Origin of the sequence: Brevibacterium litoralis, from assembly GCF_040212315.1 — a bacterium.
GTDB classification, from domain to species: domain Bacteria; phylum Actinomycetota; class Actinomycetes; order Actinomycetales; family Brevibacteriaceae; genus Brevibacterium; species Brevibacterium litoralis.
In genome coordinates this window covers 114,719-169,884 of the sequence record NZ_JBDIUY010000014.1, presented here as the reverse complement: position 1 = coordinate 169,884, position 55,166 = coordinate 114,719, and the positions used below count along the sequence as shown (strand labels likewise).

The window sequence follows — 55,166 nt, the reverse complement described above, 5'->3', positions numbered from 1 at the left end:
CCCCCCCCCCCCCCCCCCCCCCCCCCCCCCCCCCCCGCTGCGACACGAATCACTTCTTGCCGAACAGGCCTCCGAAGCCCTTGGGCAGGTTGTCCATGTCCAGGCCGTCCTCGCCACCGAGGTCGACGCCGCCGAAGGCCGAGCCCGCGGGGTCCTTGGGCAGCTTGCCCTCCCGCTTGAGCTGAGCCTGGCGCTCCATCTCCGCCCGCTTGGCGGGGTTGCCGGACACTTTCTTGCCCTTACCCTTCTTGCCGGCCTTCTTGGCCGCGGCCTTCTTCTTCCCGGCGGCACCGGCGCCCGCACCCGGCATCCCGGGCATCTGCGGCATTCCGGGCACCCCGCCGCCACCGCCGCCGGGCATGCCCGGCATGCCGCCGCCCTTACCCATCTGCTTCATCATCTTCTGGGCCTGGGTGAACCGCTCCATGAGCGAGTTGACGGCCTGCACCGAGCTGCCGGAACCCTTGGCGATGCGCGCCCGGCGCGAGCCGTTGAGGACCCGCGGGTTCTTCCGCTCGAAGGGGGTCATGGACCGCACGATCGCTTCGATGCGGTCGAGCTCCTTCTCGTCGAAGTTCTCCAGCTGGTCCTTGTACTGACTCATGCCCGGCATCATCCCGAGCATCTTCTTGAACGACCCCATCTTCTTGATGGCGGCCATCTGCGTGAGGAAGTCGTCGAGGTCGAAGTCCTCCCCGGACTCGACCTTCTTGGCGAGCTTCTCCGTCTCCTTCGCGTCGAAGGTCTTCTCGGCCTGTTCGATGAGCGTCATGATGTCGCCCATGTCGAGGATCCGGTCAGCCATCCGGTCCGGGTGGAAGGGCTCGAAGTCCTTCATGCCCTCACCGGTCGAGGCGAACATGATCGGCTTGCCGGTCACCTCCGCCACGGAGAGCGCGGCACCACCACGGGAGTCACCGTCGAGCTTGGAGAGGACGACACCGGTGAAGTCCACACCCTCGTCGAAGGCCTGGGCCGTGGCCACGGCGTCCTGACCGATCATCGCGTCGATGACGAAGAGGACCTCGTCGGGCTGCACGGCGTCGCGGATGTCCGCGGCCTGCTGCATGAGCTCCTCGTCGATGCCCAGACGGCCGGCGGTGTCGACGATGACGACGTCGTACAGCTTGGACTTCGCCTCGGCGATCGAGTCGGTGGCCACCTGCACGGGGTCACCCACGCCATTGCCCGGCTCCGGGGCGAACACGTGCGCACCGGCCCGCTCGCCGACGACCTGCAGCTGATTGACGGCATTGGGCCGCTGGAGGTCGGCGGCCACGAGCATGGGCCGGTGCCCCTCCGACTTCAGCCAGTACGCGAGCTTGCCCGCGAGCGTCGTCTTACCCGCACCCTGCAGACCTGCGAGCATGATGACGGTCGGCGGGCGCTTGGCGAAGGTGATCCGGCGGGTCTGGCCGCCCAGGACGGCCTTGAGTTCGTCGTTGACGACCTTCACGACCTGCTGGCCCGGGTTGAGGGCACCGGAGACCTCCTCGGAGAGGGCGCGCTCGCGCACCTTCCCGGTGAAGGCCTTGACGACCGGGAGCGCGACGTCCGCGTCCAGGAGGGCGCGGCGGATCTCGCGGATCGTCTTGTCGACGTCGGCCTCCGAGAGGCGGCCCTTGCCGCGCAGATTCTTGAAGGTCGCCGTCAACCGGTCGGAGAGTGAGTTGAACACTGGTGTCGTCAGCTTTCGTTCACGGGTCGGAAGATCAACACCCCAGGGTACCAAGCGAGTGTTCCGGGAGGAGAATCATCGCACCCGAGGCGCACCACCCCGGGCACCGGCCGCACCGTCCCGGCCCCGCCCCTGAATACGAGCCGAATACGAGGCGCACGCCGGGACCACACACGCTGTGCGGTCCCGGCGGGCGCCTCGGCTGCGAGAGACCGGGTCAGAGAGCGGCCTCGCCCTCCGCGCGGTCGGACACGCGGAGCACCTGGTCGGCGGCCGTCACCCAGATCTTGCCGTCACCCGGATTGCCGGTCGAGGCCTTGTCGAGGAGCACCTCGAGGATGCGCGGGGCGTCGACCTCGGAGGCGAGGATCTCCAGACGCAGCTTCTGCACGAGGTCCTCGGTGTAGCTGGCACCCCGGTAGACCTGCTTGTGACCCTTCTGGCGGCCGTAACCGGAGGCCTGGGACACCGTGAGTCCCTGGACCCCGAACTCCTCGAGACCGGAGCGGATGTCGGACAGCCGCTCGGGGCGGACGATGGCGGTGATGAGCTTCATCAGACGGTCTCACTTTCGGTGACGGGGGCGTGTGCGGCCGGGGACGAGGGGTGCGGGCGGAAGCTGCCGCCGGTGCCCAGGCCACCGTACTCGTAGCCGGTCTCGGCGTGTTCGGTGAGGTCGATACCGGTGACCTCGTCCTCCTCGCGGACCCGCAGACCGATGGTCTTGTGGACGAGGATACCGACGACGAAGGCGATGACCGCGGCCCACACGATGGCGAACAGGGTGGCGACGATCTGCGTCCCGAGGAGGCCGAATCCACCGCCGTAGAACAGGCCCTCGGAGCCCTCGTGGATCGCGAGGAAGCCGATGAGGACGGTGCCGGCGATGCCGGAGACGAGGTGGACACCGACGACGTCGAGGGAATCGTCGTACCCGAGCTTGTACTTCAGGCCGACGGCGAGTGCCGAGAGGACACCGCAGACGATGCCGATGACGATCGCGCCGAGCGGGGAGACGTCGGCACAGGCCGGGGTGATGCCGACGAGGCCGGCGATGATGCCCGAGGCACCGCCGAGGCTCGTGGGCTTCCCGTCACGCAGCCACTCGACGATGATCCAGGCGATGAAGGCGGCGGCCGGGGCGACCATCGTGTTCACCCAGATGAGACCGGCCTCCGGCGCCTCCGCGGCGGCGCCGACGTTGAACCCGAACCAGCCGAACCACAGGAGGGCCGCACCGATGAAGACGAGCGGGAGGTTGTGGGGGCGCTGCGAGGGATCCTTGCCGAAGCCCTTGCGCTTGCCGATGATGAGGACGAGCACGAGGGCCGCGACACCGGCGTTGATGTGGACGACCGTGCCACCCGCGTAGTCGATCGCCTCGCCGACGGCCATGCCGATGGCGCCGTCGGCCGAGAGCAGACCGCCACCCCAGACCATGTAGGCGAGCGAGCCGTAGCCGAGGACGACCCAGATGGCCGAGAAGACGAGCCAGCCGGAGAACTTGGCACGGTCGGCGATGCCACCGGCGATGAGGGCGACGGTGATGAGGGCGAAGGTGGCGCCGAAGCCGGCACCGATGAGGCCACCGACGCCGTCCTCCGTCGACTCCCCGGCGAGCGTGCCCTGCATGAAGAGGTCACCGAAGGGATTGCCGATGACCTGCAGCGGGGTGGCCGTACCGGCCGCACCATTGCCGAAGATCACCCACATGACGCCGGCGACGGCCATCGCGCCGAACACCATCATCATCATGTTGAGGACGGACTTGGCGCGCGTCATGCCGCCGTAGAAGAAGGCGACGCCGGGTGTCATCAGCAGCACGAGTGCTGCGGCGGTGATCATCCAGACGTTGCCAGCTGTCAGAGTGAGATCCATTGCTTTCCAGCCGTTCGGTTCGAGGAGGACCGCAATCGCACACGGTCCTGCGGGGCACTGCCCCACCACTGACGCCCATCCTGTCGAGCCGGTGTTTCCCCGGGGGTGACCGAACGTTACCGCCGTGTTACGGACCACACTCCGACGTGAACGGTGTGTTACACATCACTGATGACGGAATTGGAATCACCACCGGATTCCCTGGATTCCTCACTCCTCCAGGAGCGCGTCCACGAACCCCTCGGCGGTGAACGGCGCCAGGTCGTCGGCACCCTCGCCGAGCCCGATGAGTTTGACCGGCACCCCGAGCTCCCGCTGCACCGCGACGACGATGCCACCCTTGGCCGTGCCGTCGAGCTTGGTGAGCACGATGCCGGAGATGTCGACGGCCTCGGCGAACACCTTCGCCTGCTGCATGCCGTTCTGCCCCGTCGTCGCATCGAGGACGAGCAGCACCTCGTCGATCCCGTGGCCCTCGGACAAGGGACGGGCGGCCACCCGCTTGACCTTGCCCAGCTCGTCCATGAGGCCCTTCTTGTTCTGCAGGCGCCCGGCGGTGTCGATCATGACGACCTCGGTGCCCGCCTCCTTGCCCTGCGCCACCGCGTCGTAGGCGACGGAGGCCGGGTCGGTGCCCTCGGGCCCGCGCACGGTCTCCACCCCCACCCGGGTCCCCCAGGTGGTGAGCTGCTCGGCGGCCGCCGCCCGGAAGGTGTCCGCCGCACCGAGCACGACGCTGCGTCCCTCGGCGACGAGCACGCGGGCGATCTTGCCGACCGTCGTCGTCTTGCCGGCGCCGTTGACACCGACGACGAGGACGACCGCGGGGTCCTCCCCCGGGGTCCCGGCGCCGTCCCGGTCGACGGCCAGCGCCCGGTCCATCGTCGGGTCCACGACCCGGACGAGCTCCTCACGCAGGAGCGTGCGCACCGTCTCCGGGTCCCGTGTCCCCAGCACGCGGACGCGCTCGCGCAGGGCGTCGACGAGTTCGGTCGTCGTGTCGACGCCGAGGTCCGCGAGGATGAGCGTGTCCTCGATCTCGTCCCAGGTGCCCGCGTCGAGCTCGTCGCTCGACAGCAGGGTGAGCAGGCCGCGTCCCAGCGCGTTGTTCGACTTCGCCAGGCGGTCGCGCAGACGCGCCAGCCGCGACTGCGGTTCCGTCGGGACGTCGAGATCCGGAGCCTCGGCGCCCCGTCCGTCCTCCCCGTCCGTGGACTCCGGTGCCTCCGGCGCGACGGTGCCGTCGGGTTCGACCGTGACGGTCGACGTGGGCGCCGGGTCGGCGAGGTCCTTCTTCCGCGGCTTGCGCGGGACGAAGAGGAACAGCCCGCCGACGACGAGCACCACGAGGACGATCGCGCCGATCAGGTAGGGGGTGAGTCCGGCGAGTTCCACGGATTCTCCTCAAGGGTCGGTACTGGGAAAGGTCGGTGCCCTTCAGCCCATGAGGAGTCTCAGGGCGGTCCGCACACCGGTGCCGGAAGCGGGCACCTTCCAGTGTCGCGTACGCGGACGCAGGGTGTGGAACCCGGGGGCGGCATGACGCCGGGGCTGGGGGCGCAGCACGTACCGGTGTTCCTGCATGGCGGTGACCGCGGCCTGCTCCCGGGTGGCCAGGTGCGAGGTGCCGTCGTCGTGGCCGAAGAAACCGTGGACCTCCTGGGCGATCCCACGGAGTTCGCGCGGCACGCGGAACCGCTGGGTGATCGCCGGGTCGAGACGACCTTCGGCGCGCAGACCCGGGAGCGCGACCGCGAGCACGATGGCGAGCGCGATGGCGAAGGTGACGGCGAGCCCGATCCCGATGACGAGCATGAGACCTACGTCCATGAGGTCCTCGTCGTGAAGGGGTGCACGGGCACGGTCGGTGTCTCCTCGAGGGTCGGTGGTGCGCCGGTCCGGGCAGGACCGCTCACCAGTCTATATACATCACGACCCCGGTTCGTCCACGGGAGCGTCCCCGTCCGCGAACCGTTCACGGGGAATCCGCTGGGAGATCACTGTGGAGATCCCGTCACCACGCATCGTCACGCCGTAGAGCGCGTCGGCGACCCCCATCGTCCGCTTCTGATGCGTGACGACCAGGAGCTGCGAGGTCCGACCGAGGTCCTCGAAGACCTGCAGCAGACGCCCGAGGTTCACGTCGTCGAGGGCGGCCTCGACCTCGTCGAGCACGTAGAAGGGGCTGGGCCGGGCCTGGAAGATCGCGACGAGCAGGGCGAGCGCCACGAGCGACCGTTCGCCACCGGAGAGCAGGCTGAGGCGCCCCACCCGCTTGCCGGCCGGCCGTGCGGTCACCTCGACGCCGGTGGTGAGCATGTCCGCGGGGTCGGTGAGGGTGAGTCTCCCCTCACCGCCGGGGAACAGGGTCGCGAAGACCCGGGTGAACTGGGCGGCGGTGTCCTCGAAGGCACTCGCGAAGGCCGTCCGCACGTGGGCGTCGACGTCCTCGACGAGGCTCAGCAGGTCCTGTCGACCGATCTCGACGTCGTCGATCTGCCCCTGCAGGTAGTCGTGGCGTTCCCGCAGCGCGGTGTACTCCTCAAGCGCCAGGGGGTTGACCTGGCCGATCTCCTCCAGCCGCTTCCGGGCCTTCTGTGCGATCTTCTCGACGTCCGCACGTACGTAGGGCACGGGTGCTCCCGCGGTCGCGTCCTCGGCGGGTGGTTCGACGTCCAACGGTGGGACGAGCAGGTGCGGCCCGTGCCGCTCGACCAGGTCCTCCTCCCCCAGCCCGGTCTCCTCCTGGGCACGCCGGGCCAGTTCCTCGTGCTTCATCCGGTGCCGCTCCGCCTCGAGCCGCGCGCGGTGCGCCGATTCCCGCAGCGCGTCGAGCTCCTCCCGGGTCGCCTCCCGGGCCGCGACGGCCTCCTCGCGGCGCGCCACGATCCCCTCCCGGGTCGTACCCCCGGTCTCCAGGACCGCGGTCACCCGGTCCGCCTCGGCGGCCAGCCGATGGGACTCCTCCAGTGCGGCCTCGGCGACCCGCCGTGCGCGCTCGGCCAGGACCGCCCGGGCCCGCGCCCGTGCGGCGGCCCGCTCCCGGGCCGCCTCGACCTCCGTGGCCCGGCGGCGCAGTCCCGCGACCCGGTCGTGCAGGAACGCCACCCGGTCGGTGCGGACGCGCAGGGCGACCCGCGCCTCGACGAGTCCCGCGGCGGCCGTGGCGTGCTCGGCACGCAACTCCTGGAGCACGGGCGTGTCCGGTTCGGTGTCGGGGGTCGCCTCGTGCCCAGCGAGCGCCTCGGCGGCACGGGTGGCGGCCGCCTCGGCGCGGGCCAGACGGTCCGTCATGTCCGCCAACGTGTCCCCGGCCCGTGCGACCTCGTCGTGGGGCCGCCCGAGGTCCTCCTCGGCGTGCGTCACCCGCGCCGTCGCGACCTGGGCGCGGGAGCGGGCGTCCTGGTGGGTACTGCGGGCCTCCTCGGCGGCGGTCTGCGCAGCCCGGACCGTGGCCTCGCGGACCGCGAGGTCCTCCCCGAGTTCCCCGATCCGGGCTTCGAGCTCCGCCCGGCGGTCCCCGAGTTCCTCGACGGTGCGCGCCGCACCCAGTCGCCGACCCTCCGCCCCGGACCCGCGCAGGACCCGGGTGGCGGTCGCGAGCGTGCCGTCGGCGAGCACGTATGCCTCCGCGTCCCCGGCCGCGAGTCCGGCCCGAGCTGCGGTGAGGTCGGACGCCGTCCGGATCCCGGCGAGCAGGCGGTCGAGCTCCGGGGCGAGCCCCGGCACCCGGGTGTCGACGAGCGTCCGCAGGTCGGTGTCCGGTCGGAAGTCCGCCTCCTCGGACGCGCCCGAAGCGCCCTGACCCGGGGCACCGTCCGTGCCGTCGGTCTCCGCGCCAGTCCCTTCCGTGGGGCCACACTCCGCACCGGAGCCGTCCCCTGAGGTGTCGGGGGCCGCACCGACGACGAGGAGGTCGACGGGCGCCTCGGCGTCGAGGTCGGTGAGGACCGCCGCGGCGGTCGTGTGGTCGTCCACGAGGACACCGGCGGGCAGGTCCCCGAGGAGTGCGGCGACGGCGCGTTCGTGTCCGGGGACCACCCGGAGCACCCCGGCCGCCGGGCCCAGGACACCGGCCCGACCACCGGCGAGGACCGCCTCGGTCGCGGCCGGGGGTGCGAGCAGGGAGCGCAGGGCCTCCAGTCGACCGGAGATCCGGGCGTTCTCGGATTCGAGGGCCTCGCGTTCGGTCCGGACATCCTGGCGGTCGGACCGGGCGGTCTCCAGGGCGGTCTCGGCGGTGTCCACCACCGCCGCCCGGTCGGTCACGCGGGTATTCGCCTCGGCGGCGACGGTCCGGGCCCCGTCCAGTGCCGCCTCGAGGTCGGTGAGGCGGGCGGTGGCCCGATCCTTCTCGGCCCGGGCCGTCCCGATCCGCTCACGCAGGTCGTCGACGGTGCGGGTGCTCGCCTCGCGGGCGCCGGTGAGGTCGGCACGCTCGCGCAGGCGCCGGGAGATGCGGGCCCGTTCCTCGTTCACCCGGGTCTCCTCGGCGGCCAGGCGCTCCGCGAGGTCGTCGCGCCGGTCCTCCGCCTCCTGCAGCGCCGTCCGGTCGGTCTCGACCTGCGCCTCCAGGTCGTGCGCCTCGCCCGCGGTGAGGTCGGCACGCCGGCGCAGGGACTCCGGTGTCGCCTGCTCGTCCGCGGTCCCCTCGTTCCCGGTGGTCGACAGCAGTCGGGCCCGGTCCCGGGCCCGGTCGACCAGACCGTTCGTGCGGGCACGCAGTTCGGCCACCCGCGCGGCCCGGGACCGGAGGTGTTCGAGGGCACGGTCGTGGTCGGTGAGTTCCCGTCCGAGTCGCGCGTGCGCGGCCTGCTGCCCCGTGAGCTGCTGCTCCAACGCGGCGACCCGGGCGGCCTGCGCCTCGGCCGAGGCCGGGGTCTCCAGCCGGGCACGGGCCCGCACGAGGTCGTCGGCGAGCAGCCGGGCGCGTGCCTCGCGGAGGACGGACTGGACGTGGGCGGCCTTCCTGGCCTCCCCGGCCTGCCTGCCCAGCGGGCCCAGCCGGTCGGCGAGTTCGGCGCGCAGGTCGGTGAGCCGGTCGAGGTTCGTCTGCAGGCCCGTGAGCTTGCGGATCGCGGCGTCCTTGCGGCGGCGGTGCTTGAGGACGCCGGCGGCCTCCTCGATGAACCCGCGGCGGTCCTGCGGGTCGGCGTGGAGGATGTCGTCCAGGCGCCCCTGCCCGACGATCACGTGCATCTCCTTGCCCAGGCCGGAGTCGTTGAGGAGCTCCTGGATGTCGGCCAGGCGGGCGCGTTCTCCGTTGATCTCGTACTCGCTGCCACCGGCCCGGAACAGACGTCGGGTGATCGTCACCTCGGTGTAGTCGATGGGGATCGCACCGTCGGTGTTGTCGATGGTGAGCGAGACCTCGGCACGGCCCAGCGGCTTGCGGGCACCGGCGCCCTCGGTCCCGGAGAAGATGACGTCCGGCATCGATCCGCCACGCAGGTTCCGGGCGCCCTGCTCCCCCATGACCCAGGCGAGCGCGTCGACGACATTGCTCTTGCCCGACCCGTTGGGGCCGACGACGCACGTGATGCCGGGCTCCAGGGACAGGGTCGTGGCGGACGCGAACGACTTGAAGCCCCGGAGGGTCAGGGTCTTCAGATACATGACGAACGATCCTAACCGTTCCCCACCGCCCACTCCCGCCGGTCGTGGCCTAATGTGTGTCGGGTATCACACCGACGTGAGACCCGGCTGACACCACCGGGACGGGCGCAGGTGCCCGTCCCCGATCCCCAGGAGTGCACCACCCATGCACGAGACCCGCACACCCGATCCCGACACCTTCGCCGCCCTGTGGGAGACCACGGTGGCCGCACACGGCGCGCGTGTCTTCCTCACCTTCCGGGACGCCACGCATCCCGACGCCACCTGGACCTACGCCGCCTTCGACCGTGCCGTCCGGACCTTCGCCGACCGCCTGCGCGCCCACGGCGTCGGCCGCGGGGACACCGTCCACCTGTGCCTGGCCAACTCCCCCGTCTTCGTCGCCGCCTGGCTGGCCACCAGCCGTCTGGGCGCCTGCATGGTGCCCGTCGACCCGAGTTCCGGCCGCACGGAACTGGGCACCCAGATCGCCAGGACGTCCGCGGCACTCACCGTCACGACGACCGACCGTGCCACCGAACTCGGAGCGGACCTCCCCGACCACCCGGTGCTCGTCGTCACCGGCGACGCGGCCGATCTCGGTCCCGGCGGGGTCGCGGACGCGTCCCCGGCCACCGCGGCCGAGGCGCCTGCCGAGATCGGCCCCGACGACCGGATCGCGATCATGTTCACCTCGGGGACGACCTCGCAGCCCAAGGGCGTGGTGCTCACGCAGGCGAACTATGCGTACACGGCCCGGACGATGGCCGAGCTGGCGGGCCTGCGACCGGAGCACCGCTGGTTGGTCGTCCTGCCGCTGTTCCACGGGAACGCGCAGTTCTACTGCTTCGCGTCGGCGATCGCGGTGGGTGCCTCGGTGGCGCTCACCCACGCCTTCAGCGCCTCGGGGTGGGCCGCGCAGGCCCGGGAGCTGGCGGCCACGCACGCCAGTCTCTTCGCCGCGCCCATCCGGATGATCCTCGCGCGGACGCCGGAGGGCACCGCGCCGCTGTCGCTGACCCACGTGTGGTTCGCGCAGAACCTCTCCCAGGGGCACCACGCCCGGTTCGGTGCGCTGTGCGGGGTGCACCCGCGGCAGCTCTACGGGATGACGGAGACGACGGCCGTCGCGACGGCGCAGTCGCCGGAACGGGCCGGGCCCGACACGATCGGACCCGCCGTGCCGGGAAGGCGGATCGACCTCGTCGACCCGGCCACCGGGGAACCGACCGCGGAAGGACCGGGTGTCATCGTCGTCCACGGCGTCCGCGGGCGGGACCTGTTCCTCGAGTACATGGACGCCCCGGAGATCAACGCCCGGGTGTTCGGGCGGGCGGAGGACGGTACCGGCGAGGAGGGTGCCGGGCACGACACCTTCTCGACCGGGGACCTGGCCCGCCGCGACGCCGCGGGTGTGTTCACCTTCGTCGGGCGCGTGGACGACGTCGTCAAGGTCTCCGGGGAGAACGTGAGCCTCACGGAGGTCGAGGCGGCACTCGCCGAGGCGCCCGGGGTCCTCGAGGTCGCCGTCGTCGCCGAGCCCGACCCCGTCCGGGACGTCGTCCCGCACGCCTTCGTCGTCCCGCAGGACCCGGCCGAGCCACCCTCGGTCGCCACCCTGGAGGCCTTCGCGGCCGCGCGCCTGCCGAAGGCCTCCCGGCCCCGCCACTGGACCACCGTCGGTTCGCTGCCGCGCACGAGCGTCGGCAAGATCCGCCGGTTCCAGTTGCAGAAGCCCACCACCTGACCCAGCACTGCACGACTCAAGGAGGAGTCATGAATCTGTTGGCGAGACCATTCGTCATCCTCGTGGAGAAGATGTTCCCCGAGTCCTTCGTCTTCGCCATCGGCCTGTCGATGGTCGTCTTCCTCGCCTGCATCGGCATGACCGATGCCGGGCCGATGGAGACCCTCGGCGCCTGGGGAGACGGACTGTCCGGGCTGCTCGCCTTCATGGCGCAGATCGCGCTCACCGTCCTCACCTCCCACGCGCTCGCCCACACCAGGCCCGTCCAGAAGGTGCTCAGCGGTGTCGGCGGCCTGCCCCGCAAGCAGTGGCAGGCCTATGCCCTCGTCGTGCTCGTCGCCGGCGTCGCCAGCCTCTTCGCCTGGGCCTTCGGCCTCGTCGTCGGTGCCCTCCTGGCCCGCCAGGTGGCGATCGAGATGAAGAAGCGCGGCGTCCCCGTCCACTATCCGCTCCTCGTCGCCAGTGCCTACGCGGGCTTCGTGATCTGGCACATGGGCTACTCGAGCTCCGCAGGGCTCGCGGTCGCCACCGAGGGGAATGCCCTCCAGGAGCAGATCGGTGGGGTCATCCCGGTCTCGGAGACGATCTTCGCGCCGTGGAACATGATCACCGCGGCGGTCACGCTCGCCGCGATCACCGTCCTCATGCCGCTCATGAGCCCGAAGAAGGGCAAGGAGGAGACCGTCGAGATCAGCCAGGAGGCGATCGACGACTTCCGGCGGTCCCAGAACGAACTGGAGGAGGCCCTGCGCGGCGCGGCCGGGAAGCCCACGGGGAAGGGCGGCGGACAGGGCGCCTCGGGAGCGGGTGGCGGCAAGCACGCGGCACCGGACCCCGGCGACCGCGAGGAGCCGGTCGGGCGGACGATCGCCCAGCGTCTGGACAGCACCCGGGTGCTCGTCCTCGTGCCGGGGATCGGTCTGCTCGTGTACCTCGTGCACTACTTCGCGGTGAACGGCCCGGCCCTCAACCTCGACATCGTCAACTGGTCGTTCCTGTGCCTGGGGCTGCTGTTCTCGCGGTCGATCCTGGAGTACGTGAAGCTCATCGCCAATGCCTCGGTGAGCGTGGGACAGTTGCTCGTCCAGTACCCGTTCTACGCGGGCATCATGGGCATGATGTCGGGCACCGGGTTCATCGTCATCGTGTCCGACTGGTTCACCGCGATCTCCACGCCCATGACGCTGAGTTTCTGGGCCTTCATCTCCGCCGGCGTCCTCAACCTGTTCGTGCCCTCCGGCGGTGGACAGTGGGCGATCCAGGGACCGATCTTCATCGAGGCCGCGAAGACGCTCGGCGTCGACCCCTCGCGGATCGTCATGGGTGTGGCCTACGGCGACCAGTGGACGAACATGGCCCAGCCGTTCTTCGCGATCCCGCTGTTGGCCGTCGCCGGGATCCACGTGCGGAAGATCATGGGTTACACGATCATGGTCCTCTTCCTCACCTTCTTCACCTTCGCCGGCGGCCTCATGCTCGCCGGTCCCGGGATGTGAGGGCGTCGGTTCCCTGACGCGGAGGCGGCTCGCGGGACCGGCCGGCCCAGCCCCGTCGTCGAGTGCGAGGTGGGTGGCGGATTCGACCTCGCGAAGTGCCACCCAGCTCGCACTCGAATCCGGGATCCGGCGCAGGCGGTGCGCCCACAGCCGGTCAGTCGGTCAGCCGGTCAGTCGGTGGGGCGCTCCACCGTCACCGTGGTCTCGACCGTGTCGGCGTCACCGTGCCAGACCACGCCGTCCTTCTCGATCGAAGTGATCGCGAACTCCGCGGAGTCGGTGTACATGGCGTAGCCGGTGAGGGTCACGTGACCCTTCTTGTCCGTCGTACCGGTGAGCTCGGTCTCCTTGCCGTCGAAGCGGAGTTCCGCGGTGACCGTGGCATCCTCGAGGGCCTTCGCCCAGCGACCGTTCCGGTCACCGGCCTCGACCGACTCGATGTCGAGCTCGGCGTCCACACGCCAGGGCATCTCGAAGCCGGCCTCGTCGACGTTCTCGGTGGCGATCTCGACCCCGGTCACGAGGGCGTTCGAAGGATCCTGCTGGCTGACCTGCACCAGGTCGAGTGCCCAGTAGTAGCTGTTGGACCCGGTGTAGCGGAAGCGCAGCTGCACGGTCTCCGCGCCCTCCGGCGGGTTGACGGTGAGCTCCTCGTGGATGTTCTCGTCGACCGTGTACTCCTTGAGCAGCTGCGGCTCGCCGCCGTCGAAGACCACGAAGGTCTCACCGGTCTGCGGGCCGTCGACCTGGTAGTTCGAGGCGTAGGAGATGTCGATGCGGCCGGAGCCGTCGAGCGGGTACTCCGGGCTCACGAGCGTGGAGTCGAAGGGATCCTCCGGGATCTCCGCGAAGGGGTACCCGTCGAGGTCCCACTCCGGGTCGATCTCCGTGCCCAGGTGGGCGAGTGCGGAGGGGGCGATGTCGACGAGCTCGACGTCGTGGCGGACGGCGCCCGCCTCGGCGCCGCCGCCGACGGTGAGGACGAAGGTCGCGCGCTCCTCCGGGGTGTTGCCGCCGTGGCCGCCGGTCGGGGTGTGGCCGTGGTCGGACATGAGGATGATCTGCCAGTCCTCCTCGGCGTAGGTCGCGCGGGACTCGACGGCGTCGAGGATCTGGCCGATCTGCTGGTCGACGTCGGCGAGTTCGGCCGGGTCGGCCGGGCAGTCGACGTAGCCGCAGGAGTGGCCGGCGCCGTCGACCTCGTCGAGGTGGACGAAGAGCGCGTCGAAGTTGCCGTTCGTCAGGTAGTCGACGGTCGAGGCGGTCGTGTTCGCGCCGCCGCCCGGGCCGCCGGCACCCGCGCGATCGGGGTCACGCACCACGTGGAACTCTCCGCCGACGAGGCCGACGAGATCTGGCCGACCCTCGAAGGCCGCACCCCCACCGACCTCGGGATCACCTGAGCGACGACCGCATCCGGCGGGCACACCGGTCAGAGGCGGATCGCCTCGAGGTAGATCCCCATGAGGGGGATCTGGACAAGGCCGACCACGACGAAGAGCGAGAACGCCACGATGCCCAGGACCATGGCAGTGGTACCCGCCTCCATCCGTCGCACCTTGGCCCGGATGCCGAGCACGAGGACGAGCACGCCCGCGGCGAGTCCGAGGAGTTGTCCGATGAGGCAGGTGTACAGGACCGCCCAGTTGAAGCCCGCACCCTCGAAGTCCCCGAAGAGGCTCTCCAAGTCGGGCGTCATGATCGCACCGAGGCCCAGGTAGAGCAGCGCGATCACACCGCCGAACAGCGCGATCCCCGCCCACACGATGACAGTGACCCCGAGTCCGATGACGACGGCGGGAACCGGTTTCACCTCACCGCTATCCCGCACCGCCCCGAGTCCGGGTGAGGAACCGACAGGACCCGGCGGACCGTGGCCGTGGTTGTGATGGCTCATCGTCTCGACCTCCTGGGTGCACCCGTTCGTCCGGATGCACCGATCGTAGACGTACGGACTCCGTAGCCGGTACGCCCATCCGTGCCGATCCCGCACCCTCGGAAACCACGCCGTCCTCAGCGTCTGCGGGGTGCCTTTTGGCAGACGGAACAGTAGTGAGAGGTCCGACCGGCGGCGACCAGCTTCTGCATGATCGCATCGCAGCGGAAGCACTCCGAGCCAGCTCTCGCGTCGGCCTGCAGGGACCGGGCGAAGTAGCCCCATTCGATTCGTTTATGACCCTCACGAATGGTCAGTCGAGTCATCAGTCCAGTTTTGACTCGATGGGGACTGGACTCGTATTCGAAGACATGGCGCGTCATGCGGGTCGACGACCGGCGTCTCGATTCCTGATCTGCACGTCTCTGACCGCGCCCGAGACCATCATCCGAATCTGTTAGGCCTCTCTAGGCCGAGATATGATCAGTCCTGGCGTTCTTCCGCTTCACTTCACGTTCCAGGAGATGCTCGAGCAGAATGCCACGGAGCGCGACCTTCTGCTCGACCGTTAACGGCGGTGCCGACGCACAAATGCTCCGGACATGATCCTCCTGAACCGTCGCCTCGAACGTGTCGACCAGGTCGACGAATCTGATCAGGATCTTGATGACCGGGTGTCCATCGCGGCCGTCAACCTTCTCAGTGCGAGCCGGCAGGCTCCCGCTTGTGATGCGTCGCCGGAGGGTCTTGGTGCTGCACTCGTGCCGCTCCGCCGCGGCAGCAACTTCGAGCCATTCATCCGTGACCCGACGCCGAGCAAGCACGTGCAGTGGTTGCAGCGGGTCCGCGATCAGCAGGCCAGCACCGACGAGCAGTTCGTCGAGCACTTCCGTACGAAGTACGACGATCGGATGCCCGTGTGGGCGCTCACGGAGATCTTGGAGCTCGGGCACCTCTCCGTCCTCTACCGTGGGATGAACCGGAAAGACGCCGAAGAGATTGCCCGCGCTTTCGGCGTCCCGGGCAAGAGGATGATGACCAGCTGGCTCGTGAGCCTCAACTACGTCCGGAACGTCTCGGCCCACCACGCACGACTGTTCAACCGAAAGCTCCAGAACGCGCGATCGCGTCCCAAGATCGGCCAGATCCCCTCGCTCGATCACCTTCAAGGATCCGAGAACGCCAAGCCGGTCTACGGCACCTACAACGCCCTCGCCGTCGTTGCTTACCTGCTGCCATCGATCGAGGACGGTTCAGCCTGGTCAGCACAGCACGCGACGCTGCTTCGCAGATTTCCGACCACCACGGCGCTCACGATCCAGTCCTTGGGCGCACCCAAGGACTGGGAATCGCTCGCGCTCTGGCAGTCCTGAGCCGTCATAGTCTCAGGAATTCCGTATCGGCTTGAACGCCCCGCGCAACCGGCTTACGAGACCGTGGTCCCCGCATGATCGAGGGGACCACGACGCGTCCTTAAAAGGTGATGACCAGAACGTGAGGTAAGCGATTGCCAGGCGCTAGTTCCCCACCATCAGTCCCATGACACTAACCCCGAGTCCGGACTCCTTTCCTAGGCCACACAACCGCAGCCACGATGACAAGCGCGGAACGCCAGTCCAACGACGGTACTTTCTGGGTTCGAGCTCAGCTCGTGTATGCAGGCATGGCGGCATCCTGAGCCGTGATCCGGCCATCGACGACAGTAACGAGGCCGTCGAGGGCGTCGCGATGCACGAGATCATGGGTTACAAGCAGCGTGGCGGTGTCGCGTTCGCGAGTGAGGCGGGCAATGAGCTGCATGATCTCGGCACCGCGGTCCTGATCCAAAGCGCTGGTCGGCTCATCCACCAAGAGGACTTCGGGTTCGTGGACGAGGCCGCGGGCAATGGCGACTCTCTGTCGCTGTCCACCGGAGAGTTGGTGAGGTCGCTTGTCGGCGTGCCCAGTGAGACCGACCGCGTCGAGCAGCTCCTCGGCCCGAGCATCGATCGACGCCCGCCTGCTCCTACTGGTGCCACCGGCAAGCCGGGCCATGACCTGCAACTGCTCGCGAGCGGTAAGCGCGGGAAGTAGGTTCGGCTGCTGGAAGACGATGCCGATACGTTCCCGTCGCAATTCGGTCGCGTCGTCCTTCGACAATTGGACGGCATCGATGGTGTCGGGGCCGTCACCGATGAGGACTCCGCCGGAGTCGGGGCGGATCAGGGTCGCGGCGACGGCGAGGAGGCTCGACTTGCCCGACCCGGAGGGGCCGGAGATTCCGGTGACGGTGCCATTTTCGCCACGGAGGGTGACGTGGTCAACGGCAGTGATGCGGTTGTCTCCGTCGGGGAAGGTGAGGGTGACGTTCTGTAGTTCGATCATCGGTTGCTCCCAAGTGCGGTCAGAGGGTCGGCTTTGGTGACGGAGCGCAGTGCGAACGCAGCTCCTACGAGCCCCAGTACCGCCATCACGGCGGCCGGGGCGAGGGTGGTCAGTGGGCTGACGATGAACGGAAGCACCTGACCTGCGAGCGTGCCGAGCCCGATCACGGTGGCGAGTCCGACGCCGATCCCGGCTACCAGGACGATGAGGGCTTGGCCGAGGGAGTCGCGCACGAGCGACCCGGTGGTCGCACCGAGGGCCTTGAGGACGGCGATATCGCCTGCGCGCTGCATCGTCCAGACGGTGAAGAACGCTCCGACCACGAGGGCAGAGATGCCGAAGAGCATCACGATCATCAGCCCCAGGGATCCGATTTCGGACTGGAACGCTTCCAATGCGGTCAGGCTCGCAAACTGCGTCTTCGCGACTGTGCCTGTGTCGGAGCCGATGGTCTCCCAGTCTGCGTCGCCGGTGATGGCGAGGACGGTGGCCTCGCCGGTGCCGCCGACGCGCTTGCTGGCCTCGCTCCAATCGTCCGCGGTCATGACGATGACCGGGGTGTGGCTGTACCAGAGGTCATCCCCGATCATTGCGACGGTGAAGTCGTTGCCGGTGATCGAGATCGCGTCACCGACGCCGACACCGAGATCGTCGGCTGCACCAGATGAGAGGCCTACCTCGCCATCGGAATCCGGGGTGAGTTCGTGAAGCGGGTTCGATCCGATGCCCGAAACATCCTGTGGCAACCCGTAGAGGGCAACCCCAGTTGGCTCGTCGGTGCTGCTGTCAGAAGCGCGCGACTGGGCGATCCCGACCGGTATCACCGACTCGATCCCGTCAGCCTGCTTCCACGCCTGGATGGCGTCGTCGTCGAGGGAGGAGGTCGCGAAGCCGGGGTTGCTGTTCTCGGGCTGCTGCAGCACGAGACGGTTGCCGGACAGTTGCAGCACGGAGGAAATGTTCTGGGAGGCGAGCCCGCCGGTGAGGCCGGAGAGGAAGCCGACGAGCAGGGTGATCAGGGCGACGACGGCCCCGATGAGGAGGAACCGGCCACGGGCGAACCGCAGCTCTCTCCACGCGACGAACATGGTGCATGCCTTTCCGCTCGCGCACTCTGCCCGAGCTACCCCTCAACTCTCCTGCCAGAGGCCAGGTCCCGGCATCGCCAGAACCATGGGATTCGCGATCGAACTTTCGGTTGACGACCGGAATGGACTGTTCGCATAAGCTGGGAGCACCATGCCGCACTCGACTCTCGACCCGGTGTTCACCGGGCTTCGTCTCGGCCTGCACGTCTTGGTCGTCGGACTTGCAGGCTTCGCCGTCGTGCGATCATTTGTCGTCTCCTCCCCGGTCGCTGCATGGACGTTGATCGTCGGGATCGCGTTCGTCGCGGTCTATCTTGCCGGCGCATGGGCCGCACGCGTCGGCCACGCGGAGAAGTCCTCCAGGCGCGGGCGGGCACTCGTCTGGGTCGCTGCGCTCACACTTCTGTGGGCAGTCCTGACGTGGTTGGGCCCCGAAGGGGCTTATCTCGTGTTCCCCTTGTTCTTCCTCTACCTCCACGTCCTGCCCGGCCCCGCGGGGGTCGCGACGGTCGTGGCCGCTACGGCGTTCGCGATATTCGCGCTCGGTCTCCATCTCGGCTTCTCAGTAGGCGGGGTGATCGGCCCGTTCATCGGTGCTGGCGTGGCCCTTCTGATTGGGCTTGCCTACCGCGCCCTCCGCCGCGAGGCAGAGGAGCGCGAGCGGCTGCTCGCTGAGCTGATCCGTACTCGGCGACAGCTTGCGCAGACCGAACGAGAACAGGGCGCGTTGGCGGAGCGAGCACGCCTGGCTCGCGAGATCCATGACACCGTCGCCCAGGGGCTTTCTTCGATTCAGATGCTGCTGCGTGCCGCCGAACGTGACACTCCCGAGCCCGGTGTTGGATACATGAGGCTTGCGCGCGAGACCGCGGCTGACAGTCTCGCCGAAACGAGGCAGATCATCCACGAGCTCACCCCGGCCCGTCTCGATGAAGGTGTTGCTCCCGCGCTGCGCAGGCTGGGGAAGGAACAGTCCGACCGTGCGTCGCTCCCGGTCGAGGTGACCGCCGAAGATCTCGTCCTGCCGATGAGCACTCAGACCGCACTGCTGCGGATCGCTCAGGGCGCGCTCTCCAACGCGATCTGCCACGCGAGTGCCACCCGGATCGCCATCGAGCTAGCGCGCGATGACAGCGCCGTATCGCTGGTGGTACGAGACGATGGGCGCGGCTTCGACGCATCCTCCGCGGTCGCCCACCTGCACGAGGCCGACTCGTTCGGGCTGCACGCGATGCGCGAGCGCGTCGAGCAGCTCGACGGTTCCCTCACCATCACCTCGGTCCCAGAACAGGGTAGCGCCATCACCGCACGGCTGCCGCTCCCGATGGGAAGCGAGGCGGGATCATGATTCGGATCGTGCTCGCCGACGACCACCCCGTGGTGCGCGCAGGCTTATGTGCCATGCTCGACGGCGATACCGGTCTGGAGGTGATCGGCGAAGCCGCCACGCCCGACGAAGCCGTCGTCCTCGCCACCGACGTCGCGCCCGACATCGTGCTGATGGATTTGCAGTTCGGCGTGCAGCAGACCGGGGCTGATGCGACCAGACGCATTCGCAGCCTCCCCGAACCACCTGCGGTGCTGGTGCTGACGAACTACGACTCTGACGGTGATATCCTCGGCGCGGTGGAGGCCGGAGCCTGCGGCTATCTCCTCAAAGACGCCCCGCCCGAGGAGCTCATCGCCGCGATCCGCGCCGCAGCAGCGGGTGAGACCGCCCTGGCACCAACGATCGCGGGCCGGCTGCTCGCTCGGATGCGCTCTCCGCAACCTAGCCTCAGCACTCGTGAGATCCAGGTGCTGCGCCTCGTAGCGGTCGGGGCCACGAACAACGACATCGCCAAGGGGCTGCACATCAGTGACGCAACCGTAAAATCGCATCTCGTGCATATCTACACGAAACTCGGCGTCTCCTCCCGTACGGCCGCCGTCGCTACTGCTCGCGACATCGGAGTGCTGAGATAGAACGGTTGTTACTTCCCTGCCTCCGCAGTGAGTTATCTTGGGAGGCCCAGCTGAAGTCTCTCAGTCTCCGAGAATGGGAGCCCGTAGCCGAGATTTGGGCGATACACGGCGATCAGCCATACGATCGACAACGAGGAAAGTCTTGCGACGGTGAACCTCAGCTCCGACAAGGCAGGCAGCTCTCTCGTAGAGTTGCGCGCATGTTGACCGACGACCTCAGGCGGCTCACCATTGCCGTCACTGATGGCCGACCCGGCACTGCACAGCGCGCGGACGCAGTGCGGCGTCTCCCGCACTACGGAGGGACTCCGGGCGACCGGTTTTCCCGAGTTCGTCACCACAGTCTCCGAGCTCGTCGAGGCGTACGTCGCAGGTCTGCCGCGGAATGCCGCTCAACCGAAACCGCCGGACCAAGATCGACATGGTGACGCCTGGGAGGACCTGGGCACACGGCTGGATCACGGACTTTCCATCCCAGAACGCGAGGTTACAGATCGTCGCCTCGCTGAGCCGACCTGAGGCCTCGTCTTCGAGTCCGAGAGCTATCGCGCTCCGGAGCAGAAGGGTCTTGGAGTCCTCGCCGATGTGCTTGCTCTGCGGCACACACCTCATGACAATCCTCAAGGCTCCGCACGACAGCGCGTGATCATCACTCGATCAGGCGCAGATCTTTCACCAGTGATCCCCAAGACCGCGGGTCTTCCAGCAGAAGGCGGGCAGTTTCACGGGTCCGCGGTCCCAACCACGACCGTCAGGCCCTGTGCCAACGGGCGAGCCGGGAAACGGTGAACCCGCTCCTGTTCCGCCTGTAGCACACCGTGGCACATGAGCGTATCGTGGTTCACATGACCACGGCGTTCGGACATGAAGAGCACATCAGTCAGCGCGACCTACGAAGCCGGTCCCGAGAGATCATGGACGGGGTCGAGGCGGGCGAGTCGTTCGCCGTCACTCGCGACGGCCGTGTGATCGGCCACCTCGTGCCGGAGCAGGGACCACGACGCTTCGTGAGTCGCGAGCGATTCGAGGAAATGTTCACGGGTCCCGGCCCCGACCTCGATCTGTTCCGTTCAGATCAGAAGAAGCACATGGCCGACGAGATCGAGGATCCGTATGACCGAGCGTGACCACGGCCATCGTGGCCTGGTGGATACCAACATCCTCATTCTTTCGGACCAGCTCGACAGGGCCCAGCTCCCCTCTCACACCGCGATCAGCGCTGTGACGCTGGCAGAGTTGGCCGCTGGCCCCGGATACGTGACCGGTACTGACCTGCAGAGTGTCCGTGAACGTTCACGTCGCATCGAAACGTGGCAGAGAGCGGAGAGGGCCTACGTCCCGATTCCATTCGACGACACTGCGGCACGAATGTACGGCCAGATGTGTTCTCTCGTGACAGCCGTAGGACGAAGCCCTCGTGCTCGCACGGCCGACCTCATGATCGCCGCAACCGCGGCCGTGGAACAGATCGCTCTGTACACGACGAATCCGAACGACTTCCGCGGCCTCGAGGAACTCGTACAGGTCGTCGCTGTCACCCGCCCACGAACCTGATCGAGCGGTCCTAGGTCAGGTGCTGGACATCTGGAGGTCCACGCGATCAGGTGCTGGCGAACCTGCGAAATCACCGCGTCGGAGCGTAGATCCTTCAGCACCTGATTCACGGAATCGCGCGGTATCCAGCACCTGGCTCCGTCGGTTTCATCCGTTCCCTCGGTGCCGTCCGAGCCCACTGCACCCTCGGAAACCACGCCGTCCTCAGCGTCTGCGGGGTGCCTTCTGACAGACGGGGCAGTAGTGGGAGGTCCGGCCGGCGGCGACCAGTTTCTGCATGATCCCCTCGCAGCGGAAGCATTCCGAGCCGGCTCTCCCGTAGGCCTGCAGGCTCCGGGCGAAGTAGCCGGACTCGCCGTTCACGTCGACGTAGAGGGCGTCGAAACTCGTGCCGCCCTGCGCCAGGGCCAGTGACATGACGTCATGGGCGGCCTCGAGCACCGCGCGAACCCGGGAGATCCGCGTCGTCGCGGTCGGGGCCAGCGGGTGGACACGGGCGGCGAAGAGCGCCTCATCCGCGTAGATGTTGCCGATCCCGCTGAGCAGGCCCTGGTCGAGCAGCGCCGCCTTCATCCCACTGCGCTTGCGGCCGATCGCCCGGGCCACCCCTTCGAGATCGAAGCGCGGATCGAGGGGATCGAGCGCGATGTGTGCGGCACCGGAGGGCACCGCGTACCCGTGGGAGTCGACGAGGCGGTCGATCCCCAGGTGCCCGAAGATACGCTGGTCGACGAACCGCAGTTCCCGGACACCGCGGGACGGTGCTCCGCCCACTGCCACGGGCGGGGCGTCGGGAGTCACGGGCGCCTCGGCGGCGGGACCACCCGACGGGGCACCGGAGGGGTCCGGGACGAGATCGAACACGGCACGGGTGTGCGGGTGGACGGGATCGGACGGATCGTGGACCCGGAACTGCCCGCTCATGCCCAGGTGCACGCTCAGCGCGGCACCGGTGACGGGCTCCTGCGCACCGTCCACCGTCATGGGCAGCCACATGAACTTCCCGCGGCGTTCGACGGAGTCGAGGCGGGCGCCGGTGATGCGGGAGACGAAGTGGTCGGCGGCCCCGGGCGGGACCACACGCTGCGAGGTGGTGCCGAGGATGCGCGGGTCGAGGACGCGGGCGCGGATCACACGGTGTCCGGCGGCCCAGTCCTGCAGACCCCGGCGGACGCTCTCGACCTCGGGGAGTTCGGGCACGGGTGACCTTTCGGGCCTAGCGCTGCCAGTCGGGGTGCTCGGCGCGGATGGCGCGCACGGCGGTCTCGGCGGCGATCGATTCGGCGACCTTCTTGGAGGTCCCCTCGCCGGTACCCCAGGCGTCGTCGCCGAGGTAGACGGTGGCCGTGTACACGCGGGCGTGGTCGGGCCCCTCACCCTCGATCGCGTACATGACGGAACCGAGCTCCAGGTCGGCCGCGGCCTCCTGGAGCGTGGTCTTGAAGTCCATCCCCGCGCCGAGTTCCACGGCGTCGGTGAGGAGCCCGTCGACGAACCGGTGGACGAGCGCGAAGGCGGCGTCCCGGCCCTGGTCGACGAAGCAGGCACCGATGACGGCCTCGACGGTGTCCGCGAGGATCGAGTCCTTGTCGCGACCACCGGTCCCGAGTTCGCCCTTGCCGAGCAGGACGTACTCACCCAGGCCCCACGTCCGGGCGACCCCGGCGAGTGCCCGGGTGTTGACGACCGCGGCACGCATCTTGGCCAGTCGGCCCTCGGGCAGCTCCGGGTTGTCGAAGTACAGCGATTCCGTGCTCACCAGCTGCAGCACCGCGTCACCGAGGAACTCCAGACGTTCGTTCGTCGGGATCCCGCCGGCCTCGAAGGCGTAGGAGCGATGCGTGAGGGCAAGACGAAGCGTCCCGGGGTCGATGTCGACCCCGAGACGCTCCTGCAGGCCCGTCAGGTCCTGCTCATCGTTCATGCGTGCAGCCTGGTTGATCAGGCGTCGGCGACCTTGCGTCCCTTGTACTCAAGGAACAGCGGGGTGCCGGTCGAGTCCTCCACGACCTTGGCCTGGTGGGGGCGCGAGTACACAACGCGACCGTTCTCCACAGTCTTGACCAGGGTGGGAACCGAGGCCTTCCACTGCGAACGGCGGTGGCGGGTGTTGCTGCGCGACAATTTACGCTTCGGAACAGCCACGTCCAGCTCTCTTTCTATTCGTCCAACAGATCTTTGAGTGCCGACCACCGGGGATCGGTTTCGGGTACGTCTTCGACGATCTCCTCGCCCAGCGTGTACCGGAAGTCCTCGGCGTCACCGTCCTTGAGCGGACGGAACGGCAAAGCCATCACCACAGCGTCTCGAATCGCCGGTTCCAGGTCAAGACGACCGTGGTCGATGCCATAGGACTCCTCGTCCTCCGGATCGACCTCGTAGAGGAAGAGTTCCTCCACCGTGGTGGAGACGGGAAGCTCGATGTCCTCGGACGTCCGTGCGTCCTGTCCCCGGGCGGTCGCATTCACGGTGCCGGAGACGAAGATGCCTTCGACGACGCTCTCCAACCGCAGGTCCAGGGCCAGTGGGGAACCGGCAGGTACCCCGATCACTTCGATACGCAGATCCGCGGGAGCCGGGACCGTCTGCGACAGCTGCGACCACTCCCCCGGACTGTCGAGCAGTCCGAGTGCACGGAGGTCGAGGACGAGCTCCGAGTCGCGGGAACGCTCACGGGCCATGCTCCACCTCCATCAGGTCGTCGAATCAGTGTCGCGGTCGCCTCCTCACGGATGACACGCGAGCCACCATCTTAGCGGTCCGCGCGACCCGCTGCCACCGCACGCCGCCGGAACACCGCCGTCGAGGCGCCCGCAGAGAGCAACATCACACCGATGAGGACGAAGACGGTCCCCAGCGGGGCGAAACCGGCCACGAGCGAGGCGGTCGCGGGCAGAGCCACCTGCGACAGACGGTTGCCGGCCAACCGGACGGAGAGCACCGCACCCCGGTTGTCCGGGTCCGAGAGGGTCGACACCCACGTCATCGTGAGCGGCTGGGTGAGGCCGAACCCGATCCCGCCGAGGGACAGGAGGACGAGGAGGACCCAGAACAGAGGCACCTCGGTGAGGAACGCGGTGGCGGCCGGGATGAGGAGGACGGAGAGTCCCGCGAGCGTGCTGGAGACGGAGAGCACCGGCAGGTTGCCGAACCGGCGGGCCACGGGGTTCATCCCCATCCGGGCGAGGATCGACACGACGGTCCGCACCGTGATGATGAGTGTGATGAACTGCACCGCGATACCGTGCCGTTCACCGACGAGCGGCAGGTAGGCCGTCATGATGTCGACGGCGGCGAGCGTCGACATCGAGGCGAAGATCGCTGTCTTCATACCCCGCACCCGGAGTATCTCCAGGGGCGACTGCCGGGTCTCCTTCACCTCCGCGCGGCTGCGGTGACCCCCGATCCGCGGCCGCAGACCGACGAGGACGAGCAGGGGCACGGCGAGCACTCCGACCGCCGCCATCGTCCACATGGCCGCCTGCGTCCGGGGATCCCCCTCGCCCGATCCGGCGATGAACCCGACGAGCGGGAGACCGACGAGTTGGCCGACGGACACCCCGATCGTGAGCGTGCCGAAGCGGCCGTTCAGATCCGCCGGGGCGAAGTGCAGTGGGATGAGCGACTGGGCGGTCACGGTCACGAGGATCTGCCCGAGTCCGAGGGCCGCATTGGCCACGAGCAGCCACCCGAGGCCCGGGGTCCAGGCGGCAAGCACGATCGGCAGCACCGTGAAAGCGGTCCCGGCCCACATGAGTGCGGTCGTGTACCCCCTGTCGACGATCCGGCCGATCGCGATGGCCAGCAGCAGCGGCATGAGCGAGTAGGAGGCGGCGACGAGTCCGAGGACGCCGGCGCCTCCCCCGAGTTCGATGACCCGGTAGGAGATGAGGACACGCACCGCGTTGTAGGTCGACTGGACGACCGCGGTGAAGAGGACGAGCGCGAGGAACCAGGGGACGGCACGTGCCGCCGGGCCGGGTCCCCCACTCATTCGCGGCGGGCGTTCATGGCGTCCTTGACGGCGTCGGGGACGAGGCCTGCAATGTCGCCGCCGAGCGCGTGTACCTCCCGGACGAGCGAGGACGAGATGTGCCCGAGCGCCGGGTCACCGGGGATGAAGACCGTCTCCAGCTCGGTGAGGTGCCGGTTCATGTGCGCCATCGGCAGTTCGTAGGCGTAGTCCGCCTCGCCGCGCAGACCCTTGACGACGCCGACCGCACCGATCCGGCGGCAGTAGTCGACGAGCAGGCCGCCGGGCACGTCGTCGATCGTGATCCGCTCGCTGCCCGCCGTCGCGGGATCCTCCGCGAGCCCGGCCTCGATGAGGCGGATGCGTTCGGTCAACGGGAAGTTGCCCGTCTTCTTCGGGTTGTGCACGACCGCCATCACCACCTCGTCGAACAGACGGGTCGCACGCGCGACGACATCGATGTGACCGCGGGTCACGGGATCATAGGAACCGGGAACGACGACCTTCATGCCCGCCAGCATAGGTGAGCCCGGCTCACTCCTCTCGGGTGCGTTCCAGCAGCCACAGACTCGTCTCACCCTTCGTCCGTTCCTCGTAGACGGACAGACCCGCGGGAAGCGTGGGCCGCGGCGAGCGTGCCGACCGTTCGAGCACGATGAGCGAGGCCGCATCCCGCAGGACGGGGACGAGCGCCTCGAGGAGTGCCGCGACGTCGGACTCCCCGAGCGGATAGGGCGGGTCCGCGAGCACGAGGTCCACGGTCCCCGGCGCCAGCCCCTGGACGGCGGCGAGCGCCGAGCGTGCCTGGACGGTAGTCCGTGCCGTCCCCGCTCCACCGGAACCACCGGACCCGTGCACTCCCAGGTCCTTGAGGTTGCCCTCGAGGACCCGGACGACGGAGGCCGCCTTCTCGACGAAGGTCACGTGCCGGGCACCCCGGGACAGGGCCTCCAGGCCGAGCGACCCGGACCCGGCGAACAGGTCGAGGACGACCGCGTCGTCGAGCATGCCGAGTGACTCCAGGGAGGAGAAGAGCGATTCCCGTACCCGGTCGGAGGTGGGACGGGTGCCGTTGCCGGGCGGCGTCCGCACGGTCCGGCCCTTGAACTCCCCTGCCACGATCCTCATGACCGCCCCCGTCCTCGTCGTTCCGTCGGCGTCCTCACGACGCCTCGATCCAGTCCTCCGACTCGTCGACGATGAGGGTCTGCACGTAGTCCCGGAGTGCCGGGTGCGTGGTGAGATCGGGATCGTGGTCGACCCACTCGGTCGCGAGATCGCGCGCCGTCCCGATGAGACCCTCGTCCTCGAGGACGGAGAGGTATCGCAGCGTACTCCGGCCCCCGGCCTGGTGGCGACCCAGGACGTCGCCCTCGCGGCGGGTGGTCGTGTCGTACTCGGCGAGCCGGAACCCGTCGAGCGTCCCCGCCACCACCTGCAGGCGTTCGAAGGACGGCGAGGGATCCGGCATGTTCGTCACGAAGAAGCAGGTGGCCTGGGAGCCGTCGCGGCCCACGCGGCCACGCAGCTGGTGGAGCTGGGCGACGCCGAACCGGTCGGCGTCGTAGACGACGATCGTCCGTGCGTTCGGCACGTCGATCCCGACCTCGATGACGGTCGTCGCGACGAGCACGTCGATCTGACCGGCGGCGAAGGCCGTCATGACCGTCTCCTTCTCCTCCGGTTTCATCCGCCCGTGCAACAGTCCGATCCGCACGTCCTGCAGTTGCTCGGTCGCCCGCAGGCGGACCAGCAGGTCCTCGACACCCAGGAGCTCGGGCACGGCGGGGGTCTCCTCCGTCGCGGGTTCGTAAGCCTGGGTCTCGATCCGGGACGCCACGAAGTACGCCTGCTCCCCCCGGGCCACCGACTCCGCCACGACCCCGAGCACCCGCTGCATCCAGGAGGGGTGCCGCTGCAGGGAGAACGCATGGCTCGTGATCCGCTTGGGCCCACCGGGTAGATCGGTGAGCGAGGAGACGTCGAGATCACCGAAGACCGTCATCGCCACGGTCCGCGGGATCGGCGTGGCGGTCATCACGAGGGTGTGCGGGACGAGATCCGTGCCCTTCTCCCGCAGGGCCTCGCGCTGGCGCACGCCGAACCGGTGCTGCTCGTCGACGACGACGAGTCCGAGCTTCCAGAAGCCCGTCCGCTCCGCCACGAGCGCATGCGTGCCGACGACGAGGTCCAGCCTCCCCGCCTGCACGTCGAGCAGCGTCTTCTTCCTCTCCTTGGCCGACTGCGTCCCGGTGAGCAATCCGATCCGCAGTTCCCCGGCGTCGCGTTCGTCCGCCGCACCGACCGCCATGTCCCCGAGGGTCGCCCGCAGGGACCGGTAGTGCTGGACGGCGAGCACCTCGGTGGGGGCGAGGAAGGCCGACTGGACGTCCGAGTCCGCGGCCTGGAGGACGGCGCGCAGCGCCACGAGCGTCTTGCCCGACCCGACGTCACCCTGGAGCAACCGGTTCATGGGTGCCGCGGTCGCCAGCTCCGCCGCGATCTCGTCACCCACCCGCCGCTGCGAGTCCGTGAGGGAGAAGGGAAGAGCGGCGTCGAAGGTGTCCCGCAGGCCTCCGTGGTACAGCCGCAGTTCGTGGGCCCGGCGGTCCTTCGACCGGGCCTTGCGCGACATGAGTTCGGCCTGGAGGGCGAAGGCCTCCTCGTACTTCCACCGTTCCGCAGGCAACTCCTCCTCACCCGTCCGGGCCGGCCGGTGCACCATGTCGAGCGCCGTCCGGTAGTCGGGGATCTCCAGTCGGCGCAGGATCTCAGGCGGCAGGGGGTCGTAGGCGGCGTCCTCGGTCGCGGTGTCGAGCAGGGTCGTGATGAGCCGCCAGATCCGGAAGGAGTTGATCCGCTTCGAGGCCTTGTACACCGGGATCGGCCGCTCGACCTCCGCGGACACGAAGGCGTCCTTCTGGTCACCGTTGAGCCATTTGGGCGAGGACACCTGCGGTCGCCCGTTGAACTCGGTGATCTGCCCGGTGAGCACCACGGGGTCACCGGGGATCAGCTTCTGTTCGAGCCAGGGCTGGTTGAAGAAGGTGGCGCTGATCTGCCCGGACCCGTCGGTGAGGAGCACCGAGGTGATGAATCCGCGTCGCTGCCGCATGGGCCGGGTCGTCACGGAGACGACGTTCGCCTGCACCACGGCGTTCGTGCCCGGCTCCAGATCGTCCAGCGGCGTGAGCCTGCCCGGATGGATGTAGGTCCGGGGGAAGTACCGGAACGCGTCGTCGACCGTCTCGATCCCGAGCTTCGCCAGGTCGTCGACGTCCCGCTTCCGGGTGATGAACTTCTTGACAGGGGTGCCGAGCATCCGTCCGGTGGGCTTCTGCACGGGTTTCCTCCCGGCCTTACCCGTGGACTTCTTCTCCGCCTTCTCCGCCGACTGGGCGAGCGCACGCCTCCGGGCGATCTCCTCCGCCGGGGTGTCGACCGGAGCCGTGTGGTCGTCCGGGACGGAGTCCTCCTGACGATCACCCATCACTCCACCCCCGCCCAGGCACAGGTGTGGGCGTGCCGGGTGTCGACGTGCTCGACCTCGACGTCGGGTCGGGACTCGGCCAGCCGCTTCCGCAGCACCTCGACGGCAGCGGCCGGCAACTGTCCGCCGGTCACGAGCGTGAGCAGGTCCCCGTCGTCGGCGAGCAGGCCGGAGACGAGGGTCAGCAGTGCGGTCCCCGCGTCCGGATGGGTGGCCCGCACCCGCCCGTCGAGGACGACCCGGTACTCGGTCGGCGCCTGCCGGGTGCCGAGCCCGCCCAGCAGTCCCCGGTCCGTGGGCTGCGGCGCGGCCCCCACGGCCACCTGTCCCACCCGGGTGTCCTCGATCGCCTCCACCATGTCCGCGACCACCTGTCCGGGTTCCCCCGCGGGGTCGTGCACGGCGAGCGCGGCGAGCAGTCCCGGCACGGATCCGGCGACCACCCGCATGGCCTCCGGCACCAGGTCCTCCGCCGCCGAGGCGCCCTGTCCTCCGGCACCGTCCGTGCCGTCCTCCGCCGCGTCCTCGTCGTCCGTGTCCGTGTTCGTCGACGTGGACTCCGTCGTGGTCCCGTCCTCGGACGTGGACTCCGCCACGGCTGCTTCGTCCCAGGCCGCCACGAGCGCCTCCACGTGTTCCCGGGTGCCGGTGAGGACGACCGTGTGTTCGGTGTCCTCGACGATCTCCCGCAGGCGGTCCGTCCACCCGGCGACATCGGTGTCGACCGCATGGGCGCCGGCCCGGGCGACCGCGAGGACCGCGCCGAGGCCCGCGACCGGCGCGAGCAGGGTGGTCCGGCGCGTCGGTGCGCCGGACACGGAGAGGTCCTCGATCCGCAGGTCTGCCGGGCCGAACCGGGCGACCCCGTCGATCACCTTCTGCGCGGCCGCACCGTGGGGCACGTGGACGTGGACCATCGGCCAGGCCACGACGATCGAGTCGCCCCCGACCTTCGTGAGCAGGCGGGAGACCGCCTTGGTCCGGGGCTTCGGGTCGGTGAGGTGGAAGACGAGTTCGAGCCCGGTCCCGCCGTGGGGGTGCGCGTGGTCGTGGTGTCCGTCCTGCGCAGGCCCGCCGTCCTCACCCCGTTCGACGAGACGGAGATCCGTGTCGGGTGCGCCTGCCTCGGGGGTGCCGGCGCCGGGTGTGTCCGGAGGTGCCGAATCCTGCGCACCGGTGCGATCGTCGGAAGCGGAGGGCGCCTCGGCAGCGGGTCCCGCTTCCGGGAGGGGCTCACCGGAGACGGTGAGGTAGAGGAGGTCGAAGAGCTCGACGATGCCGGTGGAGCCCGCGTCGACGACGGAGTTCTCGCGCAGGACGGCCAACTGGCCGGTGGTCTCGCGCAGTGCCGACCGGGACCGGGCACGGACGGCGCGGATCTGGGTGAGGACGTCGGCGCCGTCGGCCGCGGCCTCGCGGGCCTCCTCGGCCATCGCCTCGAGGACGGTGAGCATGGTGCCGTCGACGGGGTCGGCCACGGCCTCTCGGGCGCGGTGCGCGGCGAGTGCCAGGGCGGAGGCGAACACCTCCGGTTCGAGGACGGTGGTGCCGGACAGCCCGTCGGCCACGCCGCGCAGGGCGACGGCGAGGATCAGACCGGAGTTCCCGCGGGCCCCGCGCAGGGCGCCGTTGGCCATCGCCTCGACGACCTCCGTGAGGGAGGCCGGACCCTCCAGGCGTTCGACGGCCAGATGAGCGCTGCGGACCGTGTGGTACATGTTCGAGCCGGTGTCGCCGTCGGGGACGGGGAAGACGTTGAGGTCGTCGATGCGGGCCTTGTCGCGCCGCATCCGGTCGACGATCCCCTTGGCCCACCGGGCGGCCAGCCGGGCGTTGAGCCGGGCCGGGTCCATCGGTCGGTTCACCTCGCGTCCTCCTGCTCGTGCGCCTGCCCGGCACCTCTCCGTCCGTCGGCCCCGGGCGCCGCGGTCGGTGCGGTCGGTGCGGTCGAGAAGTGCCGGAAGGAGTCCCCGTCGACCGGGTGTCCACCGAGGGTGACCATCCCGGGTGCGGTCCCGTCCGCTCCTGCCGGGAACACCGTCCCGATCCGTTCCCAGGGTACCGGCGGGCGTGCGCCGTCGAGGGTGGAGGCGAGGGTGTCGAGGGCCGATTCCGGGACCGTCGCGAGGAACCCGTGGTCCTCTCCCCCGGTGAGCACCCAGTGCCGGGCCCTGTCGAGGTGGGCGGGTCCGGGGTGGGACCGGTCGGGGTCGGAGTGGTCGGGATGGGGACGACCAATGCCCTCCGGGGATGTCCCCGCCTCGTGGTCCAGCGCCCGGGCCGCGGGCAGCAGGGGTGCCGCGAGCCGGTCGATCGCCGCCGGATCGAGATCGGCGGAGACACCGGAGGCACGGCAGATCCGGCCGAGGTCGCCGAGCAGCCCGTCGGACACGTCGATGAGCGCATGCGCGATTCGTGCACGTCCCCCCGCCGGGCGGGGCTCCGGCGCGCGTTCGGCGAGCGCCGCCGCCCCGGCGTACCACGGCCGAGGCGCCCGTTGGGTCTCCACCGGACCCGCCGTCGCGGGGTCCGTGGAAAGTGCCGAACCGTCGACTGGGCACTCCCTCCCGTCGACCGGGCGCTCCCTCCCGTCCACCGGGCGGTGGCCCACGTCGAGGCCATCGAACAGGAGGTCGAGCCCCGCGGCCGCGTGCCCCACGGTCCCGACGAGGACGACGGCGTCCCCCTCCTGCGCGCCCGACCGGAGGACCGGATCCCCGTGGAGAGCACCCTGTGCGGTGACGGAGACGACCAGGCACGGTCCGCCTGACAGGTCACCGCCGGTGACGGTGGCGCCGGCGCGGGCCGCCTCGTCCCGCAGACCTCTCATGATCCCGACGAGGACGGAGGCCGGGGTCTCCGCGGGCGCCGCGAGTGAGACGACGAGCGAGTGCGGACGGGCACCCATGGCGCACACGTCCGCGAGGTTCTGGGCAGCCGCCTTGACCCCGAGCCGGTAGGGATCGAGCCAATCGGCCAGGAAGTCCTGGCCCTCGACGAGCATGTCCGTCGTCGTCACGAGGTCGCCGGGGACCCGGACGACCGCGGCATCGTCTCCGGGACCGACGAGGACGCGGGGGCCGTCGTGAGTCCCGTCACGTCCGGAGCGCTCCGGTGAGACAGCGGTGGACCCGGCCGGGGCCTCGGCGAGGACACGGAGGATCCGGTCGAGCACCCCGTCCTCGCCCGTCTGTGCGAGGGTCGGATCCTCCGCCGGAGGATCCGTGGGGTCGACGGTGGGCGCCTCGGCGGTCGGGGGTACGGCCGAGGACGCGGAGGGGGCAGGGGTGCGGGACCAGGAACTCATCAGGTGACCAGCCTATTCTGGTCGGCATGCGCTTGCCCGGTCCGGTCCTCCCCCGCCTGTCCCGTGTCTCCCGTCCTCCCCGCTCCTCCGGACTCACCGCGAGGACGGCGGTCCTCGTCGCCGGTGGGCTGCTCGCGCTGTCCGGATGCACCGGAGGGATGGTCCAGATCGAGGCCGCGCCGAACGCCCGGGCCCCGGAGTGCGCGCCCGTCATGCTCTCCCTGCCCGAAGAGATCGAGGGGCAGTCCGCACGGGACACCTCCGCACAGGCGACCGAGGCGTGGGGTGACCCGAGCATCGCCGTGCTCCGGTGCGGCATGGAACCGCCGGCACCGACGACCGACCCCTGCGTGACCGTCAACGGGGTCGACTGGATCTCGACGGCCGCCGAGGACGACCACTGGAAGTTCGTGACCTACGGCCGGGAGCCCGCCGTCGAGGTGATCGTCGACCCGACGGCCGTCGGGGGGCAGAACATCCTCGCGGAGATCTCGCCGGCCGTGGCCTCCCTGCCGCAGACGGGTGGGTGTGTGAGCGCGGAGGATGCAACACAAGTGGAAGAGGCCGTCCCCTCCTCCTGAGTCCCGGATGCTCCGAGGTCCGAGAAGGCCGTCAGGGCAAGGCCGAGGAGCGAAGACGTACGGGGGTTTGGTACTTCGAGCGACGAGAACGCGGCCCTGGCGGCCTTATCGGACCTCGGAGAAGGCTCAGTTCTCGTGCAGGGCGATGTCGAGGAGGGTGGTGACGAGTTCCGTGTAGTCGACACCGGTCTGCTGCCACATGACGGGGTACATCGAGCTCGGGGTGAAGCCGGGCAGGGTGTTGATCTCGTTGACGAGCACCTGCCCGTCGACGGTGACGAAGGTGTCGACGCGGGCCAGGCCGGTGCAGTCGAAGGCGCGGAAGGTCCGCAGGGCCACGTCCTGAACGCGCTCCTGGACGTCCGCCGGGAGGTCCGCCGGGCAGCGCAGGTCGACACCGTCGAGGTCGAGGTACTTGGCCTCGAAGTCGTAGAACTCCTTGTCGCCGGTCATGACGATCTCGCCGGCCACGGAGGTGCGCGCCTCACCGTGCAGCGACCCGAGGACGCCGCACTCGATCTCGCGTCCGGTGACCATCGGTTCGACGATGAATTTGTCGTCGTGCTCCAGGGCGTCCTGCACGGCCGGACCCAGGTCGGAGGCCGCGGAGACCTTCGAGACACCCATGCTGGAACCGGCCCGTGCGGGCTTGACGAAGACGGGGAACCCGAGTCCGCTCACCCTCTCGGTGACAGCGGCCGGGTCGTCGCTCCACTCGCGACCGGTGACGGTCTCCCAGGCACTCGTCGGGATCCCGGAGCCACGCAGCACCATCTTCATGAAGTGCTTGTCCATGCTCGCGGCCGAGGCGAAGACCCCCGAGCCCACATAGGGCGTCGAGGAGAGGTCGAAGAGCCCCTGGAGCGTTCCGTCCTCACCGAAGGGACCGTGGAGGAGCGGGAAGTAGACGTCGACGACACCGAGCTCACGCACCGTGACCTCGGCGGTGATCTCCCTCAGGGGCGCACGGTCGGCCGCGACCGGCGGCAGCACCTGGGTGCCGTTGTCGGCCACGACCGGCATGTCCTGCGGGTCGAAGCGGTAGTCCCTCCACTCGTCGACGACCCGCCACACACCGGCCGGGGTGATCCCGATCGGCAGGACCTCGAACTCCGTCCCCTCGAGAGCGGAGAGCACCCCGGAAGCGGTCACACAACTGACCGAGTGCTCCGAGGAACGTCCTCCGAAGAGGACCGCGACGAGGGGACGGGAAGAGGGAGAAGTCATGCGGTGAAACTTACTCGACCTCGAAGGTCGCCGTGATCCAGGCACGCCCGATGCTCTTGAAGAACATGTTGAATCCCACGAAGGCGGGCGAGCCACCGGGCTCCAGGCCGAGCGGTTCGGACAGGGCGTGGACGATGAAGAAGTAGCGGTGCAGGCCGTGACCTGCCGGGGGTGCGGCGCCGATGTAACCCTCCGCGCCCCCGTCGTTGCGGAAGGTCACGGCACCGGCGGGCAGCAGGTCCGAGCCGGGGGTACCGGCACCGACGGGCAGGGAGGTGACGTCGGCCGGGAGGTCCGCGACGACCCAGTGCCAGAAGCCGGAACCGGTGGGCGCCTCGGGGTCGAAGCAGGTGACGGCGAAGGCCTTCGTCTCCTCCGGGAAGCCGCTCCACGACAGCTGGGGCGAGAGGTCCTCGCCACCGGGCACGCCGAAGGCCTTGGACCGCTGCGGGGCCGGGACGGTGTCGCCCTCGGAGAAGGTCTCCGAGGTGACGGTGAAGGTGGGGACGTCCGCCAGATTGGCGAAGGGATCGTTGAGGAACTCGGCCATGAGTACTCCGTTCGAGGTGGGTGGTCGAGGACCCGACCGATCCGCGCTGTGCGATCAGTACTGTGCGATCAGTGCTGCGGGCCCTCGTGTTTCCGCTTCCGAGCCAACAACAGATCCGCCAGCCCGTCAACGCCGACGCGACCGGTGAGGACCCCGACGACGGCCTGGGTGATCGGTAGGTCGACACCGTGCCGGGCCCCGAGCTGCAGGACGGCGGCCGCACTCTTCACGCCCTCGACGGTCCGGTTGCTCCGTTCCTGCGCCTGTTCGACCGTGAGGCCCTGGCCGAGCAGCGCACCGAAGGACCGGTTGCGCGACAGCGGCGAGGCGCAAGTCGCCACGAGGTCACCGAGCCCGGCGAGGCCGGCGAGCGTGTGCGCCTCGGCGCCCAGCGCCAGCCCCAGACGGGTGGTCTCGGCGAGGCCCCGGGTGATGAGCGAGGCCTTCGAGTTGTCGCCCAGCCCGCGCCCGTCGGCGATCCCGACGGCGAGCGCGATGACGTTCTTGATCGCCCCGCCGAGTTCGGCACCGACGACGTCGGTGTTCGTATAGGGGCGGAAGTAGGGGGCGGCGCAGAGTCCGGCGACGGTCTCCGCGACGTGGACGTCGGCGGCGGCGACGACGGTGGCCGTCGGCTGCTCGTCGGCGATCTCCTTGGCGAGGTTGGGCCCCGACACGACGGCCACCCGCTCGAGGGGCACCTGCGCGGCCTCGGCGATGACCGTCGACATCCGGTCCCCGGTGGCGACCTCGATGCCCTTCATGAGGCTCACGAGGACGACCCCGTCCGCCAGCAGGTTCCGCCACCCGGCGAGGTTCTCCCGCAGGGTCTGGGCGGGCACCGCGAGTACGACGACACCGGCCCCGGAGAGCGCCTCGGCGGCGTCGGAGGTGGCGGTCAGTAGGTCCGGCAGGACGGTGTCGCCCAGGTACGTGGAGTTCCGGTGGGTGTCGCGGATCTCCACGGCGACCTCGTCCCGGCGGGCCCACAGGGTCACGGGGTGGCCGGCGTCGGCGACGACCTTGGCGAAGGTCGTGCCCCACGACCCGGCCCCGAGGACGGCGACCTTCATGCCTGTTCCTCCTCGGCGAGCGGGGGCGGGGTGGACACGTGCGGGTCGGCTTGGAGAGCAGCGACGAACCGCTGCGGCATCGGACGACCGGAGAGGCGGGCCAGATGGGCCGCGAGGTGGGAGGTGATGCGGTCGGTGAGGTCGTGGACGGGCGCCTCACCGTCGGCGATGTCCTCGTAGTGGATCTCCTCGCCGTAGTGCAGCAGCGTCGTGTGACGCGGGTGCGGGCGGGGGATCTTCGCGCCCACGGGCATGCGGCTGTCGAGGCCCCAGTGGACGACCGGCACGATCGGGGCGCCGGTGACGAGCGCGAGGCGGGCGAGACCGGTCTTCGAGGCCTCCGGCCACAGGTCCGGGTCCTTCGTCACGGTGCCCTGCGGGTAGACGACGACGGCCTCGCCGGCGGCGAGCGCACGGCGGGCGTAGTGCAGGGAGTCGACGGCGCGCTTGGACCCGCGCAGCACGGGGATCTGGCCGACCCCGCGGAGGACCGTCCCGATGAACCCCGTGAAGAGGCCCGACTTGGCGAGGAAGTGCGGCAGACGCCCCCGCTTCCACATGTCGATGCCCACGACGAGCGGGTCGAGGTACGAGGCGTGGTATGCGGCGACGATGACCGGCCCCTCCATCCGGAGGTTCTCGACACCGGTCGTCGCCGTCCGCCCGAAGGCACGCATACCGACCATGAGGGGCGGGGCGACCCAGCCGGCGTTCCGGTAGTGCCCGGTGATCGCGTCCTCGTCGAAGGAGGTGAGATCGAGGTCCGCGGGCTCCTCGGACGGGTTGACCGGCGCGTTCCCGGTGGTGTCTGTCATGCCTCTGTACGTCCTCGTGCCGATGGTGGGGGTCCGTCGGCCCATCCTATCCGGGCTTCAGGTGCGGGCCGGGAGGGTCCGCGGTTTGAAGGAGGGGTAGCGCGCCTCGTAGGCGGCGATCGCGTCCTCGTCCTTGAGGGTCAGCCCGATGTCGTCGAGGCCCTCCAGCAGGCGGTACCGGGTGAAGTCGTCGATCTGGAAAGGCACCGTCACGGTGTCGCACGTGACGGTCCTCGACTCCAGGTCGACTGTGACCTCCGTGCCGGGCTGGGACTCCAGGATCTTCCAGATGATCTCGATGTCGGCCTGTTCGAGCTCGGCGGCGAGCACCCCGTTCTTGCCGGCGTTGCCGCGGAAGATGTCCGCGAAGCGCGAGGACAGGACGGTGCGGAACCCGAAGTCGTGGAGCGCCCACACCGCGTGCTCACGGGAGGAGCCGGTACCGAAGTCGGGGCCGGCGACGAGGACGGATCCGGTGTTCCACGGCTCACGGTTGAGCAGGAAGTCGGGGTCCTTGCGCCAACCGGCGAACAACGCGTCCTCGAACCCGGTGCGGGTCACGCGCTTGAGGTAGACGGCGGGGATGATCTGGTCGGTGTCGACGTTGGAACGGCGCAGTGGCACGCCGACGCCGGTGTGGGTGGTGAAGCTCTCCATGGTGTGTCTCCTGTGTCCGTGGGTGCGGCCGGGACCTCGACGCGAAGTGCCCGCGGGCGGGGCGCCTCGGCGGCGGGGTCTCAGGCGGACGCGACGGGGTCGATGTCGGCGGGCGAGGACAGGGTGCCGCGGACGGCGGTCGCGGCGGCGACGAGGGGGCTGACCAGGTGGGTGCGGCCGCCCTTGCCCTGGCGGCCCTCGAAGTTGCGGTTCGAGGTCGAGGCGCAGCGTTCGCCCTCGCTCAGCTGGTCCGGGTTCATGCCCAGGCACATGGAGCAGCCGGCGAACCGCCATTCCGCGCCGAAGTCGGTGAAGACCTTGTCGAGGCCCTCGGCCTCGGCCTCCAGACGGACGCGGGCGGACCCGGGGACTACCATGAAGCGGACGTTCTCCGCCTTCTTCCGGCCCTTGACGACCTCGGCCGCCGCGCGCAGATCCTCCATCCGGCTGTTGGTGCAGGAACCGAGGAAGACGGTGTCGATGGCGATCTCCCGCAACGGCGTGCCGGGGGTCAGACCCATGTAGGCGAGTGCGTTCTTCGCCGCGGTCTTGTCGTTCTCGTCCGGGAAGTCCTCCGGGTCCGGGACGGCCGCCGAGAGCGGCAGGCCCTGGCCGGGGTTCGTGCCCCAGGTGACGAAGGGTTCGATGTCCTCCGCCTGCAGGACGACCTCGGCGTCGAACTGCGCGTCGTCGTCGGTGCGCAGGGTCTTCCAGTACTCGACGGCGGCGTCCCAGTCCTCCCCCTGCGGGGCGTGGGGGCGGCCCTGCACGTAGTCGAAGGTCGTCTGGTCCGGGGCGATCATGCCCGCGCGTGCACCGGCCTCGATCGACATGTTGCACATCGTCATCCGGGCCTCCATCGACATCGCCTCGACGGCGGCACCGCGGTACTCCAGGACGTAGCCCTGGCCGCCGCCGGTGCCGATCTTCGCGATGACGGCGAGGATGACGTCCTTGGAGGTCGACCCCTCGGGCAGGTCGCCCTCGATGGTGATCGCCATGGTCTTGAAGGGCTTGAGACGGAGGGTCTGGGTGGCGAGGACGTGCTCGACCTCGGAGGTGCCGATGCCCATGGCCAGGGACCCGAAGGCGCCGTGGGTCGAGGTGTGGGAGTCACCGCAGACGACCGTCATGCCCGGCTGGGTGAGGCCCAGCTGCGGGCCGACCACGTGGACGATGCCCTGCTCGGCGTCACCGAGGGAGTGCAGGCGGATACCGAACTCCTCCGCGTTCGTACGCAGGGTCTCGATCTGCTTGCGGGAGGTGGGGTCCGCGATCGGCTTGCCGATGTCGATCGTCGGGGTGTTGTGGTCCTCGGTCGCGATCGTGAGATCGGGGCGGCGCACCTGCCGACCGGCCAGCCGCAGTCCCTCGAAGGCCTGCGGGCTCGTAACCTCGTGGACGAGGTGGAGGTCGATGTGAATGAGGTCGGGGCTCTCCCCCTCCCCCTTGGTCACGACGTGGTCGGCCCACACCTTCTCGGCGAGCGTCATACCCATGGTCCGGTCCTCCTGGTGGTCCTGGTGGTCGTCTCCCCCGGTCCGTTCGCCCGGATCCACGGGCGGACGGCGGGTGGGCGCAGCCGGGTCACGACCGCGCCGTCGTGTCCACATGCTAATCACCTGTCTTGCCTGTCGAACTTGCATATCGAATGGCGAGACGCAAAGATGTGAGCATGAGCACTGAATCGGGAAGCGGCGTCGGAGTCATCGACAAGGCCGCGCTGGTCCTCTCCGCACTCGAAGCCGGTCCGGCGTCCCTGGCGGAACTCGTGTCACTCACCGGCCTGGCACGGCCGACGGCGCACCGGCTCGCGGTCGCACTGGAGTACCACCGGTTCGTCGGGCGCGACCTGCAGGGGCGGTTCGTCCTCGGCCCCCGGCTGTCCGAGCTGTCCTCGGCCGCCGGCGAGGACCGCTTGCTGGCCGCCGCCGGTCCCATTCTCGCCCAGCTGCGCGATCGCACCGGCGAGAGCGCACAACTGTTCCGCCGCCAGGGTGATCTGCGCCTGTGCGTCGCGACGGCCGAGCGCCCCGTGGGTCTGCGCGACTCCGTCCCCGTCGGTGCGACCCTGAGCATGCGGGCCGGGTCCGCCGCCCAGATCCTGTTGGCCTGGGAGGAGCCGGACCGTCTGCACACCGGTCTGCGCGGCGCCCGGTTCTCCGCCACCATGCTTTCCGGCATCCGCCGGCGCGGGTGGGCTCAGAGCATTGCGGAACGTGAGCGCGGGGTCGCCTCGGTGTCGGCGCCCGTCCGTGGCCCGTCCAACCGCGTGGTCGCCGCGGTGTCCATCTCCGGCCCGATCGAACGGCTGACCCGCCAGCCCGGGCGCCTGCACGCGCAGTCGATCCTCGAGGCAGCCAAGGCACTCACGGAGTCGCTGAGCCGCGTGTGAATCCTCGCGTGGGTCACCGGTGGGAGCGTGCTCCCGCCGGTGGGTGAATACCCTGTGGACTCCGGACGAATCCGGACGGCGAATGACGCCGGAAACCGCTACTCCAGGGCCGCACGTGGCAGAGTGGTATCGGACGGATCACGGACCACCACCCGCAGGAGACCCCCTTGTCGCAACCACCCCAGGGCCCCTACTCCCCCGGACAGCAGCCGCAGGACCCGAACCAGTACGGTCAGCAGTACGACGGTCAGCAGTACGGTTCGCAGGCACCGCAGTACGGACAGGCGCCTCAACAGCCCCAGGCCCAGCAGCCGGCCGCACCCAACGGCGGCCAGCAGTACGGCTCCGGCGCACCGGCCGGCGAGGCGTACGGCTCCGGAGCCACCGGCGTCTACGGGTCGGGTGCTGCGGCCGCCGCACCCGGTCACGGCCAGCAGGCTCCCGCCGCCGATTTCCCCTCGCGGAAGAACTCGACCGAGGACCCGGGCTTCTTCAAGGCCCTTTTCGACTTCCGCTTCAAGCACTACGTCACACTGAAGTTCCTGGGGATCCTCTACGTCCTCATCTTCGTCGTCGCGGCGCTCACCTGGATCAGCTGGATCGTCTGCGGCTTCGCGGCCGGCGCGATCAACCCCTGGGGCGACTACAACCCCGTCTTCGGCATCCTCGCGATCCTGTTCGGCTGGATCCCCGGTGCCTTTTACATCGTGTTCGGCCGTGTCGCCCTCGAGTGGATCGCGGCGAACGTCCGCACGGCGCAGAACACCTCCAAGCTCGTGGAGGCACAGTCCGGCGACTGAACCGCGGACGCGAAGAAGCCCGGAAGGTCTTCACCTTCCGGGCTTTTTCGATCTCTGTAGTCCCGAGCAGATTCGAACTGCCGTTTCCGCCTTGAGAGGGCGGCGTCCTAGGCCCCTAGACGACGGGACCGCATTTGCGGTGTCGCGCAGCTTCCCTTGCAACGAGAGATAACTCTATCCCACCGGCACCTCCGCCTCCAAGCCGGAGAGAGGCGATATGCATCACAGGTCCGCGCGCGGTCTCGCCTTTCCGGTGACACTGAACTGATACTCGGCCGAACGCCTGAGAGCGCCGTGACCGAAGAGGATGAGGTCCATGGAGAAACGTCCATCCACCATCATTCGGACCGGGTTCGCCAGCACCCTCGCGCTCGTCCTGCTCTCCGGTTGCAACTCCCGTCACGACGAACGTCAGGCGTTCACCGACGCGGTCGGCTCGACACCCGGGGTCATCGAGTACGAGGCACAGCACGTCGAGGTGCTCCCCTTCACATTCGACTCAGACCTCTCCCTCACTGTTCCGGCCGATCCGGACGTACTGGGCAATGCCATCGACACCGCGTGCTCGACACGATTCCGAGGTGAGATCGAATGGACAGTCGACATCGCCCCGGAATCGTGTCGAGCACGATTCCGGGGCGAGATCGAATGGACAGTCGACATCGTCGGAACGGAGGGTGCGACCACGACGTTCACCACCGACGGCCGCTGCCCCGCCCAACAGCGCTAGTCCAGCAGTTCGCTGCGGATCAGGAACCGCTTGCCCTCCGGCGCCTCCACCGAGAAGCCGGAGCCGCGACCCTCCACGACATCCACCGTCAGGTGGGTGTGCTTCCAGTAGGCGAACTGCTCCACGGACATCCAGAAGTCCAGCTCGCCCAGCGGCCGGCCGGCCGCGTCGGTCAGGTCGAACGTCCCGAGCAGCACGTCCGCGTCGCCGGTCTTGAAGTCCCCCGCAGGGAAGCACATCGGCGACGACCCGTCGCAGCATCCGCCGGACTGGTGGAACATCAGGGGCCCGTGCCGTCCCCACAGCCGCCGCAGCAGATCCACCGCTGCCGCGCTGAGGGCCACGCGGGAGACCTCCTCGCCCTCGATCCGCGGGCGCGCTTCGAGCTCATGCTCCATGGGTCGGTCCTCTCGGTCGAGGGGGGCGGGCCGAGGCGTTCGCCGGCCCGCCCCGCTGGGGCAGGATCCCGCCGCCGGACGGCGGGTGACTAGGACGTGGCGACGGCCTGCGCGTCCGCGCCCGCGTACTCGATGACAACGCGGCCCTCGATCTTGGCGTGGCGCATCTCGTCGAACACGGCGTTGACGTCCTCGAGCGGCCGCTTGTGGAACGTCGGATGGATGAGACCCCTTGCGTAGAAGTCCAGTGCCTCGTCCATGTCCTGTCGCGTCCCGACGATCGAGCCGCGGATGGTCAGGCCCTTCAGGACGATGTCGAAGATCGGGGCCGGGAAGTCCCCGGGCGGCAGGCCGTTGAAGACGATCGTCCCGCCCCGCCGCGCCATGCCGATGGCCTGCCCGAAAGCGTCAGGATGGACGGCGGTCACCAGCACGCCGTGGACTCCTCCGGTGGCCTGCTGGATCGCCTCGGCCGGGTCCTCGGCGAACGCGTTGACCGTCACCTCGGCACCGTGCTGGCGGGCCAGCGCCAGCTTGTCGTCGGCCACGTCGATGGCGGCGACCCGGAGCCCCATGGCGACGGCGTACTGCACCGCGATGTGGCCCAGTCCGCCGATGCCGGAGATCGCCACCCACTGCCCGGGCCGGGCCTCGGTCATCTTCAGCCCCTTGTACACGGTCACGCCCGCGCACAGCACGGGGGCGATCTCGTACGGGTCAGCGCCCTCCGGGATGCGGGCGGCGAATCGCTCCTCCACCAGCATGTACTCCCCGAAGGAGCCGTCCACCGAGTAGCCGCCGTTCTGCTGTGCCTCGCAGAGCGTCTCCCAACCGGTGCGGCAGTACTCGCAGGAGCCGCATGCGTTGGCCAGCCAGGCGTTGCCGACCAGGTCCCCGACCGCGATCCCCTCGACGCCCGGGCCCACCGCCTCCACCGTTCCCACGCCCTCATGGCCGGGGATGAAGGGAGGCGTCGGCTTGACGGGCCAGTCGCCCTCGGCGGCGTGCAGGTCGGTGTGGCAGACGCCGGAGGCGATCAACCGGACGAGCACCTGGCCCGGGCCGGGTGTGGGGATCTGCTGCTCGGTGACCCCGAGCGGCTCGCCGAACTGCTGGACTACTGCTGCTTTCATCGTGCTCATGGGTTCTCCTTTGAACTCTGTCTCGAATGGTGTCTCGAACGGTGTCTCGAACTCAGGGACTCGCGGGTCGAACCGGCGTGAAATGCGCGGTGCGGCCGGGAGCGTGGCTGGCGTTCCGGGAATGCTCGGCCTAGAAGAAGCCGAGCTTGTCCTCCGAGTAGGAGACCAGCAGGTTCTTGGTCTGCTGGTAGTGGTCCAGCATCATCAGGTGGTTTTCCCGTCCGATGCCCGAGGACTTGTATCCGCCGAAGGCGGAGTGCGCCGGGTAGGCGTGGTACTGGTTGACCCACACGCGGCCTGCCTGGATGGCTCGGCCGGCGCGGTAGGCCACGTTGCCGTTGCGGCTCCACACGCCCGAACCCAGTCCGTACAGGGTGTCGTTGGCGATGGAGATCGCGTCGTCGTAGTCCTTGAACTTGGTCACCGCGACCACCGGACCGAAGATCTCCTCCTGGAAGATGCGCATGTCATTGGTGCCCTCGAAGATGGTCGGCTGCACGTAGAAGCCGCCGGACAGTTCCCCGCCCAGATCCGCGCGGCCGCCGCCAAGCAGCACCTTGGCACCCTCGGCTTTGCCGATGTCCATGTAGGACAGGATCTTCTCCAGCTGGTCATTAGAGGCCTGGGCACCCATCATGGTCTCGGTATCCAGCGGGTGGCCCTGCTTGATGGCCTTGGTACGGGCCACGACATCTCCCATGAACTTCTCGTAGATGCTTTCCTGGATCAGTGCACGCGATGGGCAGGTGCAGACCTCGCCTTGGTTCAGCGCGAACAGGGTGAAACCTTCCTGGGCCTTGTCGTAGAAGGCATCGTCGGCAGCGGCGATGTCCTCGAAGAAGATGTTAGGGGACTTGCCGCCCAGCTCCAGGGTGACCGGAATCAGGTTCTCGGAGGCGTACTGCATGATCAGACGGCCGGTGGTGGTCTCGCCGGTGAAGGCGATCTTGCGGATGCGCTTGTTCGATGCCAGCGGCTTGCCCGCTTCCACGCCGAAGCCGTTGACCACGTTCAGCACGCCGGCTGGCAACAGGTCGCCGATCAGCTCCATGAGTACCAGGATCGAGACCGGCGTCTGCTCGGCGGGTTTCAGCACGACGGCGTTGCCTGCTGCCAGCGCCGGGGCGAGCTTCCAGACGGCCATGAGGATCGGGAAGTTCCACGGGATGATCTGCCCGACCACGCCCAGCGGCTCGTGGTAGTGGTATGCGGTGGTGTCGTCGTCGAGCTGGGAGAGGCTGCCTTCCTGGGCGCGGATTGCTCCGGCGAAGTAGCGGAAGTGGTCAACTGCCAGCGGCAGGTCGGCGTTCAGGCACTCGCGGATGGCCTTGCCGTTGTCCCAGGTTTCGGCCACGGCCATCATTTCGAGGTTCTCCTCGATGCGGTCCGCGATGCGGTGGAGGATCAGAGCGCGCTCGGCCGCGCTCGTCTTCCCCCACGCCGGTGCGGCCGCGTGGGCGGCGTCGAGGGCGGCCTCGATGTCCTCGGCCGTGCCGCGGCCGACCTCGCAGAAGCCCTGCCCGGTCACGGGCGTGACGTTCTCGAAGTACTCGCCCTTGATCGGGGCCTTCCACTCGCCGCCGATGTAGTGCTCATAGCGGGGCTTGAACGTGATCAGCGAGCCCTCAGTCCCCGGGTTGGCGTAGACAGTCATGCGTGTCTCCTTCGTCAGGCAGGATGTGTCCGGCAGTGTGTGTCCTGCAGCGTGTGACCCGCCGGACGTCCCGGCCGGGCCTGCTGCACGGTGCCGACGCTACGCCCCGGAAGGTTGCACCAGCGTTGCAACCGTGCGGACGCGGCACGTGGGGAGTGTGTTCGTGAGGACTGTGCCTCGCCGTACGCTTCCAGCGTCTCCAGGTGGGAGACGACGACAGCGCGGCGCGGTGAGCGCGGCGGCAGCACGGCCAGCGCGGTGCGCCAAGCGGCGACGTCGTCGTGCGCCTCATGCAGAGCCAGGTAGGTCATGAGGACCTCGGGGCCGGCGTCGGAGAGCATCGCCTCCCGCAGCGCACCGGAGACCTCGGCGCGGATGGCCTCGATCCCCGGGGCGGTGGACGCCGGCAGGATCGGCCCGCGGTACAGCTCGAGGGCGGCGCGGTAGCGGCCGCGGCCGATGAGCTCGAGCACCCGGCGCGCATCGCACACCGGAGTCGGTTCCAGCCGGTAGGGGCGCGATTCGAGCGCGATCCCGGCGCCAGAGGCGGCGAGCGCGTGCCGCAGCCGCGATACTTCCGCGCGCAGCGTGACGGGGCGGGCGTCCTCGCCGAGGAGCGCGACCGCCAGCGCGTCCGCACTCAGTCCCGCCGCCGCAGTGGGCCGTGCCGCACTCCACCCGGATGCGGCTACGCTCCGCCCAAACGTGGCTGCACCCTGATGCCACGCGAGCAGGGTCAGGATCTCCGCGTGGCGCCCGGTCAGCCGCACCGAGCTGGGCTGACCGGCGGTGGCGGGCTGATCGGTGGTGTTGGGCTTGCTGGCGGCCGTGACCTCGTCAACGGTGGACCCGTGGACGATGGTGAGTTCGACGCCGTCGCGCCCCAAAGCGCTCAGGGTGAGCTGCGCGGTGGGCGCGGCGTGCCCGCTCGACCGTCCAGCTCCGCGCTCGAAGCCGGCTGCGGCTCCAGCGGCCGCTCCGGCCGTCGGGCTGGGAGGCGCGGATCTGCGCGGGGATCTAGGCGCGGGGCGGCCGGCGGCGTCGTACGCGGCGAGCTTGAGCTCGGCCTCAGCGGCGGCGACGGCCGCCTGCACCAGGGACAGCGAATGGCTGGCAACGGCGTCGTCCCCACTTCGAGGCATGGTCCATCACCGGCGATGGCGGTCGACGTTCCGGAGAGTTCTGAGACCGGGTCGGCTCTGCGGCCGGCCGACGGCACCGCACCGGCACACACGGCCGGAATCCGGGGAACCCGAATCCGGCGGTACCCGGACGCGAAGAAGCCCGGAAGGTTTTCACCTTCCGGGCTTCATCTCCGATCGCGGTCGATCGGCATTGTAGTCCCGAGCAGATTCGAACTGCCGTTTCCGCCTTGAGAGGGCGGCGTCCTAGGCCCCTAGACGACGGGACCGCTGGGATACCAGGACTCGAACCTAGACTAAGTGAACCAGAATCACTCGTGCTGCCAATTACACCATATCCCAATGGTTTCGCTGCCGTCGATAACCGCTCCCTGTGGGCCGCCGTTCTCCCTGGCAACGAGTGAATACATTACAGGCACCCGAACCGGCCGCGCAAATCCGGAACCCCCTCGGAACGGGTGACGTCCCTCACCCCTCGCGGCCCTCCGATCCGGGAGGATGCCCGCATGGATCTCAACATCGCGGACCGCACCTTCATCGTCACCGGCGGGACCTCCGGCCTGGGCCTCGCCACCGCCCGCGCACTCGTCGCCGAAGGAGCCCACGTCGTCGTGAGCTCCCGTACCCAGGACAACGTCGACGCCGCCGTCGCCGAGCTGGGCGGCGCCGCCTCCGGATGCACCGCCGACCTCGCCGACCCCGAGGCGCCCTCCCGCCTCTTCGCCCACGCCGCCCGGGCCTTCCCCGACTCCCCGCTCGGCGGGGTCTTCATCTCCGTCGGCGGTCCGAGGAAGGGCACCTTCTTCGAGATGGAGGAACAGGACTGGCGCGACGCCTTCGAATCCGTCTTCCTCGGTGCCCTCCGAATGGCCCGCCACGCCGCCGAGAACCTGGGGTCCGGCTGCGCGATCGGCATGGTGCTCAGTTCCTCGGTGTGGAACCCGCTCACCCCCATCGCCGTGTCGAACGGCCTGCGCCCGGGTCTCGCCATGAGCCTCAAGGACATGGCCGACCAGGTCGGGCCGCGCGGCATCCGCGTCTTCGGTGTCTCCCCCGGACCCATCCGCACTCCGCGACTCGCCGGGTCGGACGCCTCCTTCGACCACATCCCCCTCCAGCGCGCCGGCGAGCCCGAGGAGTTCGGCGAGGTCGCCGCCTTCCTCCTCTCCCCGCGCGCCGGATACGTGACCGGCTGCGTGGTCCCCGTCGACGGCGGCATGGTCCGCTCCCTCTGAGACGCGAAACCGCCCCGGCACCCCACCGTCCCGACTGTGCCCGACGCCGCCCCAGTCGCACCCCACCGCCCCGATATCCTCGACGGCCCTCGATATGTCAGCACATATCGAGGGCCGTGAACGATATCGGGGCGGTGCCGGGGCCCGCGGGCGGCGTGGAGCTCAGCGGGGCGGTGCCGGGGCTCGGGCGGCGTCAGGTTCAGCTGCCTCGGACCAGCCCGATGAGGTGGTCGATGACGTGCCCGCCGGAGGCGCGCAGACCGTTGTGCTCGTACTCGTTCGTCACCCACACCTGCGCCTGAGGCAACAGCGCGGCGGTCGGCTCCGAGTACTGCAGCGGCACGAATGCATCCGCGTAGTAGGCGGCCGCAGCGACTGGCACCTGCGCCTCCCGCAGTTTCGCCGGCTCCCACAGCACCGGCCACTCGACCTCGGTGAGGACGTCGGCGACGTCCCGCCAGAAGGCGAGCGGACCGGAGGCGAAGAACTCCGGGAAGATGTGTTCGCCGGAGAGCAGGGTCGGATCCTCGGCGAAGTCGGCGGGCATCGCGTGCGCCCCCGCCCACTGGGTCGCTCCTCCGTTGGCCCAGCAGCTCTCGTGCACGACCGCGTAGAGCGGGTTGCGCGCACCGAAGGGCAATGCCGCCTGCAGGTCGTGCCGGAACGCCGCGGAGTCGACCGGGTTCTCCAACAGGTACACGAGCTTCTCCGCCCCACCCGTCGCTCCCAGGTAGTGCCCGAGCGATCGGATGTGCGCCGGCGTCACGACGGTACCGTCGGGCAGCACCAGGTCACCGGCCGCCGCCCGTTCCGACGCCGCACGCAGAGCCGGGGACGTCTGCGGGTACCGGGCCGCGAAGTCGCGGGACTTCCCGCGCATCCCGTTCCACGTGGTCGAGTAGACCTCGGACAGCGGGACGTCGACGGCCGGCAGGCCACCGGTGAAGAACGCCTCGGCGAGCGAGTCCGGGTGTTCGTTCAGGTACCGCAACGTGCAGAACCCGCCGAAGGACTGCCCGAGCACGCTCCACGTGTCGATGCTGAGCGCCTTCCGGACCACCTCGGCGTCCTCGACGATCGCGTCGGCGCGGTAGTGCATGAGGTGCTCGGCGAGCGCGACGACACCCGCATCCGAGTCCGGGGCCTGCGCCAGCGCGGCCGGCACTCCGGTCACACGCCCGGCGACCTCACCGATGGCTCCGGACCGGCCGGTGCCCCGCTGGTCGAGCATGACGACGCGGTAGTCCTCCAGAGCCCGGGGCAACCAGGCAGGTTCCGACTTCGTGGGGCGGAACGCCTCGTGGCCGGGACCACCCTGCAGGTACAGCAGGAACGGCTTGGTCGAACCGGGCTCGCCGACGACACGGGCGAACACGTTCAGTTCCCACACCTCACCCGCGCCCGAGGCGCCCTTCCCTCCGGTGCCCGCCACCAGGTCGGCACCGGCGCCGGTCCCGAAGTGGTCGAGCGGCACCGGGACGGAGAACTCCTCGACCTGGAGGCCGGGCAGGCGGTAGGCCGCCGTCCGGTACCGGGTGTCGGTGGACGACGGGGTCGGTCCGTCCGTCAAACCTCAACCCTCCGCGTTCTGCAGGTGCGACTGCAGTGCGCGCAGGCGCGCCAGCGTCGACTCCTTGCCCAGGATCTCCATCGACTCGAAGAGCGGCGGCGAGATCCGCCGACCGGAGACACCCACCCGCAGCGGGCCGTAGGCCAGACGTGGCTTGATGCCCATCTCGTCGACGAGCTTCGCCTTGAGCGCCTCCTCCAGTGGCTCGGTGGCCCAGGAGTCCTCATCGAGCGGTTCGAGGACCGCCAGGGACGCCGACAGGACCTCCGGTGCGGAGTCCTTGAGCGTCTTCAGGCCGTCGGCCGTGAGCTCCAGATCCGCATCGGCGGTGAAGAGGAAGGCCAGGAGCTCGGGCGCCTCACCGAGGGTCTTCATCCGGGTCTGCACGAGGGGCGCGGCCGCGTCGAGCACCGTCTGCTCGTCGGCGGACAGGTCCTCCCCGAGGATCCCGGCCGCACGCAGGTACGGGACCATGCGCGCGGTGAAGTCCTCGAGTCCGAGCATGCGGATGTGGTCCGCGTTGATCGCCTGGGCCTTCTTGAGGTCGAAGCGTGCCGGGTTGGGGTTGACGTCGTGGACGTCGAAGGCCGCGATGAACTCCTCGGGCGTGAAGACGTCCTGGTCGGGGCCGATGGACCAGCCCAGGAGTGCGAGGTAGTTGAGCAGGCCCTCGCGGATGAAACCGTTGTCGCGGTGGTTGAAGAGGTTGGACTCCGGGTCCCGCTTGGACAGCTTCTTGTTGCCCTCGCCCATGACGTAGGGCAGGTGGCCGAACTCCGGCACGGCGGGCTCCAGGCCCATCTCGACGAAGATCCGGTGGAGGACGATCTGGCGCGGGGTCGAGGACAGCAGGTCCTCACCGCGCAGCACCGTGTTGATCCCCATGAGGGCGTCGTCGAGCGGGTTCACCAGGGTGTAGAGCGGCTGCCCGTTGGCGCGGACGACCACGAAGTCCGGGACGGTGCCGGCCTTGAAGGTGACCTCGCCACGGACGACGTCGTTCCACGTGATGTCCTCGTCCGGCATGCGCACGCGCAGCACCGGCTCGCGGCCCTCGGCACGGAAGGCGGCCTTCTGTTCCTCGGTGAGGTCCCGGTCGAACCCGTCGTACCCGAGCTGCGGGTTGCGGCCGGCGGCCTTGTGGCGCTCCTGGATCTCCTCCGGGGTGGAGAAGGACTCGTAGAGGTGCCCGGCCGCGCGCAGCTTGCCGATCCACTCCTGGTAGATCTCACCGCGTTCGGACTGGCGGTACGGGCCGTTCTCGCCGCCGGCCTCGATGCCCTCGTCCCAGTCGAGACCCAGCCACTTCATGGCCTCGACGATCTGCCCGTAGGACTCCTCGGAGTCACGGGCAGCGTCCGTGTCCTCGATGCGGAACACGAACCGGCCACCGGTGTGCCGGGCGTAGGCCCAGTTGAACATGGCGGTACGCACCATGCCCACGTGCGGGGTACCGGTGGGAGACGGGCAGAAACGGACTTTGACGGTCACGTGAGGTGTCCTTTGCATGTCGTGACGGGCGCGTGTGCACGCGCGGTGTGTGGAGTGTGGGGCGGACGCCGCCGAGGCGTCCCGTCCGGGAGTGCACGAGTGCCCTCCCGGCGGACCCCGATGTGGATGCGCGGACGCTCAGGCGTCCATCACCGGGTTCGTGAGCACGCCCAGGCCGTCGATCGCGATGTCGACGCGGCTGCCGGCCTCGATCCGGCCGACGCCCGCGGGGGTACCGGTGAGGATGACGTCGCCCGGGAGGAGGGTCATGACCTCGGTGATCCACTCGATGAGGAACGGGATGTCGAAGATGAAGTCCTCGGTCGTCCCGTCCTGGCGGAGCTCACCGTCGACCCAGCTGCGGATGCGCAGGGCGTCCGGGTCGAGCTCCGTCTCGATCCAGGGGCCGAGCGGGCAGGAGGAGTCGAAGCCCTTGGCCCGCGACCACTGCTTGTCCGGGCCCTGGAGGTCACGCAGGGTGACATCGTTGCCGATGGTGTAGCCGAGGACGTGGTCGTAGGCCTGGTCCGCCGGGACGTTCTTGGCGACACGGGAGATGACGACGGCGAGTTCGCCCTCGTAGCTCACGTGTTCGCTCACCGCGGGCAACCGGATGGGGTCACCGGGGCCGACGACCGCGGTGTTCGGCTTGAGGAAGGTGAGCGGGGTCTGTGGGACCTCGTTGCCCAGCTCCTTGGCATGGTCGGCGAAGTTGCGGCCCACGCCGACGACCTTGGAGCGCGGAATGATGGGGCTGAGGAGGCGCACCTGGTCGAAGGGCAGGCGTTCGCCGGTGGATTCGGCCGGGCCGAAGAAGGGGTCCGAGGTGAGGACCGCGACCTCCAGTCCGCTGGTGTCGAGGGTGCCGGTCTCGCTGACGGTGGGGAGGTCGCCCTCCACCACGCCGTACGTGGGCTGGTCCTTGTGGACGAAACGGACGATGCGCATGGCCCCAAGTCTAGTGGGGACCGACGGACACACATCTTCGGTGCGTACCATTCTTCGGTGATCTCCATCGACCTGCCGCCCGCCGACTGGCACCGGATGCGCGCGTCCCACGAAGAGTTCGTCGGCACCCGCACCGCCGCTCACCGGGAACGACGCGCCGCCGGGCAGAAGCATCCCGTCGAGGACTTCCTCTTCACGTACTACCCGTTCAAGCCGGGGAAGATCGCCCAGTGGCACCCGGGTGCCGGTCGCCGCGTCCTCCTCGCCGACGTCGCCGACGCCGAGGCGTTCCATCGTCGGTGGTACCGCGTCGTCCCGGCGCCCACCGAGGCGCCCGCGGACGCCGAGGTACCGGCGGGCACCGGAGGGCAGGGTGCCTCGGCGGCGGTGGCAGGGGGTGGAGCGGACCCCGCGGTGTACGGCTACGCGGAGGTCGACACCGCGGCCTGGTACGCGGACCGGGGTGAGGGTGCACGGTTCGTCGTCGACCTGTTGCAGCGGACCCTCGCGCGGCCGGGGACGTTCAACTGCTTCGGGCTGCACGAGTGGGCGATGGTGTACAAGCTCCGCGAGGGCGAGCGCCGCCACGAGCAGGTGCCGCTGCGACTGAGCCGGGCGGAGACGGACGCCGTCGTCGAGGCGCACCGGATCGGGTGCTCGCACTTCGACGCGTACCGGTTCTTCACGCCGGCCGCGGAACCCCTCAACGAGCTGCGGCCGGAGCGGGCGACGATGACGGCGATGGAACAGCCGGGCTGTCTGCACGGGAACATGGACCTGTACAAGTGGGCGATGAAGCTGGGGCCGGTCGTGCCCTCTCACCTGGTACGACGCGCCTTCGAACTGGCCGTCGAGATCCGCGCGACGGACATGGAGGCCTCCCCCTACGACGTGCGGCCCTGGGGCTACGGAGTCGTGGCGATCGAGACCGCGGAGGGGAAGGCGGAGTACGTGCGCCGGCAACGGGACTTCGCCGACCGGGGCAACGACCTGCGCCGTGACCTGCTCGCCGAGATCGCCCGCGTCCCGGAACTCTCGGACATGTTCTGAGCCTCGCGGGAACCATGGCACGATCGGGCGCATGGAACTTCTGGGCCCCACCGATCCCCTCCCTCCCGGGGTCACTCGGTTCTCGGTGGCAGGCCCCGCGGGATCGGGGAAGACGACGCTCGCTCGGCGGGCCTGGACGCACAGGAACCGGTTCCGTGACCTGGACGCACGGGTGGCCCGCAGATTCCCACACCTCGTCCTCGTCCGGCTCCGGTCCCGCCGCGACGTGGAGACATGGCTGCGCGGACTGGAGAAGCAGTGACCCGGACGTCGAGGAACATTGTTCGTCCCTTCCCGCAGCCACACTGGCCCGACTAGACTAAGGCCATGTCCGAAGCACATGGCAACCATGGCATCCAGGTGAACATGCACGAGGCCAAGTCGCAGCTTTCCAAGCTCGTGGAGCAGGTGCTCGCCGGCGAACAAGTCACCATCGCTCGCGCAGGATCCCCTGTCGTCGACCTGGTCCCGCACCAGGACACGAAGGTCACGTTCGGATTCCTCAAGGATTTCCAGTACGACCCGGAGATCTTCGACGGCACGGCCCCGGAGATCCAGGCGATGTTCTACGACACGGACGACGAGGCGTGCAGGAGCGTGTCGTGATCCTGCTCGACACGAATGCACTCCTATGGCTGGCGATGGATTCACCGCGGCTCGGCGAGCTCGCCCGCCGACGAATCTCCAGCGAACGCACCTTCTATTCGTCCGTCTCCATCACCGAGATCTCCATCAAGCACATGTTCGGCCGACTCCCGTTACCCGGTGGCGACACTTTTCCGAGCGTGTTCGACCACAACGGACTCGTCGAGCTACCGCTCACAGCCCGCCATTCAGCGACCCTCCTCGACGAGCCCACGCTGCTGCGCCATGATCCGTTCGATCGGATGATTCTCGCCCAGGCACGTGCGGAGCGCTGCCACCTCTTCACATCTGATCCGGTCCTGCTCGGACTCGGCCATCCATGGATCGATGATTGCTCTGCCTGAAGCCGCTTCGGTCGAGTTCGGACCTTTTGGCGTGCACTGATGGATGGCACGATCAGGGCATGCTCGACTCTCTCGCGGTCCCCACTCCCCTGCCCGGTGTCGATGTCGACGTGACCGTCCGGCGGGCAGCCGAGGAGGACATCGACGCGATCGTCGGGTTCCTCGGTGCCGATCCGGTGAGTTCCGGGCGTGGTGACGGAAACGTCGAGGATAACGGCCCGCTCTATCGCGCGGCATTCCACGCGATCCTCGCCGATCCCGGGAACGACCTCGTCGTCCTCGACGAGACGGAGTCCGGTGAGATGATCGGCACCCTCCAACTCACGCTGATCCCCGGGATGACCCGGCGCGGCACGACCCGTCTGCTCATCGAGGGGGTCCATCTCTCCGGTGAACACCACTCCCGGGGACTCGGGACCGCATTCATGCGGTGGGTGACGGATGTGGCGGCACCCGAGCTCGGTGCCGGGCTCGTGCAGCTCACCTCCGATTCCGCGCGGGTCGACGCCCACCGCTTCTACGAACGACTGGGTTTCGTCGGCTCCCACGTCGGGTTCAAGTACCCCGTTCCGGAACGAGGGACCGCTCCCGGGACCTGATCGATTCTCCGACACGATCGGCAACCCACGGGAACCCCGGTCACATGTCCTGGCCGGTCACCGGTTCTCGTCGGTCCAGTCCGGGGGTCGACGGCGGTCCATCCAGCGGCCGACGGCGAACCAGCCGCGGCGCAGGGTCTGCCACAGGTCTGTCCGGGTCATCCGGTCGACGGGCACCCTCTCCACCGGCGGGCAGACGGAACGCCCGGCCCAGAAGTAGAACAGCACGACCACCGCCAGGAGCATTCCCAGCAGGCCGATGTGCTGCAGGACGAGGATCATGCTCTCGAATGTACGCCTCGGACCCCTCGCCCGTCACCGAATCGGTCCCGGACTCTCACCCGGTCTGCGCGCGGAGGTGCCGTGCGATCGTCCGGACCGCCTCGGGGAACCGGGTCGGTGCCGCCGCGCTGTAGGTGAGGCGCAGGAACCGGCCCGTCGGCTCGGCGGGGAAGGCCGCATCACCCGCCGAGATCTGCACACCGTCCAACCGGCAGGCGCCCCGGAGGGCGTCGAGGTCCGTCCCGTCGGGCAGTCGTACCCACAGGTGCAGCCCTCCGGCGGGCACCGAGTCGACGACCGCCTCGGGAAGGTGGGTCCGCACGGCGTCGAGCAGCAGGTCCCGTCGGTCCGCGAGATCCGTCCGGACCCGGCGCAGGTGCGTGGCCCAGGCCGGGCGGGTGACGACGTCGAGGGCGACCGCCTGGAGCACCGGACTCACGTACATCGACTCCGCAGCGATGTCGCCGAGAATGCGGTCGCGGACGGGACCGCGGGCGACGATGCCGGCGACTCGCACCGAGGAGGCCACGCTCTTGGTCAGGGACCGCACGTGGATCACGTGTCCGGCGTCGTCGATGGCGGCGATCGGAGCCGGTGCCGGGTCGATCGCGAAGTCGTGGGCCCAGTCGTCCTCGACGAGGAAGGCTCCACGCTCCCGGACGACCTCCAGGACCGCTTCCCGTACGCCGGGCGTCCACGTCGTCCCCATCGGATTCGAGAAGGTCGGCTGCGCGTAGAACACCCGCGACCCGGACTCCCGGAGGGCACGGTCCACCTCGGCGGGATCCGGCCCGCCCGCACCGGTCGACACCGGGTGCACACGCACGTCGACCTGGGCCGCTGCCGACAGCGCTCCCCAGTAGGTCGGCGATTCCGTGACGACCGTGCCGCCCGTCGGGGTGAGCGACCGGAAGATCGCGGTGAGGGCGCTCTGGCTGCCCGGAGTGATGAGGACGTCAGCCCTGGTGACGGGGGCGACTCCGGGGGCCACCTGCGCGGCGAGTTCCGCGGCGAACCAGTCCCGGAGCGGGGCCGACCCCGCCGGAGCGACGGGACCGACGATCTCCGTACCCCGGGAGGCCCGCGTGAAAGCCGACCGGACCAGACGCTCCGGCAGGAGGTCCGCGGCCGGGTACCCGGAGTGGAGGGAGATGCCCTCGGCGTCCAGGGGTTCGAGCGAGGGCAACGCGGGGGGACGGACGCGCACCCTCCCGAGCGCCGCCGTCTGCCACGACTGGTCGGCCGAGCGCGTCGGTCGTACACCGCGCACGAAGGTGCCGACCCCGGGACGGGTCTCGACGAGTCCGTCGCGGGCGAGCGCGGTGACCGCCCGCTGAACCGTCACGGGGCTCGCCCCGTACTCGCGGACCAGCGCGCGCGAGGACGGCAGTTTCGATCCGGGCGCCGCCACGACGATCCGTTCCCGGAGTGCTTCCGCGATCCTCCTGGTGCTATCGTGTGTCATGAAGGACAACGATAGCGTTACTCCCACTTCCCCGCAGGCGTTCTCCTCGGATCCCACACCGGCGAACCATCCCGACTCGTTTCTCGACGCGACCCGCGAGGTGGTCCACCAGTCACTCCTCGTGACCACACTCCTCGCCCTCATCGCAGGCTTCTATCTGCTCGTCGGTCACCTCGCCTGCCCACCGCACGAACGCAGGCCACTGCAGGGCGCCTCGGCGGCGGACCTGTGGCACACCGTCGGCCGCGGGTGGTTCACGGTCGGCGAGTGGTACGGCACCCATCGCATGTAATTGAAGTTTCAACTAGAATCGATCGAGAACCAGGCATGCGCACCGGCGCCCCCATCGATCGAACCAGGAG

The 55,166-nt window shown here is 69.4% G+C and carries 54 protein-coding genes and 3 tRNA genes; 17 read left to right on the top strand and 40 right to left on the bottom strand.

The window, feature by feature from the left end; translation table 11 throughout:
- Positions 1 to 49: 49 nt before the first annotated feature.
- The 6 genes from ffh to AAD496_RS05175 form a co-directional block, all read right to left on the bottom strand.
- The gene (gene ffh / locus AAD496_RS05200; RefSeq protein WP_349827588.1) at positions 50 to 1,678 is read right to left on the bottom strand and encodes a signal recognition particle protein; all 1,629 of its coding nucleotides are present in this window, start codon (positions 1,676 to 1,678) and stop codon (positions 50 to 52) included.
- Between the two features lie 217 nt (positions 1,679 to 1,895).
- Complete coding sequence (locus AAD496_RS05195; protein ID WP_349827587.1) at positions 1,896 to 2,234, bottom strand: P-II family nitrogen regulator; 339 nt, start codon at positions 2,232 to 2,234, stop codon at positions 1,896 to 1,898.
- Positions 2,234 to 3,556 (bottom strand): ammonium transporter, encoded by a 1,323-nt coding sequence (locus AAD496_RS05190; protein ID WP_349827586.1) that lies wholly within the window; start codon positions 3,554 to 3,556, stop codon positions 2,234 to 2,236. The genes AAD496_RS05195 and AAD496_RS05190 overlap by 1 nt, the downstream gene beginning before the upstream one ends.
- Positions 3,557 to 3,766: 210 nt before the next feature.
- Positions 3,767 to 4,951 (bottom strand): signal recognition particle-docking protein FtsY, encoded by a 1,185-nt coding sequence (ftsY, locus tag AAD496_RS05185; RefSeq protein WP_349827585.1) that lies wholly within the window; start codon positions 4,949 to 4,951, stop codon positions 3,767 to 3,769.
- 42 nt (positions 4,952 to 4,993) lie between these two features.
- The gene (locus AAD496_RS05180) at positions 4,994 to 5,386 is read right to left on the bottom strand and encodes a hypothetical protein (RefSeq protein ID WP_349827584.1); all 393 of its coding nucleotides are present in this window, start codon (positions 5,384 to 5,386) and stop codon (positions 4,994 to 4,996) included.
- Between the two features lie 99 nt (positions 5,387 to 5,485).
- Positions 5,486 to 9,172 carry a chromosome segregation SMC family protein gene (locus AAD496_RS05175; RefSeq protein ID WP_349827583.1) on the bottom strand — a complete coding sequence of 1,229 codons (3,687 nt, stop codon included), beginning with the start codon at positions 9,170 to 9,172 and terminating at the stop codon, positions 5,486 to 5,488.
- Between the two features lie 145 nt (positions 9,173 to 9,317).
- Between AAD496_RS05175 and AAD496_RS05170 the strand changes: the two genes are divergently transcribed.
- Both AAD496_RS05170 and AAD496_RS05165 read left to right on the top strand, forming a co-directional pair.
- Entirely contained in the window at positions 9,318 to 10,898 is a 1,581-nt protein-coding gene (locus AAD496_RS05170; RefSeq protein ID WP_349827582.1) for a class I adenylate-forming enzyme family protein, read from the top strand.
- 29 nt (positions 10,899 to 10,927) lie between these two features.
- Positions 10,928 to 12,394, top strand: a complete 1,467-nt coding sequence (locus AAD496_RS05165; protein WP_349827581.1) for a short-chain fatty acid transporter — start codon at positions 10,928 to 10,930, stop codon at positions 12,392 to 12,394.
- A 170-nt stretch (positions 12,395 to 12,564) separates the two neighbouring features.
- Here the strand turns inward: AAD496_RS05165 and AAD496_RS05160 are convergent, their stop codons facing one another.
- The 3 genes from AAD496_RS05160 to AAD496_RS05150 form a co-directional block, all read right to left on the bottom strand.
- A complete protein-coding gene (locus AAD496_RS05160; protein WP_349827580.1) occupies positions 12,565 to 13,713 on the bottom strand; it encodes an alkaline phosphatase family protein in 1,149 nt (382 codons plus the stop codon).
- 113 nt (positions 13,714 to 13,826) lie between these two features.
- The gene (locus AAD496_RS05155; protein ID WP_349827579.1) at positions 13,827 to 14,207 is read right to left on the bottom strand and encodes a hypothetical protein; all 381 of its coding nucleotides are present in this window, start codon (positions 14,205 to 14,207) and stop codon (positions 13,827 to 13,829) included.
- Between the two features lie 200 nt (positions 14,208 to 14,407).
- Positions 14,408 to 14,596: a zinc finger domain-containing protein gene (locus AAD496_RS05150; RefSeq protein ID WP_349827578.1), complete on the bottom strand. Its 189-nt coding sequence runs from the start codon at positions 14,594 to 14,596 to the stop codon at positions 14,408 to 14,410.
- A 276-nt stretch (positions 14,597 to 14,872) separates the two neighbouring features.
- Between AAD496_RS05150 and AAD496_RS05145 the strand changes: the two genes are divergently transcribed.
- Complete coding sequence (locus tag AAD496_RS05145) at positions 14,873 to 15,643, top strand: Abi family protein (RefSeq protein ID WP_349827577.1); 771 nt, start codon at positions 14,873 to 14,875, stop codon at positions 15,641 to 15,643.
- A gap of 271 nt (positions 15,644 to 15,914) precedes the next feature.
- Here AAD496_RS05145 and AAD496_RS05140 read toward each other — a convergent pair whose 3' ends face one another.
- Together AAD496_RS05140 and AAD496_RS05135 are read right to left on the bottom strand one after the other, a co-directional pair.
- Positions 15,915 to 16,634: an ABC transporter ATP-binding protein gene (locus AAD496_RS05140; RefSeq protein ID WP_349827576.1), complete on the bottom strand. Its 720-nt coding sequence runs from the start codon at positions 16,632 to 16,634 to the stop codon at positions 15,915 to 15,917.
- Positions 16,631 to 17,722, bottom strand: coding sequence for an ABC transporter permease (locus tag AAD496_RS05135; RefSeq protein WP_349827575.1), 1,092 nt, complete (start codon positions 17,720 to 17,722; stop codon positions 16,631 to 16,633). The genes AAD496_RS05140 and AAD496_RS05135 overlap by 4 nt, the downstream gene beginning before the upstream one ends.
- 151 nt (positions 17,723 to 17,873) lie before the next feature.
- Here AAD496_RS05135 and AAD496_RS05130 point away from each other — a divergent pair, with 151 nt between their 5' ends.
- Positions 17,874 to 19,070 carry a sensor histidine kinase gene (locus AAD496_RS05130; protein ID WP_349827574.1) on the top strand — a complete coding sequence of 399 codons (1,197 nt, stop codon included), beginning with the start codon at positions 17,874 to 17,876 and terminating at the stop codon, positions 19,068 to 19,070.
- On the top strand, positions 19,067 to 19,687 hold the full coding sequence (locus tag AAD496_RS05125) for a response regulator (protein ID WP_349827573.1): 621 nt from the start codon (positions 19,067 to 19,069) through the stop codon (positions 19,685 to 19,687). The genes AAD496_RS05130 and AAD496_RS05125 overlap by 4 nt, the downstream gene beginning before the upstream one ends.
- Positions 19,688 to 19,924: 237 nt before the next feature.
- Here AAD496_RS05125 and AAD496_RS05120 read toward each other — a convergent pair whose 3' ends face one another.
- Positions 19,925 to 20,290 carry an aminotransferase class IV gene (locus AAD496_RS05120; protein ID WP_349827572.1) on the bottom strand — a complete coding sequence of 122 codons (366 nt, stop codon included), beginning with the start codon at positions 20,288 to 20,290 and terminating at the stop codon, positions 19,925 to 19,927.
- Between the two features lie 242 nt (positions 20,291 to 20,532).
- Between AAD496_RS05120 and AAD496_RS05115 the strand changes: the two genes are divergently transcribed.
- Entirely contained in the window at positions 20,533 to 20,814 is a 282-nt protein-coding gene (locus AAD496_RS05115; protein ID WP_349827571.1) for a type II toxin-antitoxin system Phd/YefM family antitoxin, read from the top strand.
- Positions 20,801 to 21,241, top strand: coding sequence for a type II toxin-antitoxin system VapC family toxin (locus AAD496_RS05110; RefSeq protein ID WP_349827570.1), 441 nt, complete (start codon positions 20,801 to 20,803; stop codon positions 21,239 to 21,241). The genes AAD496_RS05115 and AAD496_RS05110 overlap by 14 nt, the downstream gene beginning before the upstream one ends.
- Positions 21,242 to 21,445: 204 nt before the next feature.
- On the opposite strand, the gene mutM is transcribed toward AAD496_RS05110, so the two are convergent.
- From mutM to AAD496_RS05060, 10 genes are all read right to left on the bottom strand, one after another.
- Positions 21,446 to 22,441, bottom strand: coding sequence for a bifunctional DNA-formamidopyrimidine glycosylase/DNA-(apurinic or apyrimidinic site) lyase (gene mutM / locus AAD496_RS05105; RefSeq protein ID WP_349827569.1), 996 nt, complete (start codon positions 22,439 to 22,441; stop codon positions 21,446 to 21,448).
- Positions 22,442 to 22,457: 16 nt separating this feature from the next.
- A complete protein-coding gene (gene rnc / locus AAD496_RS05100) occupies positions 22,458 to 23,165 on the bottom strand; it encodes a ribonuclease III (RefSeq protein WP_349827568.1) in 708 nt (235 codons plus the stop codon).
- Positions 23,166 to 23,182: 17 nt separating this feature from the next.
- The gene (rpmF, locus tag AAD496_RS05095) at positions 23,183 to 23,386 is read right to left on the bottom strand and encodes a 50S ribosomal protein L32 (protein ID WP_349827567.1); all 204 of its coding nucleotides are present in this window, start codon (positions 23,384 to 23,386) and stop codon (positions 23,183 to 23,185) included.
- A 14-nt stretch (positions 23,387 to 23,400) separates the two neighbouring features.
- Positions 23,401 to 23,922, bottom strand: coding sequence for a YceD family protein (locus tag AAD496_RS05090; RefSeq protein ID WP_349827566.1), 522 nt, complete (start codon positions 23,920 to 23,922; stop codon positions 23,401 to 23,403).
- Positions 23,923 to 23,993: 71 nt separating this feature from the next.
- Positions 23,994 to 25,235, bottom strand: coding sequence for an MFS transporter (locus AAD496_RS05085; protein ID WP_349827565.1), 1,242 nt, complete (start codon positions 25,233 to 25,235; stop codon positions 23,994 to 23,996).
- A complete protein-coding gene (coaD, locus tag AAD496_RS05080) occupies positions 25,232 to 25,723 on the bottom strand; it encodes a pantetheine-phosphate adenylyltransferase (protein WP_349827564.1) in 492 nt (163 codons plus the stop codon). The genes AAD496_RS05085 and coaD overlap by 4 nt, the downstream gene beginning before the upstream one ends.
- Before the next feature lie 25 nt (positions 25,724 to 25,748).
- Positions 25,749 to 26,342, bottom strand: a complete 594-nt coding sequence (gene rsmD / locus AAD496_RS05075) for a 16S rRNA (guanine(966)-N(2))-methyltransferase RsmD (protein WP_349827563.1) — start codon at positions 26,340 to 26,342, stop codon at positions 25,749 to 25,751.
- 34 nt (positions 26,343 to 26,376) lie between these two features.
- On the bottom strand, positions 26,377 to 28,704 hold the full coding sequence (locus AAD496_RS05070; RefSeq protein WP_349827562.1) for an ATP-dependent DNA helicase RecG: 2,328 nt from the start codon (positions 28,702 to 28,704) through the stop codon (positions 26,377 to 26,379).
- Positions 28,704 to 30,569 carry a DAK2 domain-containing protein gene (locus tag AAD496_RS05065; RefSeq protein WP_349827561.1) on the bottom strand — a complete coding sequence of 622 codons (1,866 nt, stop codon included), beginning with the start codon at positions 30,567 to 30,569 and terminating at the stop codon, positions 28,704 to 28,706. Before AAD496_RS05065 ends, AAD496_RS05070 begins: the two co-directional genes overlap by 1 nt.
- On the bottom strand, positions 30,566 to 32,011 hold the full coding sequence (locus AAD496_RS05060; RefSeq protein ID WP_349827560.1) for a thiamine-phosphate kinase: 1,446 nt from the start codon (positions 32,009 to 32,011) through the stop codon (positions 30,566 to 30,568). The genes AAD496_RS05065 and AAD496_RS05060 overlap by 4 nt, the downstream gene beginning before the upstream one ends.
- Positions 32,012 to 32,037: 26 nt before the next feature.
- Here AAD496_RS05060 and AAD496_RS05055 point away from each other — a divergent pair, with 26 nt between their 5' ends.
- Positions 32,038 to 32,592 (top strand): DUF3515 family protein, encoded by a 555-nt coding sequence (locus AAD496_RS05055; RefSeq protein WP_349827559.1) that lies wholly within the window; start codon positions 32,038 to 32,040, stop codon positions 32,590 to 32,592.
- A gap of 126 nt (positions 32,593 to 32,718) precedes the next feature.
- On the opposite strand, the gene AAD496_RS05050 is transcribed toward AAD496_RS05055, so the two are convergent.
- From AAD496_RS05050 to leuC, 6 genes are all read right to left on the bottom strand, one after another.
- Entirely contained in the window at positions 32,719 to 33,819 is a 1,101-nt protein-coding gene (locus AAD496_RS05050) for a D-alanine--D-alanine ligase family protein (RefSeq protein ID WP_349827558.1), read from the bottom strand.
- 10 nt (positions 33,820 to 33,829) lie between these two features.
- On the bottom strand, positions 33,830 to 34,369 hold the full coding sequence (locus AAD496_RS05045) for a YbhB/YbcL family Raf kinase inhibitor-like protein (protein WP_349827557.1): 540 nt from the start codon (positions 34,367 to 34,369) through the stop codon (positions 33,830 to 33,832).
- A gap of 68 nt (positions 34,370 to 34,437) precedes the next feature.
- Entirely contained in the window at positions 34,438 to 35,442 is a 1,005-nt protein-coding gene (locus AAD496_RS05040) for an NAD(P)H-dependent glycerol-3-phosphate dehydrogenase (protein ID WP_349827556.1), read from the bottom strand.
- Positions 35,439 to 36,257, bottom strand: a complete 819-nt coding sequence (locus tag AAD496_RS05035) for a lysophospholipid acyltransferase family protein (protein WP_349827555.1) — start codon at positions 36,255 to 36,257, stop codon at positions 35,439 to 35,441. The genes AAD496_RS05040 and AAD496_RS05035 overlap by 4 nt, the downstream gene beginning before the upstream one ends.
- Positions 36,258 to 36,314: 57 nt before the next feature.
- A complete protein-coding gene (leuD, locus tag AAD496_RS05030) occupies positions 36,315 to 36,914 on the bottom strand; it encodes a 3-isopropylmalate dehydratase small subunit (RefSeq protein WP_349827554.1) in 600 nt (199 codons plus the stop codon).
- Between the two features lie 80 nt (positions 36,915 to 36,994).
- Positions 36,995 to 38,413, bottom strand: coding sequence for a 3-isopropylmalate dehydratase large subunit (gene leuC, locus AAD496_RS05025; RefSeq protein ID WP_349827595.1), 1,419 nt, complete (start codon positions 38,411 to 38,413; stop codon positions 36,995 to 36,997).
- Positions 38,414 to 38,589: 176 nt separating this feature from the next.
- Between leuC and AAD496_RS05020 the strand changes: the two genes are divergently transcribed.
- Together AAD496_RS05020 and AAD496_RS05015 are read left to right on the top strand one after the other, a co-directional pair.
- Positions 38,590 to 39,309, top strand: a complete 720-nt coding sequence (locus AAD496_RS05020; RefSeq protein WP_349827553.1) for an IclR family transcriptional regulator — start codon at positions 38,590 to 38,592, stop codon at positions 39,307 to 39,309.
- Positions 39,310 to 39,476: 167 nt separating this feature from the next.
- Positions 39,477 to 40,109: a DUF4282 domain-containing protein gene (locus tag AAD496_RS05015; protein ID WP_349827552.1), complete on the top strand. Its 633-nt coding sequence runs from the start codon at positions 39,477 to 39,479 to the stop codon at positions 40,107 to 40,109.
- A gap of 57 nt (positions 40,110 to 40,166) precedes the next feature.
- On the opposite strand, the gene AAD496_RS05010 is transcribed toward AAD496_RS05015, so the two are convergent.
- Positions 40,167 to 40,239 (bottom strand) — tRNA-Glu (locus AAD496_RS05010).
- A gap of 186 nt (positions 40,240 to 40,425) precedes the next feature.
- On the opposite strand from AAD496_RS05010, the gene AAD496_RS05005 reads away from it, so the two are divergent.
- On the top strand, positions 40,426 to 40,839 hold the full coding sequence (locus tag AAD496_RS05005) for a hypothetical protein (protein WP_349827551.1): 414 nt from the start codon (positions 40,426 to 40,428) through the stop codon (positions 40,837 to 40,839).
- Here AAD496_RS05005 and AAD496_RS05000 read toward each other — a convergent pair.
- The 6 genes from AAD496_RS05000 to AAD496_RS04975 all read right to left on the bottom strand — a co-directional run bounded on the left by AAD496_RS05000 (position 40,836) and on the right by AAD496_RS04975 (position 45,517).
- Positions 40,836 to 41,237 (bottom strand): DUF779 domain-containing protein, encoded by a 402-nt coding sequence (locus AAD496_RS05000; RefSeq protein WP_349827550.1) that lies wholly within the window; start codon positions 41,235 to 41,237, stop codon positions 40,836 to 40,838. The genes AAD496_RS05005 and AAD496_RS05000 overlap by 4 nt on opposite strands.
- 89 nt (positions 41,238 to 41,326) lie before the next feature.
- Positions 41,327 to 42,379 (bottom strand): alcohol dehydrogenase AdhP, encoded by a 1,053-nt coding sequence (gene adhP / locus AAD496_RS04995; protein ID WP_349827549.1) that lies wholly within the window; start codon positions 42,377 to 42,379, stop codon positions 41,327 to 41,329.
- Between the two features lie 130 nt (positions 42,380 to 42,509).
- Complete coding sequence (gene exaC, locus AAD496_RS04990) at positions 42,510 to 44,033, bottom strand: acetaldehyde dehydrogenase ExaC (RefSeq protein WP_349827548.1); 1,524 nt, start codon at positions 44,031 to 44,033, stop codon at positions 42,510 to 42,512.
- Positions 44,034 to 44,047: 14 nt separating this feature from the next.
- Entirely contained in the window at positions 44,048 to 45,175 is a 1,128-nt protein-coding gene (locus AAD496_RS04985) for an AfsR/SARP family transcriptional regulator (protein ID WP_349827547.1), read from the bottom strand.
- Positions 45,176 to 45,371: 196 nt separating this feature from the next.
- Positions 45,372 to 45,444: transfer RNA gene (locus tag AAD496_RS04980), tRNA-Glu, on the bottom strand.
- A gap of 1 nt (position 45,445) precedes the next feature.
- Positions 45,446 to 45,517 (bottom strand) — tRNA-Gln (locus AAD496_RS04975).
- Positions 45,518 to 45,681: 164 nt separating this feature from the next.
- Between AAD496_RS04975 and AAD496_RS04970 the strand changes: the two genes are divergently transcribed.
- On the top strand, positions 45,682 to 46,410 hold the full coding sequence (locus tag AAD496_RS04970; RefSeq protein ID WP_349827546.1) for an SDR family NAD(P)-dependent oxidoreductase: 729 nt from the start codon (positions 45,682 to 45,684) through the stop codon (positions 46,408 to 46,410).
- Positions 46,411 to 46,609: 199 nt separating this feature from the next.
- On the opposite strand, the gene AAD496_RS04965 is transcribed toward AAD496_RS04970, so the two are convergent.
- The 3 genes from AAD496_RS04965 to AAD496_RS04955 all read right to left on the bottom strand — a co-directional run bounded on the left by AAD496_RS04965 (position 46,610) and on the right by AAD496_RS04955 (position 50,419).
- Positions 46,610 to 47,980, bottom strand: a complete 1,371-nt coding sequence (locus AAD496_RS04965) for an alpha/beta fold hydrolase (RefSeq protein ID WP_349827545.1) — start codon at positions 47,978 to 47,980, stop codon at positions 46,610 to 46,612.
- Positions 47,981 to 47,983: 3 nt separating this feature from the next.
- Positions 47,984 to 49,489 (bottom strand): glutamate--tRNA ligase, encoded by a 1,506-nt coding sequence (gene gltX, locus AAD496_RS04960; protein WP_433913723.1) that lies wholly within the window; start codon positions 49,487 to 49,489, stop codon positions 47,984 to 47,986.
- 120 nt (positions 49,490 to 49,609) lie between these two features.
- Positions 49,610 to 50,419, bottom strand: coding sequence for a fumarylacetoacetate hydrolase family protein (locus AAD496_RS04955; protein ID WP_349827543.1), 810 nt, complete (start codon positions 50,417 to 50,419; stop codon positions 49,610 to 49,612).
- A gap of 57 nt (positions 50,420 to 50,476) precedes the next feature.
- On the opposite strand from AAD496_RS04955, the gene AAD496_RS04950 reads away from it, so the two are divergent.
- From AAD496_RS04950 to AAD496_RS04935, 4 genes are all read left to right on the top strand, one after another.
- Positions 50,477 to 51,469, top strand: coding sequence for a 3-methyladenine DNA glycosylase (locus tag AAD496_RS04950; RefSeq protein WP_433913722.1), 993 nt, complete (start codon positions 50,477 to 50,479; stop codon positions 51,467 to 51,469).
- 327 nt (positions 51,470 to 51,796) lie between these two features.
- On the top strand, positions 51,797 to 52,075 hold the full coding sequence (locus AAD496_RS04945; RefSeq protein WP_349827542.1) for a type II toxin-antitoxin system Phd/YefM family antitoxin: 279 nt from the start codon (positions 51,797 to 51,799) through the stop codon (positions 52,073 to 52,075).
- The gene (locus AAD496_RS04940) at positions 52,072 to 52,458 is read left to right on the top strand and encodes a type II toxin-antitoxin system VapC family toxin (protein WP_349827541.1); all 387 of its coding nucleotides are present in this window, start codon (positions 52,072 to 52,074) and stop codon (positions 52,456 to 52,458) included. The genes AAD496_RS04945 and AAD496_RS04940 overlap by 4 nt, the downstream gene beginning before the upstream one ends.
- Positions 52,459 to 52,517: 59 nt before the next feature.
- Positions 52,518 to 53,057 carry a GNAT family N-acetyltransferase gene (locus tag AAD496_RS04935; RefSeq protein ID WP_349827540.1) on the top strand — a complete coding sequence of 180 codons (540 nt, stop codon included), beginning with the start codon at positions 52,518 to 52,520 and terminating at the stop codon, positions 53,055 to 53,057.
- 57 nt (positions 53,058 to 53,114) lie between these two features.
- Here the strand turns inward: AAD496_RS04935 and AAD496_RS04930 are convergent, their stop codons facing one another.
- Both AAD496_RS04930 and AAD496_RS04925 read right to left on the bottom strand, forming a co-directional pair.
- Positions 53,115 to 53,339 carry a hypothetical protein gene (locus AAD496_RS04930; RefSeq protein ID WP_349827539.1) on the bottom strand — a complete coding sequence of 75 codons (225 nt, stop codon included), beginning with the start codon at positions 53,337 to 53,339 and terminating at the stop codon, positions 53,115 to 53,117.
- 55 nt (positions 53,340 to 53,394) lie between these two features.
- Positions 53,395 to 54,804, bottom strand: a complete 1,410-nt coding sequence (locus AAD496_RS04925) for an aminotransferase-like domain-containing protein (protein ID WP_349827538.1) — start codon at positions 54,802 to 54,804, stop codon at positions 53,395 to 53,397.
- On the opposite strand from AAD496_RS04925, the gene AAD496_RS04920 reads away from it, so the two are divergent.
- Complete coding sequence (locus AAD496_RS04920) at positions 54,803 to 55,096, top strand: hypothetical protein (RefSeq protein ID WP_349827537.1); 294 nt, start codon at positions 54,803 to 54,805, stop codon at positions 55,094 to 55,096. The two genes, AAD496_RS04925 and AAD496_RS04920, sit on opposite strands and share 2 nt — an antisense overlap.
- Positions 55,097 to 55,166 lie beyond the last annotated feature (70 nt).

Coding starts and splice junctions, on each gene's coding strand:
- AAD496_RS05195 (WP_349827587.1), bottom strand. CDS start 2,234: ATGAAGCTCATCACCGCCATCGTCCGCCCCGAGCGGCTGTCCGACATC.
- AAD496_RS05190 (WP_349827586.1), bottom strand. CDS start 3,556: ATGGATCTCACTCTGACAGCTGGCAACGTCTGGATGATCACCGCCGCA.
- AAD496_RS05180 (WP_349827584.1), bottom strand. CDS start 5,386: ATGGACGTAGGTCTCATGCTCGTCATCGGGATCGGGCTCGCCGTCACC.
- AAD496_RS05175 (WP_349827583.1), bottom strand. CDS start 9,172: ATGTATCTGAAGACCCTGACCCTCCGGGGCTTCAAGTCGTTCGCGTCC.
- AAD496_RS05170 (WP_349827582.1), top strand. CDS start 9,318: ATGCACGAGACCCGCACACCCGATCCCGACACCTTCGCCGCCCTGTGG.
- AAD496_RS05165 (WP_349827581.1), top strand. CDS start 10,928: ATGAATCTGTTGGCGAGACCATTCGTCATCCTCGTGGAGAAGATGTTC.
- AAD496_RS05150 (WP_349827578.1), bottom strand. CDS start 14,596: ATGACTCGACTGACCATTCGTGAGGGTCATAAACGAATCGAATGGGGC.
- AAD496_RS05145 (WP_349827577.1), top strand. CDS start 14,873: ATGATCCTCCTGAACCGTCGCCTCGAACGTGTCGACCAGGTCGACGAA.
- AAD496_RS05140 (WP_349827576.1), bottom strand. CDS start 16,634: ATGATCGAACTACAGAACGTCACCCTCACCTTCCCCGACGGAGACAAC.
- AAD496_RS05135 (WP_349827575.1), bottom strand. CDS start 17,722: ATGTTCGTCGCGTGGAGAGAGCTGCGGTTCGCCCGTGGCCGGTTCCTC.
- AAD496_RS05130 (WP_349827574.1), top strand. CDS start 17,874: ATGCCGCACTCGACTCTCGACCCGGTGTTCACCGGGCTTCGTCTCGGC.
- AAD496_RS05125 (WP_349827573.1), top strand. CDS start 19,067: ATGATTCGGATCGTGCTCGCCGACGACCACCCCGTGGTGCGCGCAGGC.
- AAD496_RS05115 (WP_349827571.1), top strand. CDS start 20,533: ATGACCACGGCGTTCGGACATGAAGAGCACATCAGTCAGCGCGACCTA.
- AAD496_RS05110 (WP_349827570.1), top strand. CDS start 20,801: ATGACCGAGCGTGACCACGGCCATCGTGGCCTGGTGGATACCAACATC.
- rnc (WP_349827568.1), bottom strand. CDS start 23,165: ATGAACGATGAGCAGGACCTGACGGGCCTGCAGGAGCGTCTCGGGGTC.
- AAD496_RS05090 (WP_349827566.1), bottom strand. CDS start 23,922: ATGGCCCGTGAGCGTTCCCGCGACTCGGAGCTCGTCCTCGACCTCCGT.
- AAD496_RS05085 (WP_349827565.1), bottom strand. CDS start 25,235: ATGAGTGGGGGACCCGGCCCGGCGGCACGTGCCGTCCCCTGGTTCCTC.
- coaD (WP_349827564.1), bottom strand. CDS start 25,723: ATGAAGGTCGTCGTTCCCGGTTCCTATGATCCCGTGACCCGCGGTCAC.
- rsmD (WP_349827563.1), bottom strand. CDS start 26,342: ATGAGGATCGTGGCAGGGGAGTTCAAGGGCCGGACCGTGCGGACGCCG.
- AAD496_RS05070 (WP_349827562.1), bottom strand. CDS start 28,704: ATGGGTGATCGTCAGGAGGACTCCGTCCCGGACGACCACACGGCTCCG.
- AAD496_RS05060 (WP_349827560.1), bottom strand. CDS start 32,011: ATGAGTTCCTGGTCCCGCACCCCTGCCCCCTCCGCGTCCTCGGCCGTA.
- AAD496_RS05055 (WP_349827559.1), top strand. CDS start 32,038: ATGCGCTTGCCCGGTCCGGTCCTCCCCCGCCTGTCCCGTGTCTCCCGT.
- AAD496_RS05050 (WP_349827558.1), bottom strand. CDS start 33,819: ATGACTTCTCCCTCTTCCCGTCCCCTCGTCGCGGTCCTCTTCGGAGGA.
- AAD496_RS05045 (WP_349827557.1), bottom strand. CDS start 34,369: ATGGCCGAGTTCCTCAACGATCCCTTCGCCAATCTGGCGGACGTCCCC.
- AAD496_RS05040 (WP_349827556.1), bottom strand. CDS start 35,442: ATGAAGGTCGCCGTCCTCGGGGCCGGGTCGTGGGGCACGACCTTCGCC.
- AAD496_RS05035 (WP_349827555.1), bottom strand. CDS start 36,257: ATGACAGACACCACCGGGAACGCGCCGGTCAACCCGTCCGAGGAGCCC.
- leuD (WP_349827554.1), bottom strand. CDS start 36,914: ATGGAGAGCTTCACCACCCACACCGGCGTCGGCGTGCCACTGCGCCGT.
- leuC (WP_349827595.1), bottom strand. CDS start 38,413: ATGGGTATGACGCTCGCCGAGAAGGTGTGGGCCGACCACGTCGTGACC.
- AAD496_RS05020 (WP_349827553.1), top strand. CDS start 38,590: ATGAGCACTGAATCGGGAAGCGGCGTCGGAGTCATCGACAAGGCCGCG.
- AAD496_RS05005 (WP_349827551.1), top strand. CDS start 40,426: ATGGAGAAACGTCCATCCACCATCATTCGGACCGGGTTCGCCAGCACC.
- AAD496_RS05000 (WP_349827550.1), bottom strand. CDS start 41,237: ATGGAGCATGAGCTCGAAGCGCGCCCGCGGATCGAGGGCGAGGAGGTC.
- adhP (WP_349827549.1), bottom strand. CDS start 42,379: ATGAGCACGATGAAAGCAGCAGTAGTCCAGCAGTTCGGCGAGCCGCTC.
- exaC (WP_349827548.1), bottom strand. CDS start 44,033: ATGACTGTCTACGCCAACCCGGGGACTGAGGGCTCGCTGATCACGTTC.
- AAD496_RS04985 (WP_349827547.1), bottom strand. CDS start 45,175: ATGCCTCGAAGTGGGGACGACGCCGTTGCCAGCCATTCGCTGTCCCTG.
- AAD496_RS04970 (WP_349827546.1), top strand. CDS start 45,682: ATGGATCTCAACATCGCGGACCGCACCTTCATCGTCACCGGCGGGACC.
- gltX (WP_433913723.1), bottom strand. CDS start 49,489: ATGCAAAGGACACCTCACGTGACCGTCAAAGTCCGTTTCTGCCCGTCT.
- AAD496_RS04955 (WP_349827543.1), bottom strand. CDS start 50,419: ATGCGCATCGTCCGTTTCGTCCACAAGGACCAGCCCACGTACGGCGTG.
- AAD496_RS04945 (WP_349827542.1), top strand. CDS start 51,797: ATGTCCGAAGCACATGGCAACCATGGCATCCAGGTGAACATGCACGAG.
- AAD496_RS04935 (WP_349827540.1), top strand. CDS start 52,518: ATGCTCGACTCTCTCGCGGTCCCCACTCCCCTGCCCGGTGTCGATGTC.
- AAD496_RS04930 (WP_349827539.1), bottom strand. CDS start 53,339: ATGATCCTCGTCCTGCAGCACATCGGCCTGCTGGGAATGCTCCTGGCG.
- AAD496_RS04920 (WP_349827537.1), top strand. CDS start 54,803: ATGAAGGACAACGATAGCGTTACTCCCACTTCCCCGCAGGCGTTCTCC.
- AAD496_RS04925 (WP_349827538.1), bottom strand. CDS start 54,804: ATGACACACGATAGCACCAGGAGGATCGCGGAAGCACTCCGGGAACGG.